This is a genomic window from Methanoculleus caldifontis (assembly GCF_032842345.1).
Lineage (GTDB): Archaea > Halobacteriota > Methanomicrobia > Methanomicrobiales > Methanoculleaceae > Methanoculleus > Methanoculleus caldifontis.
In genome coordinates this window covers 1281568-1338180 of the sequence record NZ_WBKO01000001.1, presented here as the reverse complement: position 1 = coordinate 1338180, position 56613 = coordinate 1281568, and the positions used below count along the sequence as shown (strand labels likewise).

The following is a 56613-nucleotide window of genomic DNA, read 5'->3' as shown; positions in this document are numbered from 1 at the left end:
TGCCCCGTCCGGGAGAAGGCCGACGACGTCTCAAACGCTCTCTGCCCCTACTGCCCGGCAAAGCAGAGCGAGGTTTGAGAAGAGCGGAGTCTCCGCACGAGTGCGCCAGGATCAGGCCAGGGCGGCAAAAAAAGTGGATTTATATGAGTGACTCACTCTTCTTCGTAGCGCTCGAAGAAGGCGACCTCGTCTATGACCTTCTTCTGCGCGATCTTGATCTCTTCGGGGTATCCCGCGGGGATGAGGGAGACGAGCGCATACCCTTCAGGGACGTTGAGGAGTTTCCGGACGTCCTCGGCGTAGTCCTTCTTCTCCCCCGCAACCCAGCAGGACCCGACCCCCCATGCCTGGAGCGCGAGGAGGATCTGCACCGTGGCCGCACAGCAGTCTTCAAGATAGTACTTCGCGTCCCTTCTTCCAAAGACGGCGAAGCAGATGGGCGCATCGGCGATGAACCTGCCGTTCTCGGCCAGGCCCGCGATCGCAGCCAGCGTCTCGCGGTTCTGGATGGTCCCAAAGAGCCAGGGCTGCTCGTTTCGTGCGGTCGGAGCAAGGCGCGCGCAGTCGAGGGCATCCTTGACGATCTTCTCCTCGATCGGCTTGTCCTTGTACTTCCGGACGCTGTGCCTGCTCCGTATGACCGTGACACCGAGATTAACCGTTCCACCAATCGGACTCATGCAACGATGGTGGGCACTCCTGGCCTAAATACCTTGGGGAAACGGGGGTCGGAAGACCCCCGGGCAGGAGAGCAGCCGCCTAGAAGAGGCCCTGTATCAGCTGCAGCATATTCGAGAAGCCGTCGACGATGACCGTGGCAGGGTCGATCCCGAGCACCGGAAAGATGAACAGGAAGTAGGCGAAGGTCCCGATCGTGCTTCCGACGTTCGCAAGAGCGGCGACCAGCACCACCCGGAAGAGCGGGATCCTCCGCATCTCCGAGAGCGTCTCCGCCGCGAGGATCTGCCGGAACTCACCGGCGGCCGGCTTTCTGATCTTCGCCTCGACGATGGCGGCAAACCACCCCGCCGCGAGCAGCGGGTTGAGCGACGTCATCCAGGAGACGGCAAACGCCGTGGCTGCCGAGAGGGGGTGCCCCCCCGCAAGCAGGGTGAATCCCGCACTCAGGATCCCGTTGATCAGGATCCAGTAGAGGAGGGCGGCGAGCAGGACGTTGAGCCCCACGCCGGAGAGGGCAATTGCCGCGATCAGGAGGAGGAAGAGGGCGGTGACGGCCACGCCGAGGATCTTCGCCCACGGCAGGCCGCCCTTCGACTCGGCAGTAAGGGTTGCAAGCGGGGGCAGCGTCGCCGGCGCATCGAGGTAGCGCTCCACCCCCCGGATGTGCCCGGCACCGACGACCGCGAGCACCCGCTCGTACCGCCCGCCGAGCATCAGGATCTGGTGCGCGAGGTACGCGTCCCGTTCATCGATCAGGGCGCGGGCACCGTGCGGAGAGAACTTACGGAACTCCTCCATCGCGGCGCTCACCACGTCCTGGTCGATGAGTTCGTCCACCTCGATCTGCTGCCTCTCGACGCTCACGAGCGAGTAGACCAGGGCCCCGGTGAGCTTGATCTTCTCCCAGACCCCCATCCTGCCCCAGAACCGGGCAAGCGTGATCCGGATATCCCGGTCGATGAGCGCCACGGGCTTCTGGTGCGCTTTGGCCTCATCGATGGCGGCCAGCATCTCGGCACCGGGCTTCACGCCGGTCTCGGCGCCGATCCGCTGCTGGATGTAGGCGAGCACCCACTGGACGAGGAGCCGGCCGAAGTTCCCGCCTTTGAGGATCTCGGTGATCGGGGGCTCCTCGGTCGTCTCCTGCGTGAGCGAGACATACCTGCCCTGGTCGAGCTCGACACCGACGATATCGGGCTGGAACTCCTCGATCGCGGCCCGGACTTCATCGACACTCTTCTGCGAGACGTGGGCGGTCCCGACGAGACGGATCTCAGCCATGGACCACCTTCACGCCTTCGCTGTCGATCACGGCACGCCTCCCCGGCGGCACCGTCGTTCTCTCGAAGACTCCGCGGAGACCGGCCTCCTCCGCCCCCTCTGCCGCCTGCCGACTGCAAAGGTCGGCACCGAGAGCCTGCGCGTCGCGGGGGGAGATGGGCGCCCCGATGCCGGGACACTCGGAGACCATCAGGTCGTCATCCACGAGCATGAACGGGTACGTGCGGCAGATCCAGGGGCGATGGGCGTAGATGGAGCACCGTCCTTCGCAGAGAAAGATGCAGGCGTCGGCAGTGCGGCGGACGCACCAGGCGAGCGTGTATTCCCCGCCGTTTCCGGCATCGATGAACTCGGGGTACGGCTCGGCGACCTCGTCCCAGGCCATAGTGGTCGCAGCCATGATCGCCCGGACCTCAGCAGGGCTCACCAGCACCAGGTTCGAGTCCTCAGCGACCCGCCGGCAGCAGGCCCCGCACCCCCGGCAGCGGAACCCGATGGTTCCGACCCTGCCTGCAACATCGTCTACTCCGAGCATATCCGGTTGAAGTTCTCAAGGAGAAGCCGTCCATTGACGGTATGACTGACCTCCGGGTGCCACTGGACACCGTAGAGGCGTTCATCGGGAGACGCCATCGACTCCACGCCACAGATAGCCGATTCCGCGAGCCGGACAAACCCTTCCGGGACCACCGAGACCTCATCCGCGTGAGACGCCCAGACCTGCATCCTCTCCGGGTAGCCCTGGAGGATGCCGTCCCGGTCGAGGACATCGACCTCGACCGCGCCGAACCCCCCGCTTGCCCCCCGGCGGACGGCGCCGCCGCGGGCCGTCGCCATGATGTGCAGCCCGAGGCAGATGCCGAGGACCGGGAGGCCGAGATCAAGGTACGCGGGAGCGGCCCCGATGCGATCGAGGGTCGGGCCGCCGCCGAGGATGATACCCCGGCAGCCCCGGGCGACCTCGGCAGGGGGGGTCTCGTTTGAGATCATCGTGGCCTCGACGTCCATGTCGCGGAGCGCCCTGAGGATCAGGTGATTGAACTGTCCGTGATTGTTGACCACATAGAGTGGAAGCATTGCTTATAAGATGGGTGTAAAAAGGTATAGTCCTTCCCTCAGGCATACTGCCCGACGAAATCAAAGACTTTTCTCGTGATCGCCTCGGGCTCGTGGCCCATAAGATAGGCAAGCGTCAGGGCGCCGCCGGCCCCCATCCCCTCCTTGACTTCGCCGATGCAGTAGCGGGCGAGGCCGGGATGCCCGATGCCGGCGAAGTTCGGGTCGACGAAGTAGGCCCTGGTGCCGACGTCAGCGACCGACCGCGAGAACCCGGCGGAAGGATCGTCCCTGACGTAGACCGTCGTCGCAAGGTGCGGCACCCTCTTCCCGAGCGCCTTCAGGGTAGCCGCGACGGCAAGCATCTGCGTCCCGCCGGCAAAGAGGATATCCCCGGCATACGCGCTCGCGATCCCTGCCGCGACCGGCATCATGGGGTCGCCCGCGGCACGGAGGATCTCCAGGGGCTCTCTCGCACCGGTCTTTCGGACCCGGGCAAGCACCTCCCTGCAGACGGCATCCTTCAGGCCGAGAGGGTTCTCGGCGAAGGCGCTGCTGACCGAGGCATCGTAGCCGAGCGCCCGGAGGACACAGAGAGCGGTCGTCGTCCCGCCGGGGACGCACTCGCCGAGCATCAGGAGGTCGCTATACTGCGAGAGCAGTCTGCCGACCATCTCCCCGCGCTCGAAGAGGAGCGCCGCCTGCGGCACCGCGTCCTCCACCCGCGGATCGCCGCCCGCGCTCCCGTAGACGTCGAGACAGGGGACGGTGGGAGAGTGGGCGAGCCCGGCGTTGATGATGACGGGGGCGAGACCGGTCAGTTCCATCATGGACCGGGTGATGGTCGCGGGCGTCGGGCACCCGGTAGGGGTGTTCGGCCGGGCCGGGACGCTCGTGATCGCGCCGGTGGTGACCAGTTCCGCGTCGAGAACCGGCGTGAGCAGGGTCTTTTCCGGGGTAGGCCCGGCGCCCGATATGCCGGGGACGGTGGAGAGCATGGTATTGCCGAGGACCAGCGCCATCATCGGGCGGCGAGGCCGGAATCCGGGATCTTCGGAGAGGAAGGGGTGAGACATTACGTACAGGGTTGGCGCCGCGGGATGGAAGAGGTTACGGTAGGGGGCGGGACGGAGTGCGCCCGCGAGCCGCGGGCTTCGGGTGCTCGAACTTCAGAGAGCCCTGAACAGGTGTGATCTCACGCGAAGGCGCGAAGCCGCGAAGAACGTGAAGGAGCCGATCAGGAGCCAATCAATGCTCCGACTTCGCGCCTTCGCGGCTTCGCGTGAGCCCGTGTGGCATCACGCCAGATCAGGTTCAAACTCCGGCCGCTCCGGCCGCTCGCACCTGCGGCGCTAAGGCCTTTTTGCCCGTCGCACTCGAAAACGCTTCGCGTTTTCTCAAGCTCCGGCCGCTCGCGCCTGCGGTGCTAAGGCTCTTTCGCCCGCCGCACTCGAAAACGCTTCGCGTTTTCTCAAGCTCCGGCCGCTCGCGCCTGCGGCGCTAAGGCCTTTTTGCCCGTCGCACTCGAAAACGCTTCGCGTTTTCTCAAGCTCCGGCCGCTCGCGCCTGCGGGCGCGAGCGCCCGTCGCAAATTACCAAACGCCAAAATACCTCCCGGTGCCAATACTTCAACGATGTTCGAGATAGAGCGCAGGCTGGAGGAGAAAGGCATCACGAGGAGCGATATCGTCGCCTCCGCGATGGAACTCTACGTCTCCCACGGGATCAGTGCGGACGAGGCTGCAAGCAGGCTGGATGCGAAGATAGAGAAGGCCCTCCGGGACCCGAACGTCTCGTCCCTCCTCCTTTCCGCCGTCCTGCTCGAGGACGAACTCTACTGGAAGCGGAAGAACTCCGAGATCGCCGACGACCCGGTCTTCCTGCTCTCCGACGAGATCATCGGGATGGCTATTGCGGAAGTTATCGGGGGAACCTATGCGCGGTTCGAGTTCACCCGCTACGACCAGAAGAAGCCGGGAATCCTCGCCAAACTCGGACCGTTCCTCGACGACGCCGTCGCCGGGCTGATCGCGGGCTGCACGTCGCGCCTCTACAGCGAGTCGATGGGATCGATGTGAAATCCGTCCTCGCCCTCCTGCAGTTCTGCACCTCGCTCCCCCTGGGGAGACCGGTCGAGTTCGACCACTTCGCCCGCCGCTCCTACCTGTACCCGATAGCCGGGTACGTGATCGGCGGGATAGCGGCCGCCGTCGTCTCCGTGATAGCCTCGCCGGTGGTGGGCGCGGCCGTCGCCCTCGCCACGGCGCTCGTCCTCTCCGGGTGCAACCACTTCGACGGGCTGCTGGACTTCGGCGACGGGCTCATGGCCCACGGGAGCCGGGAGAAGAGGATCGCCGCCATGACCGACCGGACCACCGGGGCCGGCGCCGTCGCGGCAGGGATCATCGTCACGCTCATCGCGTTCTCAGGCCTCCAGACCGTCGCGTACCTCCCGGCAGCCATCCTCATCGCCGAGGTCTGCGCAAAGACCGCGATGTCCTATCTCACGACGCTCGGCGCACCGTTCCGCGAAGGGATCCACTCCTACCTCCACCAGTTTGCACGGCCGTGGTTTCTCGTCCCGGCAACGCTGCTCACGCTCCCCCTCTTCCTGCTGCCGGTACCCCCGGCAGGTGTCGCGCTCGCCCTCGCGGTCACGGCCGCCATCGTCGCACTGATGCTCTTTCTCTCCCGGCGCCTCTTTGGCGGGGTGAACGGCGACGTCGTCGGCGCCTCAAACGAGATCGTCAGAGCCGGCGTCATTCTCCTCCTTGCACTCCTGTAACTACCTTTTTTATCCCGGTTGCTGCTACTACTGTAGAATGATGCACGATCATACCCTCCATTCCCGGGGAGGGATCATCACCGAGCGGAACGCGGACTACGCGACGGTGCGGCTGCGAGTTCCGGCAGGAGTCCTCTCCGCAGATCAGATCAAACACCTTGCAAAGATCAGCGAGAAGTACGGAGACGGCTCCCTCCACCTCACCATGCGCCAGGCGGTGGAGATCCCCCATGTGAAGCCCGAGAACCTCACGAAGATAGCCAGAGCCCTCGAGAAGAACGGAACCCCGATCGGGGCGGAGCACAACGAGGTCGTGAATATCATGGCCTGCCCGGGCACGGAGCGGTGCAAGTATGCCAACTGCGAGACGATCGATCTGGCCCGAAAGGTCGACGAGAAGGTCTTCGGGAAAGAACTCCCGATACGGCTTCGCATAGCCATATCCGGCTGCACCCACATGTGCAACAGCCCGCTCTTAAACGACATCGGGATCATCGGCAGGATCCGGCCGTTGCGCACGACCGGACTCTGCACGGGGTGCGGCACCTGCGTGGAGTACTGCAGACAGTGCGCCATAGCCATAAAGAACGGCATCTCCATCCTTGACGAGGGGAAGTGCACCCAGTGCGGCATCTGCGTCCACTCCTGCCCCTACCACCTCCTGAAATCCGAGTACGCTCACTACCAGATCACCGTAGGGGGGCGCCGCGGCGCCGCGCCCCGCGCAGGACGGGAACTCGTCACCGTCGAGACCGAAGAGGAGGTCGTCGAGGTGATCGATCGTATCGTCTACTGGATCTATCGCAACGCCTGGAGCGACCGGCTCCTCGCCGACCAGATGGACGAGATCGGGTACGATAAGTTTGCCGAAGGGATTCAGAAAGAGTTCGGGCCGAAAGAGATCGCGGCAGCGGAGTGAGGGGACCGCCCCCGCGCCGGCTGCGGAGGCGGCTACGGCCAAAGACCGCCCCGCAGAGAGAGGTACCGGACCTAGCGGCGGTACATCGAGCAGAACCCTTTGCCCGCATCGTCCTCGCACTCGATGGCGCTGCCGTCCCGGACGAGGGTGTTGAACATGACTGCGGCGTTCAGCAGGCTCTCGTCCGGGTTCGGGCTCCCCCCCATACCCGAGAGAGCCTGGCGCTGCGGCGTCGGAATCGTCCGCCTACCCACCCGGACACCCGCACAGTGCCGGCAGTAGCCGCAGTGGGAGTGGACCGAGACCTCACGATCTGCGCATGTGACCGTCACCCGGTCCCCGGCACCGTCACGGTGAAACTCAAGCGTCTTCATGGTACGAAGAACGTAGATTTCAGGAGAATAAGATTCTGTCGATTAGCAAGGGATTCCGGAGAATGTACGCTTTTGACGCAGACAGAAATGCTTTATATTGAGAACGTCCTACGTATAAGATACTCGCATAAGCAGGCTGTTCGAGCTGACACGCCTATTTGAGTGGAGGATACTATCTATGGCAGTTGAAAAGCCCCACATGAATTTAGCAGTAATTGGACACATCGACCACGGGAAATCTACCACCGTCGGCCGGTTGCTCTTTGAGACTGGAGCGGTAGCGCCCCACATCATCGAGGGGTTCAGGAAGGAGGCCGAATCCAAGGGTAAGGGCTCGTTCGAGTTCGCCTGGGTTATGGACAGCCTCAAGGAAGAGCGTGAGCGTGGTATCACCATCGATATCGCCCACAAGCGGTTCGACACCGACAAGTTCTACTTCACGGTCGTGGACTGCCCCGGCCACCGTGACTTCGTCAAGAACATGATCACGGGCGCCTCCCAGGCAGACGCCGCACTGCTGGTCGTCGCCGCACCCGACGGCGTGATGGAGCAGACCAAGGAGCACGTCTTCCTGTCCCGTACGCTCGGCATCAACCAGCTGATCATCGGCATCAACAAGATGGATGCCGTCAAGTACGACGAGAAGCGCTACAACGAGGTCAAGGAACAGCTCTCCCAGCTGCTTAAGATGGTCGGCTACAAGCCCGAGGCCATCAGCTTCATCCCGATGAGCTCGTTCGTTGGGGACAACATCTCCAAGCCCAGCGCGAACACCCCCTGGTACAAGGGAAACACGCTGCTCGCCGCACTCAACACGCTCACCGAGCCCGAGAAGCCCACGACCCTGCCCATGCGCCTCCCCATCCAGGACGTCTACTCCATCTCCGGTATCGGGACCGTGCCTGTCGGCCGTGTCGAGACCGGCATCATGAAGAAGGGAATGAAGGTCAACTTCATGCCCGCGAACAAAGATGGTGAGATCAAGTCCATCGAGATGCACCACGAAGAGATCCCGCAGGCGCTCCCCGGCGACAACGTCGGGTTCAACGTCCGTGGTATCGGCAAGGGTGACATCCGCCGTGGCGACGTCTGCGGTCCCGCCGACGTGCCGCCGACCGTTGCAGACGAGTTCATCGCGCAGGTCGTCGTGCTTCACCACCCCAGCGCTCTGACCGTCGGCTACACCCCGGTCTTCCACTGCCACACCGCCCAGATCGCGTGCACCTTCGTCGAACTCCAGAAGAAGCTCGACCCCCGCACAGGTCAGGTCAAGGAGGAGAACCCCACGTTCCTCAAGACCGGCGATGCCGCTATCGTCAAGATCAAGCCGACTCAGCCCATGGTCATCGAGAAGGTCAAAGAGATCCCGCAGCTCGGCCGGTTCGCTGTCCGTGATATGGGATCGACCATCGCGGCAGGTGTGTGCATCAACATCACCCCCAAGCAGATGAGATAACCAGGTACCCATATTTTTTGGTGGAACTATGCAGAAGGCCAGAATACGTCTTTCAGGCACTGACTTTGAGAAAATCGAGATGGTCTGTGACAGGATCAGAGAGATAGCAGAGCGTACCGGCGTCAATCTGGCAGGTCCGATCCCGCTGCCCACGAAGAAACTCGTGGTGCCCACCAGGAAGAGCCCTGACGGCGAAGGTACTGCAACCTGGGACCGCTGGCAGATGCGGGTGCACAAGAGGCTCATCGACATCGACGCCGACGAGCGTGCACTGCGTCAGCTGATGCGCATTCAGGTGCCAAAAGACATCGGCATAGAGATTGTGCTGGAGAGTTGAGGTGAAAGCGGCGTGAAGGCCGCCACGTTCACGGCAAGAGGCCGTGAGCTGCTCTCATTCGAGGGGCTTTTCCTCCTCATACTTCTGGCCACAATTGCTCTCCGTTTTTACGCTCTCGACTTAAAGCTCTTTCACCACGACGAGGCCATTCACGCGTGGTTCTCGTACCGGCTCCTGACCGAAGGGACCTACATCTACGACCCCATGTATCACGGGCCGTTGCGCTACTACGTCACGGCCGGGATGTTTGCACTCCTCGGCGACTCAGATCTCGTAGGGAGGCTTGTCCCGGCGCTGCTCGGCACTCTGCTCGTTCCGCTGCTCTACCCGATCTACAAACTCGGATACCTCGATAAGAAGCAGACCCTGGTAGCGGCGCTCTTCATCGCCGTATCGCCGAACATGGTCTACTTCTCGCGGTTCCTCCGGGACGATCCATTCATCATCTTCTTCACGATGGTGCTCCTCGTCGCCCTGCTTTACTACTTTGAGCGGCACCAGATGAGGTATGCACTCATCGCCGGGACGGTGATCGGCCTCGGAATTTCCACGATGGAGAACATGCCGATCGTCATCCTGATCTTCGGGGCATATCTTCTCTACCTGGTCTGGGCGAGGAAGGTGCGGCTCCCGATACACTGGGTCCGGGATCTCGCGCTCGTCGCCCTCATAGTCTTCGGGATCATGGCAACCTTTTACTCGTCGTTCGGCGCCCACCCGGAGATGATCACGACGTGGTGGCTCCGGGCCATCGAGCATTGGACCTCGATGCACCAGATGCAGCGCCTCGGAGGGCCGCCCTACTTCTACATGCTGCTCTTCATCCTCTATGAGTTGCCGATCCTGATCCTCGCAGTTATTGGGGCGTTGCAGTTCATAGATATCCGGGGTAGTATCTCCCGCCGGAGAGAGCGGAAGATGCGTCATGCAGGAACCCTTAAAGAAGGAGGAGAGGCCGAGGAAGCGGAAGAGGGAATCCCTGAGGTTGCGACTCCTCCCCCCGCCCTCCAGCCACAGGGCTGGACGGACCGGCTCCGTGAGATCCTTTCGGGTGGCGGGGAGATCCAGCCGATCGATCGGCAGAAGGAGTTTACACGGTTCGCCATCTTCTGGATGCTTCTCTCGATCGCAGCCTACGCTTACATCGGCGAGAAGGTGCCGTGGCTGATCCTCCACCAGCTCCTGCCGATGATCTTCGTTGCGGTCTATGCGATGACCACGAGAAAGGCAGTCATCGCCGTCGCGGCAAGCATCTTCCTGGTCGCGGTGATGTTCCACGTGGCGTTCACCCCGGCGGATATCAACGGCCCCATCGTGCAGGTGCAGAACTCCGAAGACCTCCGGGAGGTCTTTTCCATGATCGATGCCGCGGACCGCGTGGCGATCGCGACCGACAACTACTGGCCGCTGCCGTGGTACTACCGGGGGGAGGGAGCCTCGAAACTATCCTATTTCGGCCAGAAAGTGAGCGAGCAGACGATCTACGGGGGCAACTACGACCTCGTGATCACCCACGACGGCAACACCTACCCGGCTCTCGAAGGGTACGAGAAGGAGACCTACCGGCTGAACTACTGGTTCTCGTATGAAGAGAACAAAGACAGGCTGCTCGAGTACTACTTCCTGCGGGACGGGAAGTCGGGAAGCAGGAACATCGACGTCTTCTCGAGGGTCCCCGCAGGGGCAACCGCCTGAGACTCCCCTGGCAGCAGCCCCGGAGACTCCCGGCTCATTGACCGGGATCCGGGGCTGCCTCTCTAGCCGGACACGACAGGTCATGCTGTCGATCTGTAAGATCGCTTCTACCATCACGACCGCCCGGCGAGGCCATGCTGCCACCCGCCTTCGCGGGCCCTTCTGCACCACTTTCATCTCATCGGATAGACGTTCGTGCCGATCTGTCCGCGCCTCATCCTCCGGCTGCCCCTGCCCGTGGAAGAGACCGGGCTCGGCACCCGGGCGGTGCTTGAACCCGCACTCGCTGAGAGGGCACGCGGATGCGCCACGCAGGGTTGAGACGCGGAGGCAATCCGCTCCGGAGAGAGATGGAGGTTAGCCCCTTTACGATCGAAAACTCCTCCCCGGGGAGTCGTCCTGAAAACCCGGAACGGGAAGGTGCAAAAATAAAAAAATCGGATGTGGAAGAGGGTTTCTACTACCGGGGTTATCCGAGCTCGTCCCAGCCGGTCTTCCTCCGGTAGATCACGACACCCACGATGACAAGGACAAGGACGATCCCGACACCGATGTAGAGGAGGAAGTCGCCGCTCAGGCTGAATCCCTGGCTGATCTTCTCCTGGAGCCTGTTCGCGTCGGTCAGAGCCTCGTTCGCCTTATTGGTGGCGTCGGCTGCCTTCGAACGCGCGAGCGAGTTGTTGTTCGCGTTCAGGGCATCCTTTGCCTGGGAGTAGAACTGGACGGCGCTCTCCCGCTTGGTCATGATAGCGACCACCTGCGGGTCGCTGCCCATGGAACGGTTCTCCACGAAGTTGGTGATCATGCCGTCGAGAGACTCGATCTTCTCTGCAGCGTTTGCGACCTCCTTCTGGGTCCATGCCTTGTCAAGGAGGACCTTCGACTCGTCCATGGCCTTCGAGGCCGTGGTCAGGTAACTCGCCGCCTGGGACGGGCTTGCAGATGCGGCGCTGACAAGCGCCTGGTTTGCAGCCTCGTACTTGGCCTGTGCGGCAGCGGTATCGACGCCCTGTGCGGCCTTGGCGTCGAGGTCGGCCTTCAGGGCCTTGAGGTTATTCTGCTGGGTGGAGAGCGAACCCTCGACCTGGGCCTTGCTCACCACATCGCGAACCACGGAGTGGGTGTCCCTCACGGTGTCGCCCTGCTTCTGCTGGATCTTGACGACCTCGATTTTACTGCTCGCTCCCGAAGGCACGGTCCCGCGCAACTGAACATCCAGCTGAGTTTCGGCATCGCCGTAGTTGAACTCATACTCCGTCAGGACGGGGTAGTATCCGCTTCTCTTGGGAATGGGAATGGTTACCCCGTCACGGTAGATGGTGAAGTCCCAGGACGGGTTCGATAGCCCGGTGCTGAACTCAAACGTCTCGTCGTTGGCATTGTTGATGGTAGCCAGTTCGTAGGTGAGCACGTAGCGTACAGTCACCTGCTGGCCGGGCTCGAGATTCCCGCTTGCAGGGTTGATGGTCTCGGTCTTGACCTCGAAGCCCGCCGCAGCCGACGCCGCCTGCACGATGCAGACCAGTGCCAGCAACAGGACGGCCAATCTGCTGATGCTTGCCTTCATAACGTCCCCTCACTCAAACAGCGGCTCGATCCCATCATCAAACATGGTCGAGCGCTTCTCCTTCGATTTAATGACATCTTCCTTTGTGGCTTTTGCAATCTCAAGAAGGTCCGTGATCCGGGGGGCGTTCCCGATCGTCGCAAGGACCACCACTGCGGCGACATAGTCGCTCTGCACCGGGTAATCGCCGCCACGCACCTCGACGCCGGCGATGTTCTCCTCAACCCAGCTCTTCGACTTCTCGACGCCCTTCCGGTCCATCTCGTCCGGCGGCCCGGCAAGAAGGACGAGACCCCGCTCCGCCGTCGAGTAGTCGCACGGCAGGGTGAGGCGGCCGAGCATGGCGCGCCTGACGAGAGCGATGATCTTCGCCGACTTGTCCTCTCCGGTCAGCACCTCCTCGGTCTTCTCCTTTCTCCGCCGGAGGCCGGAGAGAAGCCCCTGGTTCTGCTTCGTGCGGGGGCTGACCTTCTCGCTGATAGCGTATCCGATGGTGCTGATTCCGCCGCCGCGCAGGGTATTGATGACCTCGCTTGAGTCGACGACCATCTCACCGATGCCTGCCTTGCCGACCTCGCCTGCGCGGAAGAGCACACCGAACCGCCGGACGATCTCGTCGTTCAACCTGTTATAGGCATCCTTGACACTTTCTCCCTCATTCTTCCAGGCACTGTTGTCGAAGATGAAGGTATTATCCGCCTCATTCACCAGAGTGCTCAGCGAGCGGGCCGCATTATAGGAGTAGAGCCGACCCTCCTCGGGAGCGGGCAGGATCCCGATGGCATAGACCGGTTCCCGGTAGATGCGCTTCAAGTGCCGGGCGAGAACCGGCGAACCACCGGAACCCGTTCCACCGCCGAGGCCGGCGATGATGACGAAAGCGTCGATGTCATGGGTGCCTCTCGAATCGATGGCGTTGATGATGGCGTCGATCTCGTCGGCGGTCACCCGTGCCCCGGTCACGTTATCGGTCCCGACACCGTGGCCTTTGACCACGGTCTGCCCGATCAGCAGCCGGTCCTTGAGCTCGATGTTTTTAAGCCCCATCAGGTCCGTTCGTGCTGTGTTTACTGCGATACCTCTGAAATTCTGGGTCTGCATTCGTTTGTCTTGTTCGATGAACATATCGACAATTTTGCCCCCAGCCTGTCCGAATCCTATGAAGAAGACCCTCATCCAGCTTCACACCCTCATATTGGACTAATCAATAATATCGACGTTTATGTATAAAGACGTTGTATACTTTATTACTCAAAAGTGTTCTTATAATTCCCAGACATAGTGGTGAGCAATGAAGATCTGCATTGTGGGGGGAGGAGTATGCGGCCTGGTCTCGGCTCTCGAGCTCGCCGGCAGACACCAGGTCGATCTCCTCGAGCGGAGGCACATCGCAGGCGGCTGCCTCGGCTCATACCGGATCGGTGACTACTGGATCGAGGAGTACTACCACCATTGCTTCGCCGGCGATACCGCCCTGCTCGACCTCTTCGAGAGGCTGCAGGTGGCCGACCGGCTGGAATGGCTCCAGGGCACCACCGGCTACCATATCAACGGTGCCATCCACCCACTCACCACCCCGGTTGAGATCCTGCGCTATCCCCACCTCACAATCGCCGAGAAGGCCCGTCTCGGCCTCCTGACTCTCCAATCCCGGCGGTTCGACGTCTCCGCACTCGACGGGATCACCGCGAAGGAGTTCATCCTGGACAACCTCGGTGCCGGCATCTATGCCTCGTTCTTCGAACCGCTCCTGAAGAGCAAGTTCGGGGACCGACGCGAGGAGGTCTCGGCCGCCTGGCTCATATCCCGCATCGCGATCCGCTCGAACCGGGGCACCGGGGGCGAGCGCCTGGGCTACCTGAAGGGAGGGTTCCAGCACCTCATCGCCCGGCTCCAGGAGGAGGTGGCGGGACAGGGTGGGTCCATCATGCTCGACTCCCCTGTCGAGGAGATCCGGCGGGCGGGCGGGAGCTGGCTCGTCAACGGCGAGGCCTACGACTGCGTCATCTCGACGCTCCCCCCGCAGATGACTGCGGATCTCGCCGGCCTCGATATCCCCCGGGTCCCCTACCAGGGCGCCGCCTGCATGACGCTCGCGCTCGACCGGGACGTGACCGACGGCATATACTGGCTGAACATGAAGGATCCGGCCCCCTACGGCGCGGTGGTCTCGCACACCAACTTCGCCCCGCTCGAGTGGTACGGCGAGCACCTCGTCTACCTCGCGTCCTACTTCTCCGGCCGGCTCCCCGACAAGTTTGAGCGGTCGATGCTCGCGGACTTCTGCCGGCGGTTCTCCGTCAGCGAACGCGAGGTTCACTGGCACCGGCTCGCCGTCGACCCGTACGCAGGCCCGGTCTACACGACCGGCCTCCGCGACCGCCTGCCTCCCTACGAGAAGCACGGGCTCTTCCTCGCCGGGATGTTCAGCCCTCCGAACTACCCGGAACGGAGCATGAACGGTTCGGTCGTCGCCGGGCAGGAAGTGGCAGAACGGGTTCTTGCGAGGTACCCGGATGCGTGAAGTCGAGGTAAGCGCCGTCCTGCCGGTCTACAACGACCTTGCGGCGCTCAGGGCCGCTATACCGCGGTCGCTTGAGACGCTCGAGGCGATCGCGCCGGGAGGTTTTGAGCTGATCGTCGCCGAGGACGGGAGCACCGACGGGAGCATGGAGTTCGTCAGGGACTACGAGGCGAAAGACCCCCGGGTTCGCCTGTTTCATGCCGACGAGCGGCTCGGCAGGGGCCGGGCGCTCAACCGCGCTCTCGCCGGAGCCCGGGGATCGATCGTCTGCTACTACGACGTCGACCTTGCCACCGATATGGAGCACCTCGCCGAACTTGTCGACGCCGTCCGCGAGGGCTACGATATTGCGACAGGCTCCCGCCTCCTCCCCGAGAGTAAGATCGTCCGGAGCGGCGGACGGGAGATCGCAAGCCGGGGCTACAACATGCTTGTCCGGACGATCCTCGGGAGCAGCCTCTACGACCACCAGTGCGGGTTCAAAGCGTTCCGGCGGGACCGCCTTCTCTCCATGATCCCGTCGGTGACAGCGGACCACTGGTTCTGGGACACCGAGGTGCTCGTGCGGGCGCAGAAGAGCGGCTACCGGGTACGGGAGTTCCCGGTGCGATGGCAGCAGGGAGAAGGAACGACCGTGCGTAGAAAAGACGTCGTCGAGATGGGATCGGCGATTCTTCGCCTCTGGTGGCGCCTCCATGTGGAAAAAGGTTAGTGCCATCGTCATCCCCACCCTGATCGCGGTCGGGATCCTCGCTTACATGCTCTACCGCGTCTGGGACGACCTCCTGCTGACGCTCGAGCACGCCGTGGTGCCCTACCTCTTTGCCGGCGTCGGGATCTGCATCCTCGCGTGGGTCCTCCGCGGATACCGGTATCAGTTCATCCTGCGAGGACTGGATATCCGTAAGACCCTCACGTTCTCGACCGCCTGCATCTTCATCTCCCAGACGGCGAACCTCATCGTCCCCGCACGTCTCGGCGACTTCGTGCGGATGCTCATCCTCAAGCACGAGGACGACGCCACCTACTCGCAGGGGTTCTCGTCCCTCATCGTCGAGCGCGTCTTCGATATCCTGATGATCGCGGTGCTCGGCGCTATAGCCCTTCCGTTCGTCCTCGCGGTCTTAAACGTCCCCGACTGGTTCATCACGGCCATCATCGTCCCCTTCGCCGCAGGCGGCGTCTTCTTCGTGGTGCTCCTCTGGTCGGGCAGGATGAAGTCGGGGAACCGCATCGTGGTCGCCGTCCAGGGGATGCTCGACGAGGTGAAGCGGGCCTCCCTCCACCCCCGGGCGCTCGCCATGCTCAGCGGGTCCTCGCTCCTCATATGGCTCGTCGACGTGCTGGTCTGCTACGCGGTCGTCCTGATGTTCCAGGAGACGGTCGCGTTCGCCGTCGTCGTGCTCGCGATCGTCATCGGCAACCTGGTCAAGGCGGTCCCGATCACGCCGGGAGGCGTCGGGACCTATGAACTCGCGCTCGCGCTGACCCTGGGCCTCGCGGGAATGCCGGCGGCCACCGCGACGCTGATCGCGGTCGTCGACCACCTCATCAAGAACCTGGTCACGCTCGTCGGGGGCGTCGGGTCGATCTACTACTTCGGCGACTGGTCCGCGGACCTCTTAAAGCGGGTATTCAACCGCGAGATCGAGAAGGAGGAGCGTATTGACGGGTGAATTCATCCTTCCCGTACTGCTCTGGCTTGCCGTCATCAAGGTGCTCCACCTCGGCGCCTGGCCGGCCCTCGACCGCACCTTCGGCAGCCTTGCAGCAGCAGCCGCGTACCCGGCATCGGCCCTCCTCTTCACGCTCGGTGCCTGGTACTGCGGTCTTTTCGGCCTCCCGGTCTGGCTCGCCTTCCTGCCCTTTGCGGGCGCAGCCGCCCTCGCCGGGGTGCGGCGGTTCTACACGAAGGAGCGCCTGCGAGGAGCCCTCACCTGGGACCTTGCTTTCCTGGCCCCCTTCCTCTTCATGCTCGAGGTGCGCTGGATCAATCCGACCATCTCCTATGCCGAGAAGTTCATGGATCACGCCATCCTCGCCTCGATCATGCGGCAGCCGACCGTCCCGCCCCTCGACCCCTGGTACGCGGGGGGGACGCTCGACGTCTACTACTACCTCGGCTACTGGATGAACGGGGCGCTCGGCCTCGTCGCCGGCGTGCCGTCGACGGTCACCTTCAACCTCGCCCTCCCGACGGTGCTCGGCCTCTCGGTCGTCGCGCTCTACGCTCTCGGCCATCTCCTCCTCGACCGCCACCGGTGGCTCCCGGTGCTCGCGCTCTTCATCCCGAACCCATCCGCGATCTACCACATCGTCATCGGCGACTCATGGTTCGACGTCCTCTGGGGAAGCACCCGGACGATAGAGAACACCATCAACGAGTATCCCATCTTCTCGATGCTCTGGGGCGACGTCCACCCGCACGTCATGAGTTTCTTCAACCAGGGGTTCCTGATCTTCCTCCTGGTCTTTGCCTATATGCGATGGGGGACCCTCTCCATGCGGGGAAGGGCGCTCCTCTGCGGACTTGCCGCCGTCAGCCTCGGCTCGATGCCCGGGTTCAACTCCTGGGACGTGCTCGTCTACGCGCCGGTCACGCTCGTCTTCGGCCTCCTCGTATGGCGGCGCTACGGCAACTTCGCGTTCGATGGAGAGCGGTCGTGGATGGTGCTTGCGGCGGTGCCGCCGCTCGCGATAGCGGCCTATCTCCCGTTCTACCTGCAGCTGAACAGCCCCGGCATCGGGGGGATCGGGCTTGTCCCGGCGCCCTCCGCACCGGTAGAGTTCCTGCTGGTCCACGGGTTCTTCCTCGCGATCCTCGTCGCCTCCTGCGCCCCCGATATCAGGGAACGCCCCTACCTCCTTGCCGTCGCCGTGCCGTTCGTCCTCGCCGGCTACCCGGCGGCAGCACTCGCCGCCGTCCCGCTGGTCTACCTCCTCGCCCGCCGCCGGTTCGCAGCCACCGACACGCTCGCCGTCCTCGGTCTTTCGATCATCCTTGCGACCGAGCTCGTCTACCTCGTGGACAACATGGGGGAGGTATACTACCGGATGAACACGATCTTCAAGTTCTACCTTCCCGCCTGGTTCCTCCTCGGGACGGCGAGCCTTGCCGTCATCGGGGAGTGGCTCCGGGGCGCCGGGGGCGGCCGGCGCATGCCTGCCGGGACGGAGAGGATGCTGCCGGCCCTCGCGGTGCTTCTCCTCCTCGCCGCGCCCTTTGCGATCAACATCGATTTCGGCTACGGGAGCCGTACCCTCGACGGCTCGGCATATCTCGAAGGAGCGCACCCGGGAGACGCGGCGGCGATCGCGTTCCTCAGGGACCTTCCCGGCGACCACATCCTCGTCGAGGCGGAGGGCGGGGATTACACCTACTACTCCCGGATCTCGTCGTTCACGGGAATCCCTGCGATCATCGGGATGCCGTTCCACGAGCATATGTGGCGGGGAGACGAGGGGCGGGTAGGCCAGCGGAGCGCCGATGTCCGGACGATCTACGAACAACCGTCGAGAACCCTGGACCTTGCGCGGGCGTACAACGCCACCCTGCTGTACGTGGGCGAGAGCGAGCGCGATCGCTACCGGGTCTCGCTCCCGACGGAAGCGCTCGAACTCATCTACGACGCGGACGGCGTCCAGATCTACCGGATCCCGGAATAACTTTGCAGGCTGCCACGCTCGTGCGGGCGGCCACTGAATTGACCGGATCGCACCCTCTTCTGCAGGGTCGAATGACAAACCTTTATCTCCCTTCTTATTGACCTAATAGAGCACATTCGATCAGCTACGCTACTGATGAATGATGACGGTGCAGCAGAGGGCTGCCCCCGAAAGAGGTGAGTTATGGCAAAGGCATATGTAAAATTCGAGATTCCGGAAGAGATCCAGAATAAGGCCCTTGAAGCTCTTGAGATCGCAAGAGACACCGGTAAGGTGAAGAAGGGGTCCAACGAGGCAACGAAAGCAGTCGAGCGGAACATCGCCCAGCTGGTTCTCATCGGTTCGGACGTTGAGCCTGAAGAGATCGTGATGCACCTGCCGCTGCTCTGCGACGAGAAGCAGATCCCGTTCGTCTACATCAGCAAGCAGAACGATATCGGCTCTGCGAGCGGCCTCGAGGTCGGCTCGGCAGCCGCCGCCATCGTCAAGTCCGGCAAGGCGAAGGACCTCGTCGACGAGATTGCAAAGCAGATCGCAGCACTGAGAGCGTGAGGGGTAAATCATGGCAAACGACGGAACGCCCGCAGAAGTCATCGAGATCATCGGCATGACCGGCATGCATGGGGAAGCCCAGCAGGTCAAGTGCCGGATCCTCGATGGCCCGAACAAGGGGCGGATCATCACCCGCAACACGGTGGGTCCCATCAGGGAGGGTGACATCCTCTCGCTGCTTGAGACCGAGCGTGAAGCGAAGAAACTCTCGAGGCGGTAAAAATGGTCGACAACTACATCTGCAGTTTCTGTGGCGAGCCTCTCGAGCCCGGCACCGGCAAGATGTTTGTCCGCCGGGACGGGACCGTCTTCTACTTCTGCAGCACCAAGTGCCAGAACAACTACCGGCTCGGCCGGGTGCCGCGCCGCGTCGAGTGGACCGCAGCCGGACGTAAGGCCCGCGGTAAGAAGTGATCGGTATGGACCGCACCTTCGTGATGGTCAAGCCCGACGGCGTCCAGCGCGGACTCGTCGGGGAGATCGTCTCCCGGTTCGAGGCGAAGGGACTCAAGCTCGCGGGAGCGAAGTTAGAGCGCCTCCCCGAGGAGCGGGTCGTCGAGCAGTACCGGGAACACCTGGAGAGGCCCTTCTTCCCGGGCCTCAAGACATACATCATGAGCGGGCCCTGCTTCCTGATGGCCTGGGAGGGTAAGGGTGCCGTCGCGGTCGTCCGCAGGATGATCGGCGCCACCAACCCTGCCGAGGCCGCACCGGGCTCGATCCGCGGCGACTTCGCTCTCGACATCGGGCGGAACGTGATCCACGCGTCCGACTCTCCCGAGAGCGCCGCCCGCGAACTCGGCATCCACTTCGGGGTCGGGGAACTGGTCGATTACTCGCGGATCGACGAGCCCGTCCTCTACGAGTGAAGACCGGCGGAAAAACCGCATACACTTTTTTCTTGAGTTTTTGACCGGATAGCGGTGCCCGGCGATGGCCGGACGCTACTGCTGGAGAATCGTGGTTTATTTACCGCGAGACGTACCCCCGGTTTGACGACATGGCAGTTTCAATCCGGGAACATAGGCTGGTCCGACGCGAAGTCCGAGCGCAAGCGGAGCATGAGTGCCGCCAGGTGCAAGGTGCGATGGACGGGACGCCCGGAGTTTTTCGCGGCTTCACGGCTTCGCGTGAGGCCCTATCGCTATCTGCACCAATTACCTCACGTGAAGCCGCGAAGAACGCGAAGTGCAAGCGCAAGCGAAGCATGAGCGCCGTCAGGTGCGAGATGCGATGGACGGGACGCCCGGAGCATGAGCGCCGTCAGGTGCGGAGAGTTGTACGCCCACTTGCCTAACTTCGCGTGAACTGACGGGTAGAAGGTTTCGCCCGAAGTGTGACGCCCCGCAGGAGCGGAGCATGAGAAGCCGTCCGGCTTCGAGAGCGACGGGTCTCCGCTCCCAACAGAGCACCAGGAGCACTGACCCCGTATCACTGCGACCTCGCGACGGAAAAAATCCGCACTGCCGGGCATTTCTGGAGAAACGAACCGTCCACCCGCCGGCCAAACCACAAGTGCTAATATCGAACCTGCCGCATATCTGATCACGAATGGCGGATCTCCTGAGTTTCGCGCTGCTGAGTTTCTCTTCGATCATCATCGTAGTGAACCCGCTCGCGGCCACCCTGATCTTCGTCTCCCTCACGGGCACGATGGACCGGGAAGCAAAACTCAAGGTCGCGGGTGACGCAAGCCGGTTCGCCCTCCTGATCCTGCTCCTCTTCACCGTCGCGGGCGGCTGGATCCTGCAACTCTTCGGTATCTCCATCGAGGCGTTCCGGATCGCAGGCGGCCTCCTCCTCTTCGGGATCGGTATGGACATGGTCTATGCGAAGACCTCGCGGACGAAGATGACCGCAACCGAGAAGTACGAGGGGCAGGACGCGGACGATATCGCCGTCATGCCGCTGGCGATACCGATGATCACGGGACCGGGCGCCATCACCTCCGCGATCGTGCTGATGAACGAGGCGATCGATATGGGAGCCGCCGCAATCGCCATCGTGGTGCTCGCCGCCGTCACGGCCATCGGGCTCAGTTATGCCATGATGCAGCGTTCCGACGACATCGTCCAGCGCATCGGCCAGCGGGAGTACCGTGCGGTCAACCGGCTGATGGGCATGCTCCTCATCGCGATCGCGGTCCAGTTCATCATCATAGGGCTCAGGACCGCGTTCCCCATACTTACTACCGGAGGCCTCATATGAGACTCGATCTTACGTTGACCGGGGCGATCCTGCTCAGCACCTGCATCATCGCCGGCGGGATCCTCACCGGAGCCCTGATGTTCGCGGTCGAGATCCCGTTCGCACCGTACGTCATGGTGCTGCTCGCGGCCCTCGTCGTCCTCGGCGCCGCGATGCTCGTCCTCTCGAGCAAGGGTACCGGGGCGGCGGACCCGTCCCGGCGATGACGAGGGTAGCGCTCGCCCAGGTTGCCGGCGGGAGCGCGAGCCCCGCCCGGATGCTCGATGCGGCCGGCCGGATGGCCGGGGAGGCCGCGGCAGCCGGGGCGGCGCTCGTCTGTTTTCCCGAACAGTTCGTGACAGGGTGGTCCCCGGCGGTCGGACCCGGTTCGGCGGAACCCCTGGACGGCCCGACCGCCACCGCGTTCAGCCGGATGGCACAGGAGTCCGGGATCGCGGTCGCGGGATCGATCGTCGAGGAAGGAGGGGAGCGGCCGCGAAACACCGCCGTGGTCTTCGGCGGAGACGGCGAACTCCTTGCCGCCTACGCGAAGATTCACCTCTTCTCTCCCGACGGCGAGGACCGCAACTACGCGGCAGGCGACCGGCCTGCCACCTTCACCGTCGGCGGGGCGACGTTTGGGCTTGCCGTCTGTTACGACCTCCGGTTCCCCGAACTCTTCCGGGTCTACGCGCTCGCCGGCGTGGAGTGCATGATCGTACCGGCCGCGTGGCCGTGCTGCCGGCTCCGCCACTGGGAGACCCTGATCCCGGCACGGGCTCTCGATAACCGCTATTACGTCGCCGGGATCAACACTGCCGCGAGGCCGGGAGGGGCCTGCTGCGGGGGGTCCCTCGCCGCCGACCCGGACGGTTCCGTCATCGCCCGGGGGGGGACCGGGAGCGAGCTCCTGACCGTCGATATCGATCCAGCGACGGTTCGAGAGGCCCGAATACGGCTCCCGACACTTTCAGACCGCAGAAGCGACCTTTATCACAGATTACTCTCAAAACTGTAGAGATATTCCATGCGGGGTGACCAGCACGTATCGCTCAGTCTCGCGACAGCAGGGCTTCTCATCGCTCCCTGGGTTTCTGTCCTCGACCCCGCGCTGATCGCCGTCCTCCTCTTCGGCGTCTTCGTCGGGTCGCTTGCGCCGGATGCGGACGCCGTCGACGCGGCGATCTTCAACGGCCGGATCGGCGGGGTTAAGGGGAAGAAAGGGCAGGTCTTGAACGGTTTTGCGGTGGTGCTCCCGGTCTTCGGGTATACCATCAGGTACCTCATCTACTACCCGCTCTCCCTGGTCTTCTCGCTCCTCCTCCGGAAGAGCTACCGGCACCGGCACCGGGGCCTCCTCCACTCGCTCGCGGGCGTCGCCCTGACCTCCGTGATCCTCTCCGGCTACCTCGGGCTCATCCTCGCCGGGCTCAACTGGCCCCTCGCGCTCCTCCCGGCATTCGGGTGCGCGTTCTTTGCCGGGTGCGTCCTTCACCTCATGGAGGACACCTGCACCCCTGCCGGCGTCGCGTGGCTCTACCCCTTCTTCCGCGGCAGGGTGGCGGGCCGCGTCCGGGCACTGGAAGACGCCGATGTGCGTCCGACGGCCTTCGCCATCGTGCTCGTCCTCGCCGCGGCCGGGATGCTCGCCGCAACCTTCGTGACCACCGTGCCCTCAGAAGACCTCAGGCTTCTTGCACTCGGCGGCACCCTCGTCCTCTGGATCGTCTTCATGCTCGTCTGCCGCGTCCGGGGCGAGCGGCGCAGGTGAGCGGGTCGGCTCCGCCCGCCCCCGGACCCGGATACCATATCTATACGTATCCGGGCGATCAACGCTTTTCCATGTACCGTCTCGTCTGTGTTCACTGTGGTGCAACCTACACACCGGACCAGATCATCTATACCTGCAGCCGCTGCGGACACCTGCTGACCGTCGAATACGACCTTGACGGCATCGATGTCTCCCGGGACGAATGGAACCGGCGCCGCCTCTCGGTCTGGCGCTACCGCGAGCTCCTCCCGGTCAGGGGCGAACCGGTCTCTCTCCAGGAAGGAGGCACCCCGCTCTACCACTTGAAGAACATAGGCAAGGAATTGGGCATCCCCGAACTCTACGCCAAGCACGAGGGGATGAACCCGACCGGCTCGTTCAAGGACCGCGGCATGACCGTGGGCGTCAGCATGGCCAGGGAACTCGGGATGACGAGCGTCGCCTGCGCGAGCACCGGCAACACCTCCGCAAGCCTCGCCGCCTACGCCGCGAAGGCCAGCATCCCCTGCATCGTACTCCTGCCTGCGGGGAAGGTCGCCATCGGCAAAGTCGCCCAGGCGCTCATGCACGGCGCCCGGGTCATCTCCATCCGCGGCAACTTCGATAAGGCGCTCGAGATGGTGCACGAACTCTGCATCAGCCAGGGCCTCTACCTCCTGAACTCGGTCAACCCCTACCGCCTGGAGGGGCAGAAGACGATCGGGTTTGAGGCGATCGACCAGCTCGGCGGCGAGGTCCCCGACAGGATGGTCCTTCCCGTCGGGAACGCGGGCAACATCTCCGCGGTCTACAAAGGTCTCCGCGAACTCGAGGCGCTCGGCTTCATCGACCGGCTGCCGATGATGACCGGCATCCAGGCGGCGGGTTCGCAGCCCGTGGTGAAGGCGATCGAGCAGAACCTCGATGTGCTGGTGCCGGAGTCCGCGCCCGAGACCGTTGCGACGGCGATCCGGATCGGCGCCCCGGTGAACGCGGAGAAGGCGCTCGTCGCCATCCGCGCGACCGGCGGGACGGCGGCCTCCGTGACCGACGAGGAGATCCTTGCCATGCAGCGCGACCTTGCGAGAAAGGAGGGGATCGGTGTCGAACCCGCCTCCGCGGCCTCGGTCGCCGGAATACGGAAACTTGCCGAACTCGGCCTGATCGACAGGGACGAGCGGATAGTCTGCGTGGTGACCGGTCACCTCTTAAAAGATCCAGAAACAGTGGTACGACAATGCGAGCCCCCCATCGAGATCGACGCGGACCTGCACTCGCTGCTCTCTGCCTCGCGCTGATACTGATCTGCGCCCCGGCGGCGGCACAGGAAGCCGTCTTCCGGGTGCTTCCCGGCGGCACCACCTACGAGGCCTCGGTCCAGGTCGACGGGGGCGAGCATACCCTCTGGACCCCGGGCCTGATGGGGGAACGGGTCCCGCTCCAGGTCGAGAAGGTCGAGGTGCTCGGCCCCTCGGGCCCGGTCGAGCACCAGGAGGCGGGCCGCGGGGTCATCACCTTCCCGGAGGGCAACTACACGATCACCTACCAGGCCCCCATACGGAATAACCACCTTGTGGCGGCCTTCGATGAGCAGTATGCCGTAACGGTCTCGATCCCCGAGGGGTTCGACGTCAGGAACCCGCTCATCGGCATGATCAGCCCCGGCGGGACCATCTCTCCCGGAGAGAACGGAACCACCGAGGTCGCCTGGGACCGGATCACCGTCGCGGAGGTCCGCTTCTACTCTCCCGACCGGGAGCTCCTGCTCGGCGCGTTCGGCACCATCTGGCTCGCGATCGCGATCGTCGTCCTCCTCCCCTTCGCCTTCTCGCGGCGGAGGGGGGAGGGATGATCGAGATCGTCGTTGCATCGTTCCTTATCGGGCTCTCGGGGGCCGCATCGCCCGGCCCCATGACCGCCTCGGTCCTCGGCCTCGGCTCGCGGCGGCCGGTGCCGTTCGTTGCAGGACTGGTCGCCGGGCACGGCATCCCCGAGATCGCCATGGTCGCGGCCATAGCGTATGGGGTGCGCGACGTCCCGTACATCGATCTCGTCGCCCTCATCGGCTCGGGTGTCCTCGTCGCGCTCGGCGCCATGCAGTTCTTCCGCGCGGGAGAGACCGTCACCGTGAGCAGAGAGGCCACGGCGCCGGTCGCGCTGGGGGTGGCCTGCACCCTCGGCAACCCCTACTGGTGGGTATGGTGGCTCACGTTCGGGGTCGGATTCCTCGCGCTTCACCCGTCGTTCGGGGCATTCTTTATCGGGCACATCGGTGCGGATATCGTCTGGCTCGGCCTTCTCGCCCTTGCCGCCTCACGGGGAGCAAACATCCTCGGCTCCCATTACAAAAAAGTGGTGCAGGCGAGCGGACTCGCCATGATCGTCTTCGGGCTGTACTTTATTCAGACGATTCTTTTGCCTTGATGTCGATGCCGAACCGCTCGGCATTCGCATCGGCGATCGCCTGGATCTTCGCGATCTCGTCGTCCCGCCGGGGTTTGAAGAGGTGCCGGAAGCGCTTCTGCTTCGAGAGGTACTCCTCGACGGGCTTGCGCTTCACCTTCTTTGCCTTCTCCACCACGCCGTCGACCATCTCGTAGTTCACCCAGAGACCGGTCTCGATGGCGAGCTTGCCCATGGCAAGCGTCTCGCCGGCCTCAAAGCCCCACCCCGTGCAGCAGGGCGCGTGCACCTGGATGTAGCAGGGGCCGGGGGTGTTGATCGCCCGCTCGACCTTCTGGACGAAGTCGTTCGGGTAGGCGATCGAGGCGGTCGCGACGTAGGGTGAGCCGTGGGCGGCGAGGATCGCGGGCATATCCTTCTTCCTGAGCGTGTTACCGAGCGAGCACGACCCTGCCGGGCTCGTCGTGGTGCTCGCGCCGTAGGGCGTCGCGCCCGACCGCTGGATGCCCGTGTTCATGTAGGCCTCGTTGTCGTAGCAGATGTAGGTGATGTCGTGGCCCCGCTCGAAGGCGCCGCTGATGCAGAGCACCCCGATGTCGAACGTGGCCCCGTCGCCGCAGACGCAGACGACCTTCTCGCTGCGCCCCTGCCTCTTCAACGACGCCTCGATGCCCGAGGCAACCGCCGCAGCGTTCTCGAAGAGCGAGTGGATCCAGGGGACCCCCCACGCGGTCTCGGGGTAAGGCGTGGAGAAGACCTCCATGCACCCCGTCGAGGCGACCAGGATCGTGTTCTTTCCGGTCGCCTTGAGGAGAAGCCGGGCCGCAAGCGCCGGCCCGCACCCTCCGCACGCCCGGTGTCCGGCCGAGAAGAGCTCGCATCCTCCTTCTACTTCAGCCATTCAGAGCACCTCCGTCCGTAACCCATAGAACATATCCCCTTTTCCTTTCTCGGCAAGATCGACGACCGCAGCGATATCCCGCTTCCGGACGTCGCGCCCGCCGAGGGCGATGATGTAGTCGTATACCGATATGCCGGAGCCGTAAAGCGCGGATTTCACCTCGGTCCCGACGGCCCCGCCGTTGCCGAGCGAGATGTTCTTGTCGAGCACGGCCACCGTCGAGACGTTCTTCAACGCGTCCGCGATCTCGGAGGCCGGGAACGGCCGGTAGGTCCGGATCTTGAGGAGCCCCACCTTCCGGCCGGCCTCGCGCATCTCATCGATGGCATCTTTGACGGTGCCGCAGATGGAACCCATGGCGACGAGCGCGACATCGGCGTCATCGAGGCGGTAGCCCTCGACGAGACCGGAGTAGTCCCTGCCGAACTGCTCGCCGAACTCGCGCCCGGCCTTGACGAGCGCCTGTTTGGCGCGGTGCATGGCCTGGTCGATCTCGTAGCGGAACTCCATGTAGTACTCGGGCGTCGCGTACATCCCCATGCTCAGGGGTTTTGCGGCATCCAGCCGCTGGTACGGGTTGAAGGCAGGCAGGTAGGCATCCGCCTCCTCCTGGGAGGGGAGGGCGACCGGCTCGTAGGTGTGCGTGAGGATGAACCCGTCGAAGCAGACGAACGCCGGGAGAAGGATATCGTGGTCCTCGCAGACCTTGTAGGCGATCATGTGCAGATCGGCGGTCTCCTGATTGTCCTCAGCGTAGAGCTGCAGCCACCCGGAGTCGCGCAGAGATATCGAGTCCTGCTGGTCGTTCCAGATCGAGAGCGGCGCGCCGAGAGAGCGGTTCGCGATCGTCATCACGATCGGCTGGCGCATCCCCGCCGCGTTGAAGCAGACCTCGAACATCAGGGCAAGCCCCTGGGAGGTCGTCGCCGAGTAGACCCGGGAGCCCGCGGCACTCGCGCCGAGGCAGGCGGAGAGGGCGGAGAACTCGCTCTCGACCGTGATGTACTCGGCATCGATCTCACAGTTCGCCACCATCTGGGCGAGGTCCTCGACGATATGCGTCTGCGGCGTGATCGGATAGGCCGCGATGACCTGCGGGCGGCAGCGCTTCACTATCTCGGCAACCGCATGCGACCCTTCCATAAATTCCAGCATTATTTCTCCTCCTTCTCCATCGTGATGCCTTTCTTCGGGCAGACCTCCGCGCAGATGCCGCAACCCTTGCAGTAGTCGAGGTCGGGCTCGAACGTGCCCTCCTCCGTCTCGCGGACGCACCCCTCCGGGCAGACCAGAGCGCACATGCCGCACTTCGTACACTTCTCGGGCTCGAATCCCGGTTTGAAGACCCGCCAGGCGCCGGTCTTATTGTCAAGCGCCCTGCCAGGTGCCGCAGCGCAGCCGACTCGCAATGCCATTAAAGAGCACCCCCGACCTGATTGTATGCGCGCTGTGCCGCCCGGACGTTCTTATCGGCCATGCTCCCGGAGAACCGGTTCCGCAGTGCATGTTCGAGCGACTCGAGCTTGATCTCGCCGGTTGCTGCGGCGAAAGCGCCCATCAGGGTGGTATTGGTGATGGGTACACCGAGTTCTTCGAGCGCGATGGTCGTTGCATCGATGGTGTAGACCTTCACGCCCTCCGGGACCCGGGCGTCGAAATCGGGTTTTTCGGTGTTGACGATGGCGATACCGCCCGACTTCATGCCCATGAAGACGTCCACATCCCTGATCAGGGTGGGATCTTGGACGATGATGTAGTCGGGTTCGTAGACCTGGCTGCGCAGCCGGATTCTGGCATCGCTGAAGCGGACAAACGCCTGAACCGGGGCACCCCGGCGCTCCACGCCGAAGGCCGGAAATGCCTGGGCATACACGCCGCCCTCAAACGCCGCGAAAGCAATGAGTTCGGCGGCGGTCACGGAGCCCTGGCCACCCCGGCCATGAATGCGTAACTCTCTCAAACAAAAACCCCCTTTAAATCTTAATGATTAATAATATAAATACTCCGGCACCCGACAAGACCCGCAGGTGTCGCAGGCGTGCTGGAGCACCCGTTGGCCGCGAGACAACTTAATTTTTTGCCGATGACCGGGAAGTGCCGGCCGATAGGCGAAGGGGGTTCCATTCACTGGACGTTCGCAAGACGGCTTCTCAAATCCTCGAGAGTGCAGTGCCGCACTTCCATCAGAGCCGAGACGACAGCATCCGAAAAGACCAATGCCGCCGTCTCAAAGAGGGTCCCGAGCGGGGCAAAGGAGAGGGAGACCGACCGGTACTGCCCGGTGAGCTGGCGGATCTCAAAGTCCCGCGGGATATCCGGGTCTTTGAACAGGTCGTTCCCGATCTCGACGATGCAGTCGGCCATACGGCCGATGTGCGAATCGGGCGTCGAGGTGATGAGGCAGATCTTCCCCCCGATCTCCTTTGCGGTCTCGCATGCATCCGCGACGGACTGGGTCTCGCCCGAGCCCGAGAACGCAACAAGAACATCTTCGTGCCCGAACGCGGGCGTGATCGTCTCACCGATGACGTAACTCTCAAAGCCGAGGTGCATCAGGCGCTGGGCGAACGCCCGCGCGACCAGACCCGAACGTCCGGCACCGGCAAGGTATATCCGTTTTGCGCTGAGGATCTCGTCGAGAAACCGACCTGCTCTCTCCTGGTCTATCGCGCGCGCAGTCTCTTCGAGACGTGACGTCATCAGGAGCATGAGGTCGGCTATGCTGGGGCAGTCGGGCTGCATGCTTGTTACTGGTTCCTCCTCGTTCCACTATACTACCCGGCACCACATAAAAGATTACAAAAGAGGAGGGCCGTTCCCTCCCCGATTTTCCCCGCAGGAGCGCTGCGCCAGCCGCGAGCGGGAGTCACCGCTCCACGGGAAGGCCGAGGATCCCGGCTGCTCCCGAGAAGACGTCGCGGGCGATCCGGGCAAGCCCGCGGGCTGCGCACCACTCGTCGTAGACGGCGACCTCGCGGGAGAGGAGCGCCTCCACGCCGGGTGCGATCGCGGGCGCCATGGATCCGGCGAGAGCGATCTCTGCGCCCGGATTTATGAGGAGCATCGCGGCGCACTCCATCGCGGCGAACATCGCCATCGTCTCCACCCTGATCTCGGCCGGCACCGTGTAGTCCAGGCCCGCGTGGAGGAAGGCGTCGTTCGCCGTGGACTCGCCCCCGTCGATCCGCCGGATGGCGTCCACGTCCAGCGCGCCGTGCTGGGTGCCGGGCGCAAAGATGCAGGCATCGAACGCGCCGGTGACCCGGCCGCCGGTCGATAGAAGGGTGACGGTGTTGGAACTCGCGTCACAGACCACGACGTCTCCACCGAGGTCGTGCACGACCTCATACAGGATCCCGATCTTCTCAGGGCTGGCCTGGTGGGAGTATGCCTTGAACCTCGGATCGGTCGGCGACGCGCGGTGCAGCCCGGGGATCACGACGGCGGGGAGCCCGCTCTCTCTGATCTCGTCGTAGACTCTTGTGCCGCCGCCGATGTGCTTACCGGCGCCCTCCCGCGAGATGACGCCCCGGTTCTCGACCTTTCTGATATCGGTGATGGCAGAGATGCCGTCGCCCATCGAGTAGCAGACGGCAATTCCCTCGATCTCCTCAAGAGGGGAGAGGCAGGCAAGGTCGCCGACCGAGAAATTCCTGGCCTCTTCACGGGAGATCTTGAACTCCTGTGTCCCGGTAGAGAAACGCATCGCGGTTGTGCCGTGATCGATGCCGATGAACATGATATGGATCTCGTTGCACCTTCGGGCGGAAGTAAGTTTTCGGATCGACCCGTAAAAAAGGGCAGAGGTCAGGCCGCGGCGCCCCGGTAGCGCCTCTTCAGATACTCCACCGCGCCGACAGCGACGAGCCCGACGAGGAAGAAGACCAGGCCGCCGGCCAGCATATCGCCGGCCGCGGCGCCCCTCTCCCAGAGCATCCTCGCCGAGCCGAGCATCAGCCCGGTGAGCAGGGCGAGCATCGCGGCGTGGTGGGTCTTCAGGAGATACTTGAGACCCCTGGTAAAGAGGAGGAGGCCGACGACGCCGCCGGCGACATAGGCGACGATCTCGGGGAGCGAGAAGGTCCTGATCGCCGCAAGCATGTACTCGTACTGGTTGAGGACCAGGGTTATGTAGGCCCCCGATATCCCGGGGAGGATCATGGCGCAGAGCGCCGCCATCCCGGTGAGGAAGAGGATCGGCAGGGAGTGACCGATCTCAAGGTGGCCGAGACCCCCGATGAGGTAGCCCACACCGGTCCCGACGCCGAGGTAGACGAGGGTGGCCGCGCCAGGAGAACGGATCTCGAGGAATATAGCGACCGCAGAGGCGATGATGAGGCCGAGGAAGAACGAGTAGGTCTCCACCGCGTGGTTCTCGAGGAGGAAGAGGATCACCCGCGACATCAGGAGGAAGGCGGTGCCGATCCCGGCAAGGAGCGCGATGAGAAAGAGAAGGTCGATCTTCTCGAGATCTGCCCGGAACGACCCGAAGTCCCCCCTCGCGAGGTGTTTCACCGAGGTCGGGTCGACGCTGCCGATGGCCCCGATCAGCCGCTCGTAGATCCCGGTGATGAGGGCGATCGTCCCCCCCGATACGCCGGGGACGATGTCGCAGGCCCCCATCGCGAGGCCGCGCAGGTAGATCCCGGCATGCTCCCGCAGATCCGGACGCGGGTTCATGCTCCGGCTCCGTGACGGGCGAGGGTGCGCTTCGGGATGCCGGTACGGCCGGAGCCGGCGGATGCCCGGACGAAGGCGGGGATCGGTTCGGCAGCGGCGACCGAAAGCCGGCCGGACCTGCCACGGGTATGGGACTCTCTCAACTGAACAACTCCTTGTGATCCTGATATGCCGGAGGCGCTTATGAAAAAGATGCCCCGGTGCATATTACCGGGCCATAACGTGAACCAGACAAAGGCATTAACCTTTCCTCACGCACCGCGCCGGCGCCGTCACCGGGACGACGCAGAGGTCACTGTCCCGGGGAGGATCGATGTATGTTCGCCCGAATCCCGCAGGGCCGGATGCGGAGGCGGGAGCCGCCGGTCCGGCCCCTCCCCCGGCGTCGCATCCAGTAACCCTATAGCATGGGAGGGATACTATTCTATGATGTTCTGTATCGTAACGGGCGGTGCCGGCTTCATCGGTTCGCACATCGTCGACGCGCTGGTCGCGGCGGGCGACGACGTGCTGGTCATCGATGACTGCAGCGCGGGCACCGAGAGGAACCTCGCGCGGCACGCGGCGAGCGGGCAGGTCGCCTTCGTCAGGCAGAACCTGCTCGACGACGGCTGGCAGGAACGCTTCAGCGGCGCAGACCGGGTCTACCACATCGCCGCAGACCCCGATGTCCGGCAGAGCGCCGTGACCCCGGACTCCCAGATAAGGAATAACATCGTCGCCACCTACCGGGTGCTCGAGGCGATGCGGGCGCACGGTGTTCCGGAACTGGTCTTCACCTCGACCTCGACCGTCTACGGCGAAGCCTCCGTCATCCCGACGCCCGAGACGTATACGCCCCTCGAGCCGATATCGGTCTACGGTGCGACGAAACTCGCCTGCGAGGCGCTCATATCGTCCTACTGCCACTCGTTTGAGATGACGTCCTGGGTCTACCGGTTCGCAAACATCATCGGCGAGCGGAGCGGTCACGGCGTCATCTCCGACTTCATCCGGAAACTCCGCGAGAACCCGCACGAACTCGAGATCCTCGGCGACGGGAGGCAGACGAAGTCCTACCTGGAGGTGGGGGAGTGCGTCCGCGCCGTCCGGTTCGGGATCGAGCACTCGCACGACCCGGTCAACACCTTCAACATCGGTTCTGAGGACTGGATCGACGTCGTCAGGATCGCCGATATCGTCGCGGAAGAGATGGGTCTATCGGGTGTCAGGTACCGGTTCACCGGCGGCGCGCGCGGCTGGGTCGGCGATGTCCCGAGGATGCAGCTCTCGGTCGAGAAACTCAAGGGTCTCGGCTGGCGGTGCCGGACCACGTCTGAAGAGAGCGTCCGCGCGGCGGTTCGCGCCATGCTCGGGTAAAGGGCCGACCCCGCCCTTTTCGGCCGGAGCAGCGGTTCAGGGACCATCAGGATTGCACCAGGATTCACATGAAGTACGTCATCATTCTCGGAGACGGCATGGCCGACGAGCCGCTTGCCGAACTGGGGAACAGGACACCCCTCGAATACGCAGAGACACCGAATATGGACAGGATCGCCCGGGAAGGCCGGTGCGGGATGCTCCGGACCGTGCCGCCGGGATTTGAGCCGGGGAGCGACGTCGCGAACCTCTCCATCCTGGGCTACGACCCCCGCACCGCATACACAGGGAGGGGGCCGCTCGAAGCGGCCAGCATGGGAGTCGCCATCGGGGACGGGGAGATGGCCTACCGGTGCAACCTGGTCGCGATCCGGGACGGGACGATGGAGGACTTCAACGCCGGGCACATCTCCAGCGCCGAAGGTGCCGAGCTCCTCCGCGACCTCGGCGCTGCGCTCGGCGACGATGTCCGGGTCTACCCGGGGATCAGTTACCGGAACCTGATGGTCGTCTCCGGAGCGCACGGCGCCGCGACCACCCCGCCCCACGACATCGTCGGCAGGTCGGTCGAAGACTACCTCCCGCGCGGAGAGGATGCCGGTATCCTCCTCGACTGCATGGAGCGGTCCCGGGAGGTCTTTGCCGACCATCCGGTCAACCGGCGCCGCAGAGAGGAGGGGAAGACCCCGGCAACGGAGGTCTGGCCGTGGAGCGGCGGCAGGAGACCGTCCATTACGTCCTTCCAGGAGAAGTACGGCCTTGCCGGCGGTGTCATCTCCGCCGTCGACCTCTTAAACGGCATCGCCCGCCTCGCCGGGATGGAGACGATCCGGGTCCCGGGCGCGACGGGGTTCCTCGACACCGATTACGAAGCGAAGGCCCGGTACACGCTCGACGCCCTCGAGCGCCTCGACTTCGTCTACATGCACGTCGAGGCCCCCGACGAGGCCGGGCACATGGGGAGCGTGGAGGAGAAGGTGCGCGCGATCGAGCGGCTCGACGAGGTGATCGGGATCATCCTGGACCGGCCGGAGACGACCGTCGCGGTCCTCCCCGACCACCCGACGCCGATCAGGTGTAAGACCCACACCGCCGACCCGGTGCCGTTCGCGGTGCTCGGGAAGGGAAAGGATGACGTCCGTGCGTTCTCCGAGCGCGATGCGGCGAAAGGGTCGTTCGGGCTCGTGCAGGCACCCGAACTCCTCTCCCTCCTCTTCTCGAGATAACGGGGCCGGGGGCGGGTTGAGATCCCCCGCACCACCATTTTGCAGTCCCCGCCCGACAACGCTTATCTGACCGTTAAACCCCGGACGGCAGAGAAGAGCGGCGAACGAACCCATGCGATCGAGCAGTGCGTGGAGAGGCTCTCCCCAATGCAGGAAGGTCTCCCATCCGGGCTGATGGGTCGATGGCGATCGGCCACCCGGATGCGGGACGTCGCCGACGCCGGCGGGGGCTTGAGCTCGTCCGGGCCGGGTGAGAAAGGCGGTCATCTTCCCGGGAATCCTTTTCCGCGACCGCATTCCGGCAACGGTTCTTCCCCCGGTAGAAACAGCGGCTACGATCCGGCTTGCGCCGCCAGGTAACCCGGAGAACCACTCTGCTCGACAGGGTGCGGCAGGGAGGCGCCGGACGGCGCTTCGGTCCTGCCCGAAACCTGCCGACGTCTCAAACTCCGGTTCCAGCGGGCAGTCAGACAAAATATCCAAATATAATATAAATCCTTTCTGGTTACAATTTGTTTGAATATCACCCATACAAGAAAACCAACGATTATTTTTCGTGAAATAACCATATTGAGCATTTTAACTAGCGTTCATCCGACATACTGTTTTAAATATGAGAAAGATGAATTAACTCTGAGGGATTCACCCTCACCTCCCCTCCGGGAGGGCCAACGGTTCCTCTCAGGGGGGATCTAGGAGAATCGACATGAAAAAACCCCTATTTCTTGCGCTGGTAATGTGCCTGGCAGTTGTCATGGCTGCACCGGCACAGGCCGCGCAAAATCAGGAGGTATCACAGGGTACCTACGATATCCTTGTGTACATCGACGGTACAACGGTCATTGCAGAAGACAGCACTGGTCAGGTGATCAGCAGCGGAGTCGCGGGACAGGATGACAGCAACGTCATACAGACCGCAGTAAAGGCCATCGGCAACGGGACCATACTCTTCCAGGCCGGAACCTATGCTCTGGGCAGTCCGGTCGAAGTTAAAGTCTCAAACCCCGATACTGGCACGGAAGATCCTTCCGATGCGCAGAAGCCCTACAAGGCGCACTCAGTGCCCGGCCGTATCAACTTTGTTGATTTCGACTATGGAGGGGAAGGGGTTGCCTACCATGACACCGTAGCCGGCAACCAGGGCGATGCAACATACCGCACCGATGACACAGACGTGGATATCAGCACACGGAACGCCGTCGACGTGCCGGTCATTGCCTACACCTACGCAGGAGAATGGCTTACGTTCTCCGGAGTGGAGGTGGCTGCATCGGGCACCTACGACGCCACATTCTACGTCAGCACCACCGGGAACGACAGAACCTTCTCGGTGCTGGTGGACGGGGAGAAGGTCGCCACGGTCAACGCTCCCAACACCAGCAGCTGGTACACGTTTGCCCCGGTCACAGCGCAGATTCCGCTCACCGCCGGCAAGCACACAGTGCAGATAGCCATGGACACCGGATGGGTCGACATGGCATACGTCGAGTTTAAATCGACGTCGTCTCCCACGCCGACACCGACAGTGACGGCGACACCAACACCCACGCCAACGGCAACGCCGACCGCGACGCCGACGGCAACCCCCACGGCAGCACCCGGCACGCCCGACCTTGTCGTGACCGAGATCTCCTGGGTGCCGGAAAACCCGGTAACCGGTGACACGATCACGATGAAAGCGGTGATTGCGAACCAGGGTACTGCTGCGACACCGTCCGGCAAGGCTCATGGCGTAGCCTTTACGTCGAGCGGAAGTCTGGGATCCGCGGTCTGGTCCGACAACCACACGGCCTCGATCGCTCCCGGCGAATCGGCCACGGTGACTGCCAACGGCGGCGTTTCCGGTTCAACCTGGACTGCAGCCGCAGGCACCTACACGATCACCGCGACGGTCGACGACGTGGACAGGATCGCGGAGAGCAACGAGACCAACAACGTCCTCACCAGGACGATGACGGTGAGTGCATCCACGGCAACGCCGACGCCGACGCCTACAAAGACGCCGACACCGGCACCTACCGCAACTCCGACCCCGACGCCGACGAAGACGCCGACACCGACGCCGACACCGACGCCGACGCCCGGCCAGAACGTCTATGGGGCGGACGCCAACCCCACGGGAAGCCCGGTAGGGGGAGGTAGCGGGTACAAGAACGGCGTCAGCAAGAGCAGTGCGAACTACGTCGTCAGCACGACGAACCAGCTCGTAAACGCGCTCAGCTCCGCAAAGTCCGGAGAGATCATCTGGGTTGAGGAGAACGCCAACATCGACATGAGCGGCCGGACCACCACGATACGCGCCGGGGTTACCCTCGCGAGCAACCGTGGCGAGAACGGGTCGCTCGGCGGCAGGATCTACCAGACGACGGCCGGAACCCGGCTCTTTACGGTCGGGGGCCAGAATGTGAGGATCACCGGTCTCCGTATCGAAGGCCCTCAGAAGGGCACCAGCGCATCGTCGACGAACGTCGGTATCTACACCACCTACCGGAATCTCGAAGTGGACAACTGTGAGATCTTCGGCTGGGGCAATGCCGCAATCGGCATTGTCGGCACCGGCGGTTCCGACATGAAGACGGGCGCGTACATCCACCACAACAACATCCACCACAACCAGGTGGCGGGTCTTGGATATGGTGTCTGCCTCTCCGGTGGCGCGGTAGCGCTCATCGAGGCGAACTACTTCGACTACTGCCGGCACGCCATCACCGGAGCCGGAAACGCCGGAGACGGGTATGAGGCACGGTACAACATCTGCGGTCCGAACTGGATCACGACGTCGCCTCACAACTTCGACATGCACGGCACCTCGTCGGGCTCCACCACGATCGCAGGAGACACGATCCGGATTCACCACAACACGTTCCTGGGTACGACCTCCCAGATGCCGACGTGCATTGCCATCCGGGGTGTCCCCCGTGTCGGTGCATACATCGACCACAACTGGTTCTACTTCACCAGGGATGCACCGGTCTGGCAGACCGGCGGAAAGACAGGGATCAGCATGACGAACAACCTGATTGGCTCAAGCGGAACTCTCTCCGCATCGGGTCCGATCAAGTATTACTGAAGAGGAAGAGCGGGCGGGAAGGTCCCTCGCGACCCCCGTTCCCCCTCCTTTTCTGCAGACAGAGACCTTTTCTGGCCCCCTCCTGATTGCCGCCCGATACCCGCGACACCCGCAGAGAGATCCGGAGCGGCCGATTATGCCGGGAGTCGGGCTCCCGGGAAACCCCGATCCGCCGGCGGGCCGTCATTTCGCTTCGGGACAATAAGTATATTAGTCTTCACCCGAACCAGAGACGGGAATCGAGTGCGTCTACGAGAGATCATCCTCACGGGTCTGGTCCTGCTCTGTGCGGGTCTGGTCATCCATTCGGCTATCGAGATCCACTTCCACGTGCCGGAGAGGGGCGTGACGGATCCTGTCGCTTCCACCTTTTCTGCAGAGATGCCCGATCCGGCAAACGCGACTCTCGATCCGGAGCAGGCATTCGGTGCCGAATCAAACCCCACGGGAAGCCCCATCGGAGGGGGAGAGAGTTACCGGAATATGCTCACCCCGGCGGATCCCGGAGTCAAAATGCTCGTCACGACCATCGACGAACTGCTCGCCGCCCTCCAGGACGCGGAGAGCGGGGATATCATCTACATCGATGAGACAGCCAGGATCAACCTCACGGACGCCCCGGGAAGCGTGACCATACCGGGAGGCGTCACGCTTGCCGGAAACAGGGGAGAGAGAAGCGTAACCGGGACGGCAACATATCCGTTCGAGATCGGCGAGCCGGGGGAGTACGTGCTCTGGGTCCGGGCATCCGCAGGGGATGAGGGCAGGGGCGCTATCTGGGTATCGGTGGACGAGGAGGAGATCAGGCGGTGGGATCTCGAAGTGGACGGGGCGTGGCGCTGGAACAGGGCAGGAGCCCGCTACCTTCCCGCCGGAGAGCATATCCTGAATATCCACTGGCGCGAGGGGGGCCTGAACCTTGATGAGATCTTCATCACCGGCAACCCGGATCGCCTCCCCGGCGTTACCGCGGATGAGGCGGCCGGCGAGAGCGAGATCCGCATGGAGGCGGAGTCCGGGGTGCTGTCGCCCGGCCTGGAAGAGACCGGAGACCTCACGGCGTCGGGCGGGGCCTACGTCGCGGCTCCCGACAGCCCTCCCGAGGGCGAGTACCCACTCTCAGAGGGAGGGCTGATCTACCTAGATCAGGCAGACCCCGACCACCGGATCGGGTTTGTCGCCGGCGGGGAGGGCGTGAGGATCACCGGTCTCCGTCTTGAGGGGCCGCATAGCGGGATCGAGACGGTAGACCCGACCGTCATCGGGATCTACTCGGCCTACCGCAACCTGGAGGTGGACAACTGCGAGATCCGGGGATGGAGCGGGGCAGCGATCGGAGTCACCGGCACGGGCGGTTCTGAGATGAAGACCGGCGGATACATCCACCACAACTACATCCACCACTGCCAGGCGGAGGGGTTCGGATACGGGGTCGTGGTCTCGGCAGGGGCGGTGGCTCTCATCGAGGCGAACTACTTCGATTACTGTCGGCACGCCATCGCCGGAAGCGGGGTCGCCGGGGACGGGTACGAGGCGCGGTACAACATCTGCGGTCCGAACTTCATCGCGGGCTCATCCCACAACTTCGATATGCACGGGGTGGCGTCCGGTACGGATATGATCGCGGGGGACACGATCCGGATCCACCACAACACCTTCACTGCCACGGGACCCCTGAACGCATTCCCGGTCGCCATCCGGGGCGTCCCACGCGACGGCGCGTATATCCACAACAACTGGTTCTACTACACCCAGGCACCGCCGGTCTGGCAGACGGGCGGGCAGGGAGGGGTCTTCGTGACGGAGAACCTGATCGGCGAGAACAGAACGTTCTCCGCATCGGGGCCGATCGAGTATTACTGAGCCGGGCCCCGACCGCCAGCGGTTCCCCCTGATCGCCTGCGGGAGAAGACCGGCATCTCCGGACCCGGAAGTGCCGGGGATGTAAACTCACCTTTATCAGGGTTGAGCATCGAATGGGGGTCCAGTAGACGCGGAGGCCGGGTCCGGAATGAACGTCCAATTACTGGTGAGGCCGGCACTTAAGAGGCTGGCCGGGATCTTCCCTTACCTGATACTCTTCACGTACATCGCAGGCTGCATCTTCTGCCTCCTGATCGACAGGATGAGTTATCTGATCAACGGCTCGATCCTTGCGGTTCCTGCAATTATCGGGGCATTTACGTTCGTATTCATCAAGAAGAAGGATGTCGACCTCTCAGGGTCGCTGGAGTTATTTCCTTATCGGCGCCTGATCTCGCCCCAGTTCTTCCTGGCGGCCTTCATGCTCTCCGTCCTGGCCTTCCTTGTAACCCCGAGCAACTCTGTAATAGGCCTTTTCGGGGTGGTCGTCCTGTATGCCGTAATATTCGCCCAGATCATGTCTGCGCGGCTGCGCCCGGCGACAGTGCTCGTCGAGATCATGCTCACGCTTGCGGTCACGATCTACAGTTACACCCTGCGGCCGGCACTCTACTTCGGGACGACGGATCTCATGCCGCATAGTTACATGGCCACCATCACCTACCTCTCGGGGCACGTCATTCCGGGCGAGCTTGGAACGTACACGTACTTTCCTCTGTACCACGTCTTCGTGGCGCTGTCATCGCACGTGCTCGGCCTGGACATAGACACCGCGCTCTTCATCACCACCGGCCTGATCTTCTCGACGACCGTGCTCTTCCTGTATTATCTGGCGAACAGCGTCTTCCGCAACGCTCAGATCACCCTCCTGATCGTCCTCTCATACGCAATGAACTCCGACGTCATCTACTACGGCACGTATATGGTGACGAGGACCATGGCCTACGTCGGGTTCATCATCCTCCTGTACCTGGTCTACTCGATGGTGGAGGCAAAGCCGGAGACGGGCTACATCGTCACGAGGCCCGCCGCGAGGAGGGTCTTTGCCGTGATCATGGTCATGTTCGTCCTGTTGACTCACCAAGTCTCGATGCCCATGGTCATCGTCATGATCGGGCTCGTACTCTTCCTCGAGCGGTTCACCGGCGAGAGGAGACGTGTGAGTTTCGCCTTCCTGATGGTCCCCGCCTCCCTCTTCGCCGGGTACTGGCTTTTCGTAGCCTATCCATTCGTGAAAGACCTCTTCCCGCGCGCTGACCTGGCCGTCTATCAGAATATCGTCCTCACCGAGGCGGTATACCAGGGCTGGAACTTCCTGCTGAGCCAGGTCGACACCCTCTTCGTCGTCTTCTTCGCACTGATCGGGGCCATTTATCTCATATGGAAACAGCAGCCCGGATACTCGATCATATTCGGCGTGCTGGGACTGGCAGCGATCATCCTGAATGTCCCGAGCGTCCTTACGGTGATCTTTCAGCTGGTATCGGTTCTGCGGATCGACCGGTTTGCCATCCTGTTCCTGCCCATCCTTGCCGTCGCCGTGGGCGTGGGGGTCTACGTCCTCACCCGGTACCTTGCCGCTCTGAAGATCTCGCCCAGATGGATTGGAGCCGTGATGATCACCCTGATCGTCCTCTACGGCATCACCTCTCTGGGCTGTGTCAGAGAAGAGGCGAGTTATACCCGCTACTCCTTCGATCAGGGTGAGATCACGGGGTTCGGCTACGTACTCGATAAGGCGCCGGACGGATCCACCCTCCACTCAGACTATTATACGCTGCGGTTTTTCGGAAGAAAGAAGATCAACGAGTCCGAGAGTCTGGGGCTGCCATATTATACCAACCGCCTGATACCGGGAGACCTGAACATCTCGGGAAGCGGCGGGTACATCATCCTCCCGGACGCCCAGCTCCGGCGCGGCGGGCTGCTTCTCGGGCAGGAAGCGGTGATGGCGGAGGAGGATTTCGACCCGGAGAAGGGTCTCCTGCCGTACCTTCCCACAGAGGAGAACGTCCGGAACATGACCGGCAGGGTATCCACAGAAGACAAACTCTACTCAAACAGAGGCATTGAGGTCTATTACCTCGCACGCTGACGGACGGGAGACCGTCCAGCCGCCCGCTTCGCCGATGCCGACCCCGAAATCCGGCGAGGACGCGGGGGTCCGGACAGGTCCCCGGGATACCCGGCCGGGCAGCCGTTGCGGGCCACATGCGAGGGCTCAGTGTGCCCTGCACGGTATGCTCGCAATCTTTATATCGTATACCCGGAAGGGCATCCCCCTATGCCGGGTCCAGAGTTCATAATATTCGTAGTATCTCAGAGAGCTGAGAGACATTTGCCCATCTCCGGGCCTGAGAGCACCTTTGCGGCTGCAAGAGAGAGAGTCGCTGCAATGAGCAACGACAATACCGGCGCCGATGGAGGTATACGATGAGGGTGGCACAGGTAACTCCGTATTTTCTACCGCATAACGGCGGAATGGAGATGTACGTCTACAACCTGAGCAAAAACCTGATCAACGAGGGTCACACGGTCGAGGTGATAACCGCAAACGTTCCCGAAGGAAGGAGCGTCGAGGTTATGGACGGGATCCTCGTCCGGAGGCTGAAATGCCTCGGGGAGCCGCTGAGAAACCCTCTCGTTCCGTCCATATTCCTTCTCTTAAACGAACTCAAAAAGTTCGATGTCATCCATATCCATAACGTCTACAGTTTCACCGCGCTCTCCTTTCCGATACTGAAGAAGTTCTGCAAGATCCCCATCGTCCTCACGCATCACGGCCAGTTGATGTTCGGCGAGCCGATGAAAGACCTGTGCGTGCGGATCTACGAGAAGAGCGCCAGGGGGGTCGTTTTAAACTCCGTTGATACGGCCGTAGCCCTCTCGGATTCCGACGCCAGACAGATATCGCAGCAGAACGGCGGCACGGCGGCAGATCGCAGCCCGTCCGGTCACCCTCGAAACGTGGTCACGATTCCGAACGGCTACGATGACGGAAAATTCCGGCCGATGGACACCCGGGAGTGCAAGGAGGCGCTGGGCCTGCCCCCGGACAGGAAGATGATCCTGAACGTCGGGAGACTCTACGGCGCAGTCAAAGGGCACGAGTACCTCATCGAGGCGATGTCACGGATCGTGAAGAAGCGAAAGGACGTCCTCTGCGTGATCGTCGGTCCCGGAAGGCTCTATGACACCCTTGACCGGCAGATACGGTCGCTCGGCCTCGAAGAGTATGTCGTGCTCGCCGGCGGGAAGCCTCACGACGAGATCCCGCTCTGGCTGAACGCCTGCGACCTCTTTGTCCTGCCGAGCCTCAGCGAAGGCAACCCGACGGTCATGTTCGAGGCCTTCGGATGCGGGAAGCCCTTCGTGGGAACGAGAGTCGGCGGAGTTCCGGAGATCGTCACCTCAGACGATTACGGCCTGCTGGTGGATCCCGCGAACCCCGACGATCTTGCCGAGAAAGTCCTGACTGCGCTGGACCGGGAATGGGACCGGGAGGCGATCCTCGCATGCTCGGAGCAGTATACATGGGAGAACATCACGAGAGAGATCGTCGGCGTATACGATCAGGTGCTGAGATGAGAACCGGATGGCTGCCGGTTTCTCCCGCCGTACCCTGCCCGACAACGCCCTTTCCGGGGGAGACGGAGACGTTCGCATGAGACTGCTCGTCTGCACGACGGAATACTTCCCCCACGGCGCAGGCATGGCCAACGTCGTCTACAACATCGTCGAGCAACTCAAATCGAGAGGCGTGGAGTGTACGGTCTGTTCCCCGAAAGGCCCCGATATCAGGCTCGGGAGCTGGCCCCTGATAGAGAAGGCGGGTGTCGTCGGGCTGCTCAACTACTGGTACCGGGTCTCGCAGCATTTCAGGGACAACGATTACGATGCTGCCTGGCTCCAGAATCCGTTCATCGTCGCTGAAAACCCGTTCAAGCGCTGTCTGGTGACGATGCACTCGACGTACTCCGGGTCAAGCGATCTCGGGGTCGGCAATCTTCCATTTCACCTGTACGAGTCGGTTGTCGCCCGGATAGAACGCTCCTGCCTGACCCGCATGCCTCCCGCCACCCTCTTCACCGGCGTCGGGCAACCGGTTCGCGAGGAACTCGAACGGATAGGGATCGCCCGGGACCGGATATTCTACATCCCGAACGGGGTTGACGTCAGGCGGTTCCGTCCCTCGCCCGACAGGAAGGCCATCAGGAAGAGGTTTGGCCTCCCGGAGGACGGCACCATACTCCTGAGTGTCGGACGGCTGATCCCTGCGAAACAGCCGTTCGCCCTGATCGAGGTCTTCTCGCAGATCGAGAGGCGACAGAAAGACGTGACCCTCTGCGTCGCCGGAGGGGGCGAACTCCTGGAGGCGGCAAGAGAGCTGGCAGAGAAGATAGGAGTAAAGAACGTCATCTTCCTCGGGAGCGTGGACCACGACAGGGATCTCCCCGGCCTCTACGCCTGCGCGGATTACTACATCATGACATCGAAGTACGAAGGAGGGATGCCGCCCCTGACCCTTGCGGAGGCGATGGCCTCGGGGCTGCCATGCATCGTCTCCGATATCCCGAACCTCGCCATCGTGAGGGAGGCCGACTGCGGGACGACGGTCTCCCTCGACGATACCGCAACGGCCGCTGATACGATCGTCCGCTACCTGGACGGGGAGCACCCCGACCATGCATCGAATGCGAGGGCCTACGCCGAGAGGATGCTGAACTGGGAGGTCCTCTCGATGAACTACGCGAATATGCTCGAGCGCCTTGCTGCGGGATGAAGGGGCGGGGAAGACGCCCGGCCCGCGGGGAGACCGGGCCGGGGCCCGTCCGGCTGCTCCCCGGTACCGGTACTTCGCTAATTTTGGCACCCGACATCGGACGATACGGCCTCGTGCGATGACTTAACACGGGGTTCGCATCACCCAGACACTGGACTTCGCACCTCTCGGCACTCGAACTCCGGACGTCCCGTCCGTCGCACTTCGCGTCTTCGCGTGAGTTTTCAGTACAGAGGGGTGTGACAGAGCCTCACGCGAAGCCGCGAAGAACGCGAAGTGCGAGCGTAAGCGAGCATGAGAAGCCCTCAGGCTTCGAAGGACGACGTTCCATCAGGAACGGAGTTCGAACACCGCAGGTGTGAAGCGTGAACGAAGTGAGCGTGAGCACCGTCAGGTGCGAAAGGCGACGTTCCCTCAGAAACGGAGTTTGAGCACCGTCAGGTGTGAAGGGAAGTCAATGGTTTGATCTCCGGGTGGACTGCTTCAAATATTCTAACGAATTACCGTGTACAGGCACGGCCCCCGCCGCCGCGGCTGAGGCAGGAGTTCGAGGGGAGAGGGGCTTTCGCGGATACGAGCACCTGCAGGGGTCTGTCACGGCATGCCGGAGGTCGCTAGATATAAGCCGGATCGAGACGTCAGTGCCGGCGGGTACCTGTATGGACGTCATCGTTCTGGATGCACATCCGGTGGAGGATGTAAGGATTGAGCGGCATATCACCTACCTTGCCGGGCAGGGTCTCAATGTCTGCCGGATACATTTCAACTACCCCGACGAGTCCGCCGAACCGGGCATCTTCTCCCAGTACGGGGCAAAGGGGTTCAGGATAAACCGCTTCCAGTTCCAGGGGAAGACCAGGACCCTGTTTTTTATGGGATACTGTTTGAGGCGGAAGATACTTGCCGACTGCCGCGAAGCGCTCAGCGCACTCGGGATCGACCCCGCACGGCCATCCATCATTCACGTCCACGATCCCCTGCTGCTGCCGCTGGCAGGCATGCTGGCGAAGAACAGCCTGCCGAACTCCCGTGTCGTCTACGACAGGCATGAAGTCTATGAGGAGTGGGTTCACTTCGGGCGGTTCTCCATACCGCTCTTCTACGAAGACCTCGCAAAGCGGTGGATCTCCGGAGCGGTCGTCGTCTCGGAGCGCCACCTGGACGCGGTCGGCGGGTTGTTTCCAGGGTCGCAGGTTGTAGCGGTCCCGAACTATGCGGCATCGGCAGCCTACGATACGAGCGCGATCGATGAGAAGGTCCATCATTCCGGCCCTCACCCGGAGATACACGCCGTATACATAGGGAGCCTCAACAATGCTGCCGACAGGGACGTCGACCTCCTCCTCGAGATCGCCGATTCGGCCATCCGCGCATACGATAACGTGACCTTCTCCATCGGCGGAACCTCCATGGACGAGGGGTCGAGGGCGAAGATAGAGGAGCTCGCCCGAAAGCACGACGGCAGGTTCCGGTTCCTCGGCTATGTCCACCGGGAGAAGACGGTCGAACTCACCGAGAAGGCGCACATCGGCTTCCTCCTGGTGAGGCCGGACGCGAGGTACTGGGTGAAGACCTCGCCGAACAAGATCTACGAGTACCTGGTCTGCGGCACGGTTCCCATCGTCAGGGCCGATATCGATCACGCCGACCGGCTGAGAGCATGCTCGCTGATCTTTGACCGGACGGACGAGAATGAGACGGTCATACAGGCGGTCCTCGACCTGCTGGCTAACCCCGAAGAACTGAAGCGGCACATGAGCACCGCAAGGGAGCTGAGCACCGGCTACACCTGGGAGTCCGTGGCGTGCCGGTACGTCGAGCTCTACACCCGGCTGCTCGCTCCCGGTACTGTCTCCGGTCTCTGACCGGAGACCCCCGCGAGACCAGGGGGCTGCCCCAGGAGGGAGGCCTCGACGGTACGAGAGCGTATTCCGGGGATTACGCACGGTTAAGCGTTCCGGATCCCGGAGAGCATACCCCGGACCTTATACGATATCTGGATGGGCCTGGAGAGCAGGACGAGATTGTAACGGATCGGCTGGTACCGGGCTCCTAATTTTACCTTATTCTGGAAACGGGGGTTCTCCGGGTCCGGTCGCTGTCGTCCGAAGAACAGCCGCTCATACCCGTTCTTCCACGCCCAGTTGATATTCTCCCACATGACGTAGTACGCAGGGGTGTACCGGTTCGGGAGATCCCGGTTCAACGCCATGTAACTCCCATAGAAGGTCTTTCTGGCCGGATCGAGGAGGGCCACCGAACCGCCTGCAAAGATGTCGTCCTTTGTTAAAACGGTGCTCCGCAGTTCTTCCTGGGGGAAGAGGTCCCATACCCTCTCAAAGAAGGCAAGCGGCAGGATCTCGCCGCCGATGTGCGTCAGGTTCCGGGTGTAGTAGTGGTAAAAATCTTTGAGATCACCGGACTGGCGGACCTCGTGTACCTGAAACCCGTCGTTCTCGAACGTGCGTATGCTACGTTTCGTGCTCTTCGAGAGCCCGGCCCACAGGGTTTCGGGCGGGGTCTCCCGCAGGTCCGCGACCATATGGCCCGTATCCACGGTCGCCTCATGAGTGAACCCGATCCCGTTCGACAGGGCGGGGTGACTCGCATTGAAGTGGAGAAACGAGTACTTCTTCGCGAAGAGCGAAAAGATCGTATCGAGGCAGTCGGCGCCGAGCCGATCGTCGAGCACGATGCCGTTCTCTTCTGAATGAGGGACGCTGACGAGCCCTCGAAAATTCAACACCGACTGCTCGATCCAGGGGCTTATCCCGACGACCCGGCTATCGTTTAAGATGAGATAGTATCGCAGCTTCAGGTCAAAGACATCCTCAAGGATCTGCTTCCACCTCAAACCATGAAAGAGCGTCCCTTTCGAAGATTGGTCATTGAATTCCTCCCACAAGTGAGCGTTGTCATCGGATAACAGTTCGATCGTGCAGGCCATGAGGGGTTACCTGCCCGCTAACCGGTATTAACATTTTCACTTCCCGGAGGGATGCCCCGGAGGGAGGCCCGGGAGGGGTGCCCGGAGGGATGCCCGGAGGGATGCCCGGAGGGATGCCCGGAGGGATGCCCGGAGGGATGCCCGGAGGGATGCCCGGAGGGATGCCCGGAGGGATGCCCGGAGGGATGCCCGGAGGGATGCCCGGGGGGGTGCCCGGGGGGGTGCCCGGGGGGGTGCCCGGGCGCTCTCCGGAATCGTGCAAAGAAAGAATATCCTGGCAGGTCTTGACGATCGGGCAGTTCTGCCGGGACACCGGTTCAACCGGCCCTGTGGCGAGGGAAACCATTAATGCCGGTGTCGTTCAAGGTGCCCGCTCATGGCGTATGCGATCGAACCGCTATCGGAGAGCAACGCTCACCGGTGGGAGGGGTTCATCACCCGATCCCCGGAAGGGACTCCGTTTCACCGTCTGAAATGGAGAGATACGATAGAAGATGCGATGAAGTTGAAATCAAGATATTTCCTGATCTTAAAGGACGGAAAGGTCGCCGGGATATGCCCCTTCGTGGAGCAGTCGATGAACGTATTCAGAGGCCTCAACGGCATACCCCGTTCCGACTACAACAATATCGTGCTTCAAGAGAGTTTCGATCCCGACGACGTCAACGAGGTCTTATCCCTCTTCTCAAAGCGATACTCGTACCTGTTCTTTGACACCTACGACCCGGCCCTGGTGGAGGGGATCGAGTACGACAACATCCAGAACGAGGCCGGGAGCAACATGCTGCTCGACTTAAACCATAACCCCCCGGAGGCTATATGGAAGGATATTCTCTCCAAAGACGACCGCTATAAGGTCACCCGGTTTGAAAAAGGAGGGTTCACGGTTCGGGAGGTCTCGGACGGGGACGCCATCGAGGATTTTTACAGGTATTATACCGAGAACCTGAACCACATAAACGGGTACGTCCTGCCGCGTGCATACTTCCAGAGGATCATCGACATCTTTTCCCCGGATGAGGTGAGAGTTGCGGTTCTGACGAACAACGGCGTCTTTGCCGGCGGCAATCTGGCATTACTGGATCCCTTAACGAAGACGGCCTACTTCATACTCCTTGCACTGAACCGGAACCTCCCGAACAAATACTCGCCCACCCACTACCTCTCGTGGGAGGGCATCAACTGGGCGTACGAGAACGGCTACGAACGGATATCGTTCGGACGGGAGCGGCCGGACAACCCCCGCGTCCGGGGCAAACAGAGGTTCGGCGCGGAACCGGTTCCAGTCCATTCGCGGGTCGTCCTCCTCTCAAAAGCGGCTTCCCGGCTATACCGGTTGAAGAAAGCCGTCCAGGGGAGCGGGCAGGCGGATGAGCCTTCCCGGGGCAGGGTGTCCTGAATGGATCGGACAGAAGTCAGGGTACTCGATATCGACGAATATCCTGCATGGGACGCACTGGTCGCAACCTCTCCCCAGGGAACGGTCTTTCACACGAGCGGCTGGCTGGTCCGGACGGCGGGGTCGCTGAACCAGGCCCTGGCGATACTCGGCTGCTACGAAGACGACACGCTGATCGGGGGGTGCCCCCTTCTCCTGTCAAACCCGTATAAAATGCTCAGAATGGCCATGTCCGCGGCGCTCCTCGCCCCATACGGCGGGGTGGTGACGGCCGGGACAGAGAGCACGAAGCAGCGGGAGAGGGAGCTGCATACCGACAGGGTCGTCGCGGCCATCCGCGATCATATCATCGGGGAGAGGTTCGACCACGTGAACCTGGTCAACTCCCCGGGGCTTGGAGATATCCGGGGTTTCACCAGAAACGGCTGGGAGGCAAAGGTCTACTACACCTACGTGCTCCCGGTGAACAGCGGTGTTTTTGAGCGGATATCAAAGAATGCGCGGAGGAGCATCCGGAAGGCCGAGAAACTGGGCATCGTGGCGGCGGAGCATTTCGATCCCGAGGGCTACTGGACGCTCACGGAGAACACTTTCTCAAAACAGAACTCCCAGCCGCCGTTCTCCCGGCAGCACCTCATGAGCCTTCTGGAGATTGTCAGGGAGAAGGATCTCGGCGAGATGTGGGTCGCGAGGACCCCCTCAGACGAGATTGCTGCGGCCGAGATCATCGTCCGCGACGAAAAGGCGGTCCACCGCTGGTCCGCCGCCTCCGCGGAAGAGCACCTCAACACCGGAGCGGCATCACTGCTCCTCGGCGAAATCGCCGCTTCCTGTGCGGATAGGAACTGCTCTTCGCTCAACCTGATGGCCGGGAACCGGGCCCACCTGAGCACGTTCATAGCAAGTTTCAACCCGGATCTTGTCCCGTACTACGGCGTCGAGCGTTGCGGGATCCGGTTCCGCCTCCTGAGAGGAATAAAGGGGATCGCCGGAGGCATGGGTTCCCGGACGGCGTAGAGCACCTGCACGACGCCCTGCCTTCGTCGGGCTGCCTGCCCCGCCGGGATGGCCGGATGGGAGGAGGGGACGGGGGCCGCGATCGCCCTTCTCCCCGGCGACCGGTTCCGGCGTGAGCGAAATTTTAATATGCCCTCAGGTTTTGACCATGGCAGGCTCTTCCCGCCTGCCGGGAGAGGGCACGAGATAACCCGGGTGCAGAACATGGGACAACGAAACTCCATCCTGGTCGCAGCGATATTCGCTGCAATCATCATTCTTATCGCCCTCGTGGCAGGGATCGCTCTCTATCCGGGGATCTGGCAACTCCCGGCAGGGGATAGGGAGGTTACGATATCCGGCAACCTCACCTCCCGGGAGACCGGCTCCGGCACGACGTATGTTCTCGCGCTCTACCCCGTCGTTCTCCAGAAGATACGCGAGATGGAGACGGAGGCAGCGCCTTACGAGTCGGAGCACGTCGTCGCGTACACGACCCTCGACGCCCCCGGCACCTATACCATCACGGTGCCCCGGCCCGGCGAGTACCTCATCTACGCATGGCGAGATACGAACGGGGACGGGGGGATCAATCACGAGGACTACCAGGAGCCCATCGGGTGGTACCGGACCGACGACTACCTGCTCCCGGCGAATGTCCGTGCGACCGGTGATGGCGTTGAGGGTATCGACCTGGAACTGATCGCCCCGACCCCCTACCCTGAAGAGGAGCGGAGTGTCAGCCGGGGGGGCGGCGGGGGAACCCTGAAGTGGATGAAAGGCTACCCGGTCCTGCAACTCCGGGGGACCGTCGAGGAGCGGGCATACGCCCAGGGGTATCTCGCGGGTCCGCAGATCCGCGACTGGGTCGAGTACGTCGTGATCGAGTATTACGCCCGTTCCCCGACGCTGTACGAGAACAACCTTCTCCCCTTCATCAGGAGCAACTTCTCGGCGAACGACCCCTACGTCCCCGCCGTCGACGAGATGATCCGGGGCATGCAGGACTCGGGAACCGATATGCACATCGACGCCCTCGATCGAGACGTCACGCGCGACGATATCGTGGCGATAAACTCCCTGTATGCCCTGATGCTCATGAGGGACTTCGTCTTACACGAGGAGGACGCCCGGGAGGGCGGTCCGATGTGCTCAAACGCCGTCGTCTGGGGCAACCTGACGGAGAACGACGAACTGGCCGGCGGCGTGATCCACGGCAAGAACATGGACGGGGAGAACGACCTGCGGAAGGTCACGGTGAACACCCTGCTCATCGTCGCAACCGAACCCCCGGAGGGAAAACGGGTGGTGGGTGTCGACTGGCCCGGTTTCTATGGGACCTACAACGGCATGAACGAGGAAGGCCTGATCCTGGCCACGCACTCATCGACCGGGGCCGACCCCGCCCTCAGTGCAACGGACCTGCTCGATTACTCCACCCTCTACATGGAGACCCTCCTGCACTGCCAGAACATCACCGAGGCGGAGACCTACTGGAAATCGCGGGAGATAACCCGGACGGGGGGCTGGAACACCGCGATCTCGGAGCCCCGGAAGATCGATCCCGACGGGGTCCCGTCGGTGACGTTCGAGTCGGACTCCTACGGGATGGCGGTCCGGATGCCCGGCGACATCCCGCCGACCGGCATTCCCGCGATCCTGACGACCAACAACTTCTATCTCTACGACCCGAAGACAGGCGCGGCGGCGGAGGGAGACCCGGCACCCATCCTCCCGACCCACCACCGCTACATAGCGATGAACGATACCCTGAACGGGTTCATACACGAGGGCCGCAGCATCGGCACGCCCGAGATGATAGAGGTCCTGCAGTCGGCATCGAACTCCACCAGTTACAGCGGGGTAACCGAGTACAGTTACATAGGCTACCCCGACGACATGTCCTTCGCCGTCTCGCAGGAGGACCTGGAGAGGAAGATACTCGACGCAACATACGCGAACTTCACGAAGTTCTCCTTTGAGGAGGTCTTCCGGTGACAGGGCCGTCCGGGAGCCCGGCCACCAGGGAGGCACAGGGAGGAGGCAATGCCCCGGAGGTGCCCGGGGCCGAGACGGAAGCCCGGCCGGATCCGGGAACGCCGGCGTATCCCGGCAGCGTCCGGGAAGTAGATGCACCCCCCGGTCCACGGATGCAGGCTGGCAGGGAGGCCGCCTGCCGCATGACGGACCTGCTCAGACGGGATGGGGAGATCTGGGATCTCTTCACCAGGAGGGAGGAGTACACGGGAGGCGACCGGGACGGGTACGACCGGTTTCCCTACTACCGCAGCCGGCACCGGGACGTATGCGTGCCCCGGGCATCGCAGGCCCTCACAGAAGAGGGCTTCCGATGCGATTACCCGGAGTCGCAGCCGTTTGCGATCTGCCTCACCCACGATATCGACACGGTGTACCGGCCCCTCTCCATGAAGGGTTACGAGATCGCCAGGTCGCTGAGAGACGGGGATCTCGCGGGTGCCGGTCGCATTGCTCTCCAGCTCCGCTCAAAGAAGCTCCCCGCGTGGAACTTCCGCGAGATCGCCGACCTTGAGGAGGCCTACGGCGCCCGCTCGAGCTTCTACTTCATGGCCTTAAAGAACGGCGACCGGGAGTGCTCATACGCTATCGAGGACCTCAAGCAGGAGATCTGCACGCTCCGGGACCGGGGGTGGGAGATCGGCCTGCACGGTGGGTGCAGGGCGTATCGCGATCCGGCGCAGCTGCTCGAGGAGAAGAGGAGCCTTGAGAAGGTCCTCGACCGGGAGGTTGCCGGATACAGGAACCATTACCTCAGGTTCCGGGTGCCGGATACCTGGGAGCTGCTGGAAGAGGCAGGGTTCCTCTACGACACCACCCTCGGGTACCCGGACTGCACCGGGTTCCGGAACGGCATGTGCCACCCCTTCCGGCCGTTCAACCTGAGAACAGGCCGCGAGATGGAGATCCTGGAGGTCCCGCTCGTCGTGATGGACCGTGCGCTGCTCCTGCACATGCGGCTGAGTCCAGAACAGGCCTGGAGCGAGATGGAGCGTCTCCTCGCCGCCGCAAAACGGCACCACGGCGTGGTCACCGTCCTCTGGCATAACGAGTTCCTGCTCGATCCGTCGGCATCGCTCCGGTTCTATGAGAAGCTCCTGAAGTACGGCCGTGAGGAGGGCGCCTGGATGACGGGCGGTCATGAGCTTGCGGCCTGGTGGGCGAAGAACGGGCTGCGGCCTCCGGCGGGTGCCGACGCGGCCGGGTTCCGGGAAGGGATCTGACGGCCGCCCCGGAGCCCGTCCTGCCGGAACTCCCCCTCCCGTCACCGGAGCAGAGCAAGGTGCTCCAGCCAGTTCAGGTACTTCGGGGAGACCGAACCCCGGATCATCCCGATAACCTCCCTCCGGATCAGGGTATCCGTGAAGAAGATCAGGAGGTAATAGGCAACCGCGGCTATCCCTGCAACAACGAGCAGAAGCAGGAACGGGACCTCCATATACCTCCCCACGATGAGGGGGAGCGCAAGAACGACGCTGATCAGGAGGTGCCGGGCCAGACTGGAGAAGCTGTCCCGGTAGCCGATCCCTGACTCCCGTATGAGATAGACGCTCTTTGCCCCCCAGAGGATCACGCCTGCAGCCGAGAAGAGCATGAGCACCATGACGGGGTTGCCGAGAACGCCGCTGACGGAGAAGAGGAGCAGCCACGTGCAGAGGGTCGTGACCTCAAAGAAGAAGAAGGCCCTCTGCCGGTCGAGGACGCCGAAGAGAGATGTGATCGGGGAGACGGCAAACGTGGTGAAGAGCCACGGGGTAAGGATCATGGCATAAGTCCCCGCGGTGAGCCAGTCCGCACCGAAGACAAAGGTGAAGAGGTCTTCGGCGAGGATCGCGAAGAGAACGAAGGGGAAGAGGCCGACGGCGATGAGCCTCGTGTGGACCTCGCGGACCACGTTCCTGACGCTCCCCGTCTGGATCCTCTCCTCGCTTGCTTTCTGGAAGAAGACCTGCGTGATGGACGTTCCCACCAGCATCATGGGCAGCCGCACCGCCATGATCGCAAGAGCATAGAATCCGACGATGACGGGATTGAAGAAGTAGGCGAGCATGAACGCCGGCAGCTCCCAGGATGCACTGTTTGCGAGGCTTCCAAACGACGCGTAGATCGCGAAGCGGCTGTACCGGCGGGCGAGGTCCTTCATCCGTCCGGGTGTGACCGATCTCAAGAGGTGAGCATCCTCCCTGAGACTCCGGAGGTGGGGGATGATCGCGAGGCCCGCCCCGACCACCGAGCCGAGGATGAGTCCGAGCGGGGAGGCATGGACCAACCCGGCTCCGATCTGGAAGACCCGTGTCGATACGGAGTTTATGACCGTACCCCTGGCGATGGGGCCGTACCGGACCTTCCGCGAGAGCCAGTCGTTCAGGACCACGAAGAGACTGCTGAATATGACGAAAAACGGCAGCAGTATCAGATAATCGGCGATCATGGGCATATTGAAGAGCGCTCCGAACCAATCGCCGAACGCGACGAAGACAATGCCGGCCAGCGTGGCGATACCCAGCACACAGACGACGCAGAGCGCGAGGACGTTTACGGAATCTTCGTCCTCCTCCGTCACCATGATCGCGAAGTGGTAGGAGAGCGAGGAAACGACCGTGATCACCGTTGCTATGGAGAGGAAGAGCTGGTTGACCCCGAAGAACTCCGGGGCATAGATGCGCGTTGCCACAGGGATGAGGAGGACGGCAGCCACCTGGGCAATCACAGTGCCCGAGGTCAGTTTGAAGAGATTGCTGAGGAAACTCGTCATGCGGGGATCTCACGCCCTACCTCGGGGGATGGCAATATACCTTTTGCTCGCCTCTCCGGCACCCTGATACATGAGGCGAGTGCGACTGTCGGTTCCACCCCAGACCCCTCTCTCAGGGCTCTCCCGCCCCGGCGCACTCTTTGAGTGCGTAACGGATCTCCATGCGGCGGGAACCGGCCGCATCATCCAGGGTAACCCCGGCGAGGCTGACCTCGCACGCCAGCCCCTCTGCGATCATGCACGCGATCAGGCTGCAGATCGAGCAGGGAGAGAGCATGCAGAACTCCGGAGAGGTCTCGCGGAGGGAGGCACAGCCAGGGTAGAGGAGGTAGTTGTGGAGGCTGACGAGGACCGTGTCGCTTTCCCGCTTTACAGTCACCCGGTCGGCGACCGAGAGCAAGTCTTCGCAGACCTCCCGGACCGCACCCATCAGCGGACCGAACTCGGAGGGCAGAACGAGGGCGTCGCTGCTCTTGAGGTCCTCGAGGATGGGGGCCGCCAGGGGGCGGCTCAGGGTTCCCGTGCTCCCGTCGTGACAGGCGAATCCCCCCCCGTCGCCGAGAACCGACCTGAAGGCAGGCTGGGTCGGAATGAACTGCATGACCTTCCCCCCGTCGCCGTCCGGCGGAAGAAAGACTGCGGCTCCCGAACCGCCCAGGTCGCGGATGATACCCCCGAGGGCGGAGATGCCCTGCAGGGAGAGCCGGCTGGCCAGCCGCGCATCGATGGATGCGTCGCCGTCGAGCGCGAAGAGGAAGACGCCGGCGATGAAACTGCTTGCGCTCAGCATGAGTGTCGGGCTCTCCATACGCCGCGGATCAGCAAACAGAACTGCAACGAAGAGCAGAACTGCAAAGCCGACAAGGATATAGGAGCCGATCCTGTAATGTTTCGATCTGTCTGCTGCCATCTCTCTCACCCGGGCTGTTTCATAGGAGGCACAACTCGACCCGCCGGTCAGAGGCCCCAGTATTCAACGAGTTCCAGTATTCTCAGGAGTATGACCAGGCCAAAGACCGCCGTACCGGCCAGAGCCATACGATGAATATTCCGGATGTATCCGGGCTTCGAAAAGACCGGATGGATCGTATAGACGACGATGAAGAATCCTACGAGCGCGATGACCAGAAAGAGCTTGTGATCCGGGGGGTGCAGGAGATAGAGAAGACCGCTCGCAGAGAGCATCCAGGCCAGCAGAGTGATCGACGCAGCATCCGTCTTACGCATCGCTGAACCTATCATGAACCCGTCCATATAATACCTGCGGAGACCGGGGCTGACTGCACCGCCGGTCGTCTCGCCCGAGACCGTCCACCGCACGCGTCGGCCGGCATGGTGATACTCACTTATCTCCCTCCGTCCGGCGCTGCATCACCTGCAGGAGGACGTTCAAGACCAGCCCGGACTCGATCAGGAGGAGGCCGAGAATGAGCGCGGTTATCCCCAGCGTGAACATGACATAGTGGAACTCGCCGCTCCGGTAGAGCTCGGAGAAGGTGTAGATCCCCAGGCTGAATCCCGATATCGTGATGATGCTCCCCGGAATGCCGAAGAAGAGCATCGGCCGCTTGTAGCCGATCAGTCCGAGAACCTTTGTCATCACCCCCAGGCCGTGGGATATCGGGTTCTTCTTGTGCTTATGGGGAACGTCGTAGGTGACCGAGATCGGGACTTCGGCCATCCTCAGGCCGAGGGGGGCGAAGTGGGCGATCATGTCCGACTCGATGTTGTAGCCCTCCGAAGAGAAGGTCAGGTTCTCGAGGGCCCGTTGCGAAAGCGCCCGGAAGCCCGACTGCGAGTCGGTCGTCGCGAAGGTGCCGCCGTCGACCGAGAGGTTCGTGAACCCGTTGAGGACCGTCTGCCCGGCCCGCCGGTAGGCGGGGATCTTCGCTCCGGTGCCGAGAAACCGGGAGCCGATGACGAGGTCGGCCTCGCCGGCGAGGACCGGGGCCGCCACGGCCGGGATCTCGTCGGGGTTGTGCTGGCCGTCGCTGTCGAGCATCACGACGGCCCGGTAACCCAGGGCCTGGGCGCGGGCGAATCCGGCCATCATCGCCTTTGCCTTCCCGCCGTTCTTCGGCATCTCGATGACGTCGGCACCTGCGAGCCGGGCGATCTCCGCGGTCCGGTCGGCCGAGCCGTCGTCGACGACGATGACGCGGTCGGCGTGCTTCTTTGCGAGGAGGACGACGGAGCCGATGACCAGGCCCTCGTTGTATGCGGGAGCAATGACGGCGAACGGGTATCCACGCACCCGTGCGGCCTCCTGTTCCGCCGCTTCGGGATCGAACTCCGTCATGGGCGCGGTACGAGGGAGACGATCGTCTTTCGGGGCGCCGGTCCCCGGCAGGGGAGTCTGCGGGAGGGGGGAACTCAGGGAGTTCTCCCTCCCGGCGGTCTGCACGGAGATGCCGCCGGCAGGAGAATCCGAGCACGAAGCCCTGCGAGGATCCAAGAGAGCTTTCCGGGAAGTTACCTTTGCCTTATCGGCAAGAACGTCATACACAGTAGTAAGAACAGGCCAGTACACATGATCCCCCCATCAAGTGCCGCATCAAAGTGCTGAGACTCTATACGGACCGGTACGATACAGGACAGCCCCGGGCACGCATCCAGCCGGATGCTGTTCTCCCGGTCGCACCGCACGGACCCTGCCATACATCTTCTGCCATATATATTTTTCCCGATATGCCCGTCGGCACGGATTCCGGCAACCTGCTTCCTCGAGGCCTATCTGGCCGTCATAGCCTTTCAGATCCGACGGGGCACTCTCCGGATGGAACCCTGCCGTCCGGTACCGGGGATAACTTGCCGTGAGGAGGAGAGCGTTGCGAGAAGAGATGAAGAACGCCTTCGGAGGCACGGACGCCCGTTTCACGGAAGAGCGGCATCAGCCCCCTGCTTCATCACCGATCAGTGGGGGTAACTCTCATCATCTGCCGCTCGATAGTCCGATAAGGTAGTCGATGTACGAGCAGTTAATGGTTCGGCACCCGGACGGTAGAGTTACCGGCATCGGTTCACGAACATCCGGAGCAATAGCGGTCCCGGGAACGTCGTATGCGCCGGGAGCGGCACGCCCGGCCCCATAACCGGGGAAAAGATATATATTTCTGTACGGCCTGTCTGGAGCTCAACGCGTCAAGGGAGGGAAGGCAGTATTCCAGGGAATTCATTCTTGAAGGTCTTTTACTCAAACAACAACGGAGAACTGCTGCCGGGGGGCACCACGACAACCCGTAGACAGGCAGGACGGGCAGACCGCAGGCCCGGGCCTTCCACGGGCGGCAGAACGGCTGCCGGGAGAGCGATATGACACCAGTGCGGCTGAAGGCCGTCGGGGACGTGCTGCTCTGGACCAGAA

General features: G+C 62.8%; 55 protein-coding genes (2 of these 55 cut by a window edge). 35 read left to right on the top strand and 20 right to left on the bottom strand.

Features of this window, described 5'->3' with window-relative positions:
* Positions 1 to 78 carry the end of a DUF2115 domain-containing protein gene (locus F8E02_RS06800; protein ID WP_317064735.1) on the top strand. It extends 480 nt beyond the left edge of the window, so only the last 78 of its 558 coding nucleotides appear in the window; its start codon lies beyond the left edge, outside the window; its stop codon occupies positions 76 to 78.
* Positions 79 to 152: 74 nt separating this feature from the next.
* Here the strand turns inward: F8E02_RS06800 and F8E02_RS06795 are convergent, their stop codons facing one another.
* From F8E02_RS06795 to cobT, 5 genes are all read right to left on the bottom strand, one after another.
* On the bottom strand, positions 153 to 680 hold the full coding sequence (locus F8E02_RS06795) for a nitroreductase family protein (RefSeq protein ID WP_317064734.1): 528 nt from the start codon (positions 678 to 680) through the stop codon (positions 153 to 155).
* Between the two features lie 79 nt (positions 681 to 759).
* Positions 760 to 1962 carry a TraB/GumN family protein gene (locus F8E02_RS06790; RefSeq protein ID WP_317064733.1) on the bottom strand — a complete coding sequence of 401 codons (1203 nt, stop codon included), beginning with the start codon at positions 1960 to 1962 and terminating at the stop codon, positions 760 to 762.
* Positions 1955 to 2497 carry a YkgJ family cysteine cluster protein gene (locus F8E02_RS06785; RefSeq protein WP_317064732.1) on the bottom strand — a complete coding sequence of 181 codons (543 nt, stop codon included), beginning with the start codon at positions 2495 to 2497 and terminating at the stop codon, positions 1955 to 1957. Before F8E02_RS06785 ends, F8E02_RS06790 begins: the two co-directional genes overlap by 8 nt.
* Positions 2485 to 3039, bottom strand: coding sequence for a GMP synthase subunit A (locus tag F8E02_RS06780; protein WP_317064731.1), 555 nt, complete (start codon positions 3037 to 3039; stop codon positions 2485 to 2487). The genes F8E02_RS06785 and F8E02_RS06780 overlap by 13 nt, the downstream gene beginning before the upstream one ends.
* A 38-nt stretch (positions 3040 to 3077) precedes the next feature.
* The gene (gene cobT / locus F8E02_RS06775) at positions 3078 to 4094 is read right to left on the bottom strand and encodes a nicotinate mononucleotide-dependent phosphoribosyltransferase CobT (protein WP_317064730.1); all 1017 of its coding nucleotides are present in this window, start codon (positions 4092 to 4094) and stop codon (positions 3078 to 3080) included.
* Between the two features lie 558 nt (positions 4095 to 4652).
* On the opposite strand from cobT, the gene F8E02_RS06770 reads away from it, so the two are divergent.
* The 3 genes from F8E02_RS06770 to F8E02_RS06760 are packed head-to-tail and all read left to right on the top strand — an operon-like array spanning position 4653 to position 6722.
* Positions 4653 to 5096, top strand: a complete 444-nt coding sequence (locus F8E02_RS06770; protein ID WP_317064729.1) for a phosphatidylglycerophosphatase A — start codon at positions 4653 to 4655, stop codon at positions 5094 to 5096.
* Complete coding sequence (gene cobS / locus F8E02_RS06765; RefSeq protein WP_317064728.1) at positions 5093 to 5803, top strand: adenosylcobinamide-GDP ribazoletransferase; 711 nt, start codon at positions 5093 to 5095, stop codon at positions 5801 to 5803. Before F8E02_RS06770 ends, cobS begins: the two co-directional genes overlap by 4 nt.
* 40 nt (positions 5804 to 5843) lie before the next feature.
* Complete coding sequence (locus tag F8E02_RS06760) at positions 5844 to 6722, top strand: 4Fe-4S binding protein (protein ID WP_317065159.1); 879 nt, start codon at positions 5844 to 5846, stop codon at positions 6720 to 6722.
* Between the two features lie 71 nt (positions 6723 to 6793).
* Here F8E02_RS06760 and F8E02_RS06755 read toward each other — a convergent pair whose 3' ends face one another.
* Positions 6794 to 7096 carry a hypothetical protein gene (locus tag F8E02_RS06755; RefSeq protein ID WP_317064727.1) on the bottom strand — a complete coding sequence of 101 codons (303 nt, stop codon included), beginning with the start codon at positions 7094 to 7096 and terminating at the stop codon, positions 6794 to 6796.
* Positions 7097 to 7274: 178 nt separating this feature from the next.
* On the opposite strand from F8E02_RS06755, the gene tuf reads away from it, so the two are divergent.
* The 3 genes from tuf to F8E02_RS06740 are packed head-to-tail and all read left to right on the top strand — an operon-like array spanning position 7275 to position 10584.
* Positions 7275 to 8552, top strand: a complete 1278-nt coding sequence (tuf, locus tag F8E02_RS06750) for a translation elongation factor EF-1 subunit alpha (protein ID WP_317064726.1) — start codon at positions 7275 to 7277, stop codon at positions 8550 to 8552.
* A 28-nt stretch (positions 8553 to 8580) separates the two neighbouring features.
* Positions 8581 to 8889: a 30S ribosomal protein S10 gene (gene rpsJ / locus F8E02_RS06745; protein ID WP_317064725.1), complete on the top strand. Its 309-nt coding sequence runs from the start codon at positions 8581 to 8583 to the stop codon at positions 8887 to 8889.
* Between the two features lie 12 nt (positions 8890 to 8901).
* Entirely contained in the window at positions 8902 to 10584 is a 1683-nt protein-coding gene (locus tag F8E02_RS06740; RefSeq protein WP_317064724.1) for a flippase activity-associated protein Agl23, read from the top strand.
* 469 nt (positions 10585 to 11053) lie between these two features.
* Here F8E02_RS06740 and F8E02_RS06735 read toward each other — a convergent pair whose 3' ends face one another.
* Together F8E02_RS06735 and F8E02_RS06730 are read right to left on the bottom strand one after the other, a co-directional pair.
* Positions 11054 to 12151, bottom strand: a complete 1098-nt coding sequence (locus F8E02_RS06735) for a hypothetical protein (RefSeq protein ID WP_317064723.1) — start codon at positions 12149 to 12151, stop codon at positions 11054 to 11056.
* A gap of 9 nt (positions 12152 to 12160) precedes the next feature.
* Complete coding sequence (locus F8E02_RS06730) at positions 12161 to 13327, bottom strand: tubulin/FtsZ family protein (RefSeq protein ID WP_317064722.1); 1167 nt, start codon at positions 13325 to 13327, stop codon at positions 12161 to 12163.
* Between the two features lie 115 nt (positions 13328 to 13442).
* Here F8E02_RS06730 and F8E02_RS06725 point away from each other — a divergent pair, with 115 nt between their 5' ends.
* The 15 genes from F8E02_RS06725 (at position 13443) to F8E02_RS06655 (ending at position 25254) form a co-directional block, all read left to right on the top strand.
* Positions 13443 to 14675 (top strand): NAD(P)/FAD-dependent oxidoreductase, encoded by a 1233-nt coding sequence (locus F8E02_RS06725; RefSeq protein WP_317064721.1) that lies wholly within the window; start codon positions 13443 to 13445, stop codon positions 14673 to 14675.
* Positions 14668 to 15387: a dolichyl-phosphate beta-glucosyltransferase gene (locus F8E02_RS06720; protein ID WP_317064720.1), complete on the top strand. Its 720-nt coding sequence runs from the start codon at positions 14668 to 14670 to the stop codon at positions 15385 to 15387. Before F8E02_RS06725 ends, F8E02_RS06720 begins: the two co-directional genes overlap by 8 nt.
* Positions 15371 to 16351, top strand: coding sequence for a lysylphosphatidylglycerol synthase transmembrane domain-containing protein (locus F8E02_RS06715; RefSeq protein WP_317064719.1), 981 nt, complete (start codon positions 15371 to 15373; stop codon positions 16349 to 16351). The genes F8E02_RS06720 and F8E02_RS06715 overlap by 17 nt, the downstream gene beginning before the upstream one ends.
* Positions 16341 to 18341 carry a DUF2298 domain-containing protein gene (locus F8E02_RS06710; protein WP_317064718.1) on the top strand — a complete coding sequence of 667 codons (2001 nt, stop codon included), beginning with the start codon at positions 16341 to 16343 and terminating at the stop codon, positions 18339 to 18341. The genes F8E02_RS06715 and F8E02_RS06710 overlap by 11 nt, the downstream gene beginning before the upstream one ends.
* Positions 18342 to 18524: 183 nt before the next feature.
* Entirely contained in the window at positions 18525 to 18893 is a 369-nt protein-coding gene (rpl7ae, locus tag F8E02_RS06705; RefSeq protein WP_317064717.1) for a 50S ribosomal protein L7Ae, read from the top strand.
* Positions 18894 to 18903: 10 nt separating this feature from the next.
* The gene (locus tag F8E02_RS06700; protein WP_317064716.1) at positions 18904 to 19113 is read left to right on the top strand and encodes a 30S ribosomal protein S28e; all 210 of its coding nucleotides are present in this window, start codon (positions 18904 to 18906) and stop codon (positions 19111 to 19113) included.
* A gap of 2 nt (positions 19114 to 19115) precedes the next feature.
* Positions 19116 to 19307: a 50S ribosomal protein L24e gene (locus tag F8E02_RS06695; RefSeq protein WP_317064715.1), complete on the top strand. Its 192-nt coding sequence runs from the start codon at positions 19116 to 19118 to the stop codon at positions 19305 to 19307.
* A gap of 5 nt (positions 19308 to 19312) precedes the next feature.
* On the top strand, positions 19313 to 19762 hold the full coding sequence (gene ndk / locus F8E02_RS06690; RefSeq protein ID WP_317064714.1) for a nucleoside-diphosphate kinase: 450 nt from the start codon (positions 19313 to 19315) through the stop codon (positions 19760 to 19762).
* A gap of 682 nt (positions 19763 to 20444) precedes the next feature.
* Positions 20445 to 21101, top strand: coding sequence for a MarC family protein (locus F8E02_RS06685; protein ID WP_317064713.1), 657 nt, complete (start codon positions 20445 to 20447; stop codon positions 21099 to 21101).
* Entirely contained in the window at positions 21098 to 21307 is a 210-nt protein-coding gene (locus tag F8E02_RS06680) for a hypothetical protein (RefSeq protein ID WP_317064712.1), read from the top strand. Before F8E02_RS06685 ends, F8E02_RS06680 begins: the two co-directional genes overlap by 4 nt.
* The gene (locus F8E02_RS06675; RefSeq protein ID WP_317064711.1) at positions 21304 to 22098 is read left to right on the top strand and encodes a nitrilase-related carbon-nitrogen hydrolase; all 795 of its coding nucleotides are present in this window, start codon (positions 21304 to 21306) and stop codon (positions 22096 to 22098) included. The genes F8E02_RS06680 and F8E02_RS06675 overlap by 4 nt, the downstream gene beginning before the upstream one ends.
* A gap of 9 nt (positions 22099 to 22107) precedes the next feature.
* The gene (locus tag F8E02_RS06670) at positions 22108 to 22851 is read left to right on the top strand and encodes a metal-dependent hydrolase (protein WP_317064710.1); all 744 of its coding nucleotides are present in this window, start codon (positions 22108 to 22110) and stop codon (positions 22849 to 22851) included.
* 71 nt (positions 22852 to 22922) lie between these two features.
* Positions 22923 to 24128, top strand: a complete 1206-nt coding sequence (gene thrC / locus F8E02_RS06665; protein WP_317064709.1) for a threonine synthase — start codon at positions 22923 to 22925, stop codon at positions 24126 to 24128.
* Complete coding sequence (locus tag F8E02_RS06660; protein WP_317064708.1) at positions 24068 to 24682, top strand: DUF5803 family protein; 615 nt, start codon at positions 24068 to 24070, stop codon at positions 24680 to 24682. The genes thrC and F8E02_RS06660 overlap by 61 nt, the downstream gene beginning before the upstream one ends.
* Positions 24679 to 25254: a LysE family translocator gene (locus F8E02_RS06655; RefSeq protein WP_317064707.1), complete on the top strand. Its 576-nt coding sequence runs from the start codon at positions 24679 to 24681 to the stop codon at positions 25252 to 25254. The genes F8E02_RS06660 and F8E02_RS06655 overlap by 4 nt, the downstream gene beginning before the upstream one ends.
* Here the strand turns inward: F8E02_RS06655 and F8E02_RS06650 are convergent.
* From F8E02_RS06650 to F8E02_RS06620, 7 genes are all read right to left on the bottom strand, one after another.
* Positions 25229 to 26134, bottom strand: coding sequence for a thiamine pyrophosphate-dependent enzyme (locus tag F8E02_RS06650; RefSeq protein ID WP_317064706.1), 906 nt, complete (start codon positions 26132 to 26134; stop codon positions 25229 to 25231). The two genes, F8E02_RS06655 and F8E02_RS06650, sit on opposite strands and share 26 nt — an antisense overlap.
* Positions 26135 to 27289, bottom strand: coding sequence for a transketolase C-terminal domain-containing protein (locus F8E02_RS06645; protein WP_317064705.1), 1155 nt, complete (start codon positions 27287 to 27289; stop codon positions 26135 to 26137). It abuts the gene before it with no gap.
* The gene (locus F8E02_RS06640) at positions 27289 to 27549 is read right to left on the bottom strand and encodes a 4Fe-4S dicluster domain-containing protein (protein WP_317064704.1); all 261 of its coding nucleotides are present in this window, start codon (positions 27547 to 27549) and stop codon (positions 27289 to 27291) included. The genes F8E02_RS06645 and F8E02_RS06640 overlap by 1 nt, the downstream gene beginning before the upstream one ends.
* Entirely contained in the window at positions 27549 to 28094 is a 546-nt protein-coding gene (locus F8E02_RS06635) for a pyruvate ferredoxin oxidoreductase subunit gamma (RefSeq protein ID WP_317064703.1), read from the bottom strand. The genes F8E02_RS06640 and F8E02_RS06635 overlap by 1 nt, the downstream gene beginning before the upstream one ends.
* A 164-nt stretch (positions 28095 to 28258) precedes the next feature.
* Positions 28259 to 28876 (bottom strand): 6-phospho-3-hexuloisomerase, encoded by a 618-nt coding sequence (gene hxlB, locus F8E02_RS06630; protein WP_317064702.1) that lies wholly within the window; start codon positions 28874 to 28876, stop codon positions 28259 to 28261.
* 124 nt (positions 28877 to 29000) lie between these two features.
* Positions 29001 to 29873, bottom strand: a complete 873-nt coding sequence (locus tag F8E02_RS06625; protein ID WP_317064701.1) for a methanogenesis marker 12 protein — start codon at positions 29871 to 29873, stop codon at positions 29001 to 29003.
* Between the two features lie 68 nt (positions 29874 to 29941).
* Positions 29942 to 30814: a DUF368 domain-containing protein gene (locus tag F8E02_RS06620; protein ID WP_317064700.1), complete on the bottom strand. Its 873-nt coding sequence runs from the start codon at positions 30812 to 30814 to the stop codon at positions 29942 to 29944.
* Between the two features lie 426 nt (positions 30815 to 31240).
* Here F8E02_RS06620 and F8E02_RS06615 point away from each other — a divergent pair, with 426 nt between their 5' ends.
* From F8E02_RS06615 to F8E02_RS06580, 8 genes are all read left to right on the top strand, one after another.
* On the top strand, positions 31241 to 32173 hold the full coding sequence (locus F8E02_RS06615; protein ID WP_317064699.1) for an NAD-dependent epimerase/dehydratase family protein: 933 nt from the start codon (positions 31241 to 31243) through the stop codon (positions 32171 to 32173).
* Positions 32174 to 32241: 68 nt separating this feature from the next.
* Positions 32242 to 33399, top strand: a complete 1158-nt coding sequence (locus tag F8E02_RS06610; RefSeq protein WP_317064698.1) for a cofactor-independent phosphoglycerate mutase — start codon at positions 32242 to 32244, stop codon at positions 33397 to 33399.
* Positions 33400 to 34105: 706 nt separating this feature from the next.
* On the top strand, positions 34106 to 36469 hold the full coding sequence (locus F8E02_RS06605) for a carbohydrate-binding protein (RefSeq protein WP_317064697.1): 2364 nt from the start codon (positions 34106 to 34108) through the stop codon (positions 36467 to 36469).
* A 243-nt stretch (positions 36470 to 36712) separates the two neighbouring features.
* Positions 36713 to 38332: a right-handed parallel beta-helix repeat-containing protein gene (locus F8E02_RS06600; RefSeq protein WP_317064696.1), complete on the top strand. Its 1620-nt coding sequence runs from the start codon at positions 36713 to 36715 to the stop codon at positions 38330 to 38332.
* Positions 38333 to 38480: 148 nt separating this feature from the next.
* Positions 38481 to 40427 carry a hypothetical protein gene (locus F8E02_RS06595; RefSeq protein WP_317064695.1) on the top strand — a complete coding sequence of 649 codons (1947 nt, stop codon included), beginning with the start codon at positions 38481 to 38483 and terminating at the stop codon, positions 40425 to 40427.
* Between the two features lie 386 nt (positions 40428 to 40813).
* Entirely contained in the window at positions 40814 to 41920 is a 1107-nt protein-coding gene (locus tag F8E02_RS06590; RefSeq protein ID WP_317064694.1) for a glycosyltransferase, read from the top strand.
* A gap of 76 nt (positions 41921 to 41996) precedes the next feature.
* Positions 41997 to 43115, top strand: a complete 1119-nt coding sequence (locus tag F8E02_RS06585) for a glycosyltransferase family 4 protein (protein WP_317064693.1) — start codon at positions 41997 to 41999, stop codon at positions 43113 to 43115.
* Between the two features lie 659 nt (positions 43116 to 43774).
* Positions 43775 to 44980, top strand: coding sequence for a glycosyltransferase family protein (locus F8E02_RS06580; RefSeq protein WP_317064692.1), 1206 nt, complete (start codon positions 43775 to 43777; stop codon positions 44978 to 44980).
* 83 nt (positions 44981 to 45063) lie between these two features.
* On the opposite strand, the gene F8E02_RS06575 is transcribed toward F8E02_RS06580, so the two are convergent.
* Positions 45064 to 45969: a GNAT family N-acetyltransferase gene (locus tag F8E02_RS06575; protein ID WP_317064691.1), complete on the bottom strand. Its 906-nt coding sequence runs from the start codon at positions 45967 to 45969 to the stop codon at positions 45064 to 45066.
* A 592-nt stretch (positions 45970 to 46561) separates the two neighbouring features.
* Between F8E02_RS06575 and F8E02_RS06570 the strand changes: the two genes are divergently transcribed.
* The 4 genes from F8E02_RS06570 to F8E02_RS06555 all read left to right on the top strand — a co-directional run bounded on the left by F8E02_RS06570 (position 46562) and on the right by F8E02_RS06555 (position 51717).
* Positions 46562 to 47461: a GNAT family N-acetyltransferase gene (locus F8E02_RS06570; protein ID WP_317064690.1), complete on the top strand. Its 900-nt coding sequence runs from the start codon at positions 46562 to 46564 to the stop codon at positions 47459 to 47461.
* Positions 47462 to 48478, top strand: coding sequence for a GNAT family N-acetyltransferase (locus F8E02_RS06565; RefSeq protein WP_317064689.1), 1017 nt, complete (start codon positions 47462 to 47464; stop codon positions 48476 to 48478).
* 204 nt (positions 48479 to 48682) lie between these two features.
* A complete protein-coding gene (locus F8E02_RS06560) occupies positions 48683 to 50455 on the top strand; it encodes a C45 family peptidase (RefSeq protein ID WP_317064688.1) in 1773 nt (590 codons plus the stop codon).
* Positions 50452 to 51717, top strand: a complete 1266-nt coding sequence (locus F8E02_RS06555) for a polysaccharide deacetylase family protein (RefSeq protein WP_317064687.1) — start codon at positions 50452 to 50454, stop codon at positions 51715 to 51717. The genes F8E02_RS06560 and F8E02_RS06555 overlap by 4 nt, the downstream gene beginning before the upstream one ends.
* A 41-nt stretch (positions 51718 to 51758) precedes the next feature.
* Here F8E02_RS06555 and F8E02_RS06550 read toward each other — a convergent pair whose 3' ends face one another.
* From F8E02_RS06550 to F8E02_RS06535, 4 genes are all read right to left on the bottom strand, one after another.
* Positions 51759 to 53249: a lipopolysaccharide biosynthesis protein gene (locus F8E02_RS06550; RefSeq protein ID WP_317064686.1), complete on the bottom strand. Its 1491-nt coding sequence runs from the start codon at positions 53247 to 53249 to the stop codon at positions 51759 to 51761.
* 112 nt (positions 53250 to 53361) lie between these two features.
* Positions 53362 to 54159, bottom strand: coding sequence for a hypothetical protein (locus F8E02_RS06545; protein WP_317064685.1), 798 nt, complete (start codon positions 54157 to 54159; stop codon positions 53362 to 53364).
* A gap of 47 nt (positions 54160 to 54206) precedes the next feature.
* Positions 54207 to 54569, bottom strand: coding sequence for a hypothetical protein (locus F8E02_RS06540; protein ID WP_317064684.1), 363 nt, complete (start codon positions 54567 to 54569; stop codon positions 54207 to 54209).
* 22 nt (positions 54570 to 54591) lie between these two features.
* A complete protein-coding gene (locus tag F8E02_RS06535) occupies positions 54592 to 55548 on the bottom strand; it encodes a glycosyltransferase family 2 protein (protein WP_317064683.1) in 957 nt (318 codons plus the stop codon).
* 1013 nt (positions 55549 to 56561) lie between these two features.
* Here F8E02_RS06535 and F8E02_RS06530 point away from each other — a divergent pair.
* Positions 56562 to 56613, top strand: partial view of a CapA family protein gene (locus tag F8E02_RS06530; protein WP_317064682.1) — the beginning only. The gene runs 1031 nt beyond the window's last position; only the first 52 of its 1083 coding nucleotides appear in the window; the start codon lies at positions 56562 to 56564; its stop codon lies beyond the right edge, outside the window.

What these genes read in the sequence shown, in the direction of transcription:
- F8E02_RS06795 (WP_317064734.1), bottom strand. Translation starts at nt 680, where the DNA reads ATGAGTCCGATTGGTGGAACGGTTAATCTCGGTGTCACGGTCATACGG.
- F8E02_RS06790 (WP_317064733.1), bottom strand. Translation starts at nt 1,962, where the DNA reads ATGGCTGAGATCCGTCTCGTCGGGACCGCCCACGTCTCGCAGAAGAGT.
- F8E02_RS06785 (WP_317064732.1), bottom strand. Translation starts at nt 2,497, where the DNA reads ATGCTCGGAGTAGACGATGTTGCAGGCAGGGTCGGAACCATCGGGTTC.
- F8E02_RS06780 (WP_317064731.1), bottom strand. Translation starts at nt 3,039, where the DNA reads ATGCTTCCACTCTATGTGGTCAACAATCACGGACAGTTCAATCACCTG.
- cobT (WP_317064730.1), bottom strand. Translation starts at nt 4,094, where the DNA reads ATGTCTCACCCCTTCCTCTCCGAAGATCCCGGATTCCGGCCTCGCCGC.
- F8E02_RS06770 (WP_317064729.1), top strand. Translation starts at nt 4,653, where the DNA reads ATGTTCGAGATAGAGCGCAGGCTGGAGGAGAAAGGCATCACGAGGAGC.
- F8E02_RS06760 (WP_317065159.1), top strand. Translation starts at nt 5,844, where the DNA reads ATGCACGATCATACCCTCCATTCCCGGGGAGGGATCATCACCGAGCGG.
- F8E02_RS06755 (WP_317064727.1), bottom strand. Translation starts at nt 7,096, where the DNA reads ATGAAGACGCTTGAGTTTCACCGTGACGGTGCCGGGGACCGGGTGACG.
- tuf (WP_317064726.1), top strand. Translation starts at nt 7,275, where the DNA reads ATGGCAGTTGAAAAGCCCCACATGAATTTAGCAGTAATTGGACACATC.
- rpsJ (WP_317064725.1), top strand. Translation starts at nt 8,581, where the DNA reads ATGCAGAAGGCCAGAATACGTCTTTCAGGCACTGACTTTGAGAAAATC.
- F8E02_RS06735 (WP_317064723.1), bottom strand. Translation starts at nt 12,151, where the DNA reads ATGAAGGCAAGCATCAGCAGATTGGCCGTCCTGTTGCTGGCACTGGTC.
- F8E02_RS06730 (WP_317064722.1), bottom strand. Translation starts at nt 13,327, where the DNA reads ATGAGGGTCTTCTTCATAGGATTCGGACAGGCTGGGGGCAAAATTGTC.
- F8E02_RS06725 (WP_317064721.1), top strand. Translation starts at nt 13,443, where the DNA reads ATGAAGATCTGCATTGTGGGGGGAGGAGTATGCGGCCTGGTCTCGGCT.
- F8E02_RS06720 (WP_317064720.1), top strand. Translation starts at nt 14,668, where the DNA reads ATGCGTGAAGTCGAGGTAAGCGCCGTCCTGCCGGTCTACAACGACCTT.
- F8E02_RS06715 (WP_317064719.1), top strand. Translation starts at nt 15,371, where the DNA reads ATGTGGAAAAAGGTTAGTGCCATCGTCATCCCCACCCTGATCGCGGTC.
- rpl7ae (WP_317064717.1), top strand. Translation starts at nt 18,525, where the DNA reads ATGGCAAAGGCATATGTAAAATTCGAGATTCCGGAAGAGATCCAGAAT.
- F8E02_RS06700 (WP_317064716.1), top strand. Translation starts at nt 18,904, where the DNA reads ATGGCAAACGACGGAACGCCCGCAGAAGTCATCGAGATCATCGGCATG.
- F8E02_RS06695 (WP_317064715.1), top strand. Translation starts at nt 19,116, where the DNA reads ATGGTCGACAACTACATCTGCAGTTTCTGTGGCGAGCCTCTCGAGCCC.
- ndk (WP_317064714.1), top strand. Translation starts at nt 19,313, where the DNA reads ATGGACCGCACCTTCGTGATGGTCAAGCCCGACGGCGTCCAGCGCGGA.
- F8E02_RS06685 (WP_317064713.1), top strand. Translation starts at nt 20,445, where the DNA reads ATGGCGGATCTCCTGAGTTTCGCGCTGCTGAGTTTCTCTTCGATCATC.
- F8E02_RS06680 (WP_317064712.1), top strand. Translation starts at nt 21,098, where the DNA reads ATGAGACTCGATCTTACGTTGACCGGGGCGATCCTGCTCAGCACCTGC.
- F8E02_RS06675 (WP_317064711.1), top strand. Translation starts at nt 21,304, where the DNA reads ATGACGAGGGTAGCGCTCGCCCAGGTTGCCGGCGGGAGCGCGAGCCCC.
- F8E02_RS06670 (WP_317064710.1), top strand. Translation starts at nt 22,108, where the DNA reads ATGCGGGGTGACCAGCACGTATCGCTCAGTCTCGCGACAGCAGGGCTT.
- thrC (WP_317064709.1), top strand. Translation starts at nt 22,923, where the DNA reads ATGTACCGTCTCGTCTGTGTTCACTGTGGTGCAACCTACACACCGGAC.
- F8E02_RS06660 (WP_317064708.1), top strand. Translation starts at nt 24,068, where the DNA reads ATGCGAGCCCCCCATCGAGATCGACGCGGACCTGCACTCGCTGCTCTC.
- F8E02_RS06655 (WP_317064707.1), top strand. Translation starts at nt 24,679, where the DNA reads ATGATCGAGATCGTCGTTGCATCGTTCCTTATCGGGCTCTCGGGGGCC.
- F8E02_RS06650 (WP_317064706.1), bottom strand. Translation starts at nt 26,134, where the DNA reads ATGGCTGAAGTAGAAGGAGGATGCGAGCTCTTCTCGGCCGGACACCGG.
- F8E02_RS06645 (WP_317064705.1), bottom strand. Translation starts at nt 27,289, where the DNA reads ATGCTGGAATTTATGGAAGGGTCGCATGCGGTTGCCGAGATAGTGAAG.
- F8E02_RS06640 (WP_317064704.1), bottom strand. Translation starts at nt 27,549, where the DNA reads ATGGCATTGCGAGTCGGCTGCGCTGCGGCACCTGGCAGGGCGCTTGAC.
- hxlB (WP_317064702.1), bottom strand. Translation starts at nt 28,876, where the DNA reads ATGCAGCCCGACTGCCCCAGCATAGCCGACCTCATGCTCCTGATGACG.
- F8E02_RS06625 (WP_317064701.1), bottom strand. Translation starts at nt 29,873, where the DNA reads ATGTTCATCGGCATCGATCACGGCACAACCGCGATGCGTTTCTCTACC.
- F8E02_RS06620 (WP_317064700.1), bottom strand. Translation starts at nt 30,814, where the DNA reads ATGAACCCGCGTCCGGATCTGCGGGAGCATGCCGGGATCTACCTGCGC.
- F8E02_RS06615 (WP_317064699.1), top strand. Translation starts at nt 31,241, where the DNA reads ATGATGTTCTGTATCGTAACGGGCGGTGCCGGCTTCATCGGTTCGCAC.
- F8E02_RS06610 (WP_317064698.1), top strand. Translation starts at nt 32,242, where the DNA reads ATGAAGTACGTCATCATTCTCGGAGACGGCATGGCCGACGAGCCGCTT.
- F8E02_RS06605 (WP_317064697.1), top strand. Translation starts at nt 34,106, where the DNA reads ATGAAAAAACCCCTATTTCTTGCGCTGGTAATGTGCCTGGCAGTTGTC.
- F8E02_RS06595 (WP_317064695.1), top strand. Translation starts at nt 38,481, where the DNA reads ATGAACGTCCAATTACTGGTGAGGCCGGCACTTAAGAGGCTGGCCGGG.
- F8E02_RS06590 (WP_317064694.1), top strand. Translation starts at nt 40,814, where the DNA reads ATGGAGATGTACGTCTACAACCTGAGCAAAAACCTGATCAACGAGGGT.
- F8E02_RS06585 (WP_317064693.1), top strand. Translation starts at nt 41,997, where the DNA reads ATGAGACTGCTCGTCTGCACGACGGAATACTTCCCCCACGGCGCAGGC.
- F8E02_RS06580 (WP_317064692.1), top strand. Translation starts at nt 43,775, where the DNA reads ATGGACGTCATCGTTCTGGATGCACATCCGGTGGAGGATGTAAGGATT.
- F8E02_RS06570 (WP_317064690.1), top strand. Translation starts at nt 46,562, where the DNA reads ATGAAGTTGAAATCAAGATATTTCCTGATCTTAAAGGACGGAAAGGTC.
- F8E02_RS06565 (WP_317064689.1), top strand. Translation starts at nt 47,462, where the DNA reads ATGGATCGGACAGAAGTCAGGGTACTCGATATCGACGAATATCCTGCA.
- F8E02_RS06560 (WP_317064688.1), top strand. Translation starts at nt 48,683, where the DNA reads ATGGGACAACGAAACTCCATCCTGGTCGCAGCGATATTCGCTGCAATC.
- F8E02_RS06550 (WP_317064686.1), bottom strand. Translation starts at nt 53,249, where the DNA reads ATGACGAGTTTCCTCAGCAATCTCTTCAAACTGACCTCGGGCACTGTG.
- F8E02_RS06545 (WP_317064685.1), bottom strand. Translation starts at nt 54,159, where the DNA reads ATGGCAGCAGACAGATCGAAACATTACAGGATCGGCTCCTATATCCTT.
- F8E02_RS06535 (WP_317064683.1), bottom strand. Translation starts at nt 55,548, where the DNA reads ATGACGGAGTTCGATCCCGAAGCGGCGGAACAGGAGGCCGCACGGGTG.